Origin of the sequence: Cupriavidus mimosae (assembly GCF_023952485.1) — a bacterium.
In the GTDB taxonomy this organism is placed as follows: domain Bacteria; phylum Pseudomonadota; class Gammaproteobacteria; order Burkholderiales; family Burkholderiaceae; genus Cupriavidus; species Cupriavidus taiwanensis_C.
Genome location: NZ_JALHRY010000005.1, coordinates 223,916 through 278,880, shown reverse-complemented (window position 1 = coordinate 278,880; position 54,965 = coordinate 223,916). Strand labels below are relative to the sequence as shown.

Genomic DNA, 54,965 nt, shown 5'->3' with positions numbered 1-54,965 from the left:
CGACAAGCTGGTCAACCACCTGCACCTGCCGGTGCAGCATGCGTCCGACCGCATCCTGATGGCGATGAAGCGCGGCTACAGCGTGCTGGAGTACAAGAGCATCATCCGCCGGCTGCGCGCGCTGCGCCCGGACATGTCGATGTCCTCCGACTTTATCGTCGGCTTCCCCGGCGAGACCGATGCCGACTTCGACAAGCTGATGGCGATGATCGAGGAAATCGGCTACGACACCTCGTTCTCGTTCATCTTCAGCCCGCGCCCCGGCACGCCCGCGGCCAACCTGCACGACGATACCCCGCGCGAGCTCAAGCTGCAGCGCCTGCAGCGGCTGCAGGCCACCATCGAGGAAAACGTGCAGCGCATCAGCCAGGGCATGGTCGGCACGGTGCAGCGCATCCTGGTCGAAGGCCCGGCGCGCAAGGACCCGACCGAGCTGCATGGCCGCACCGAGAACAATCGCGTGGTCAACTTCGCCCTGCCGGGGGTACCGCAGGCGGGCCGCGACCGGCTGATCGGCCAGCTGGTCGAGGTCAGCATCACGCAGGCATTCCCGCACTCGCTGCGCGGCGAGATCGTGGTACGCCAGTAACCTGCCTGCAAAGCCCATCCATCCAGCAGCTTCCAGCGAGGCCATCGCCCACCGATGAAAATCCCTTCCGCAGAATTTGTCGCCCCGCGGGACGACAACACCCGGCTGCAGAACCTGTGCGGCCCGCTCGACGAGAACCTGCGCCAGATCGAGCAGGCGCTGGACGTGACCATCCAGCGCCGCGGCCACCGCATGACCATCCGTGGCAACCACGCGCAGGACACCGCGCTGGCGCTGGAGCGTTTCTACAACCAGGCGCGCACGCCGCTGTCGATCGACGACGTGCAACTGGGCCTGGTCGAGACGCGTCAGCTCAGCGCGCATGGCAGCTACCTGCCCGGCAACGGCAATGACGACGAAGCCGAGCGCGAGGAAGGCGACGAATCGCCGGTGCTGCATACCCGCCGCGCCGGCCTGCAGGGCCGCACCGTGGCGCAGCGCGACTACCTGCGCAATATCCTGTCGCACGACCTGACCATGGGCATCGGCCCGGCCGGCACCGGCAAGACCTACCTGGCGGTGGCATGCGCGGTCGACGCGCTCGAGCGCGACGCGGTCAAGCGCATCGTGCTGACGCGCCCGGCGGTAGAAGCCGGCGAACGGCTCGGCTTCCTGCCCGGCGACCTGGCGCAGAAGGTCGACCCCTACCTGCGCCCGCTGTACGACGCGCTGTACGACCTGCTCGGCTTCGATCGCACGCAGAAGATGTTCGAGCGGCAGATGATCGAGATCGCGCCGCTTGCGTATATGCGCGGGCGCACGCTGAACCATGCCTTCATCATCCTGGACGAGGCGCAAAACACCACGCCCGAGCAGATGAAGATGTTCCTCACGCGCATCGGCTTCGGCTCCAAGGCGGTGATCACCGGCGACACCACCCAGATCGACCTGCCCAAGGGCCAGAAGAGCGGCCTGGTGGAAGCGCAGCATGTGCTGCGCGACGTGCGCGGCATCGCCTGCACCCGCTTTACCAGTATCGACGTGGTGCGCCATCCGCTGGTGGCGCGCATCGTCGATGCCTATGACGAATATCACGCCCAGCACAAGGACGCTTAATTGAAATCGCAGAAATCCCAGACTTCCGGCGTCAGCCTGACCCTGTTCGACGGCGAAGGCCGCGCGCGCAAGAGCGCCGCGCACGCGCTGCGCGTGCAGCTGCCCGACGGCCGCAGCCTGACGCTGGACCTGACGCAGGCGGCCGATGGCGTGGTCGCGCTGCTGGCCGAGCACACCGATACCCACCAGCAGGCCGGCCTGCTGGTGCGCCCGGACAACCATGACGCGCTGTCGGTGGCGGTGACCGCCGCGCCGCTGACCACCACCACCGGCACCCCGGCCACGCCGCCGGCGCTGGAGCTGGAAGTCCAGCACGGCGACGGCATCGGCAAGGGCAACGGCCTGCCGGCGCGGCGCAAGCTCGAGACCTGGGTCAAGTCGGCGCTGTACGCCGACGCCGCGCTGACCATCCGCTTCGTCGGCGAGGAAGAAGGGCGCACGCTGAACCGCACCTATCGCGGCAAGGACTACGCCACCAATGTGCTGACCTTCGCCTATGCCGAGCGCGAGGAAGATCCGGTCAGCGGCGACATCGTGCTGTGCTGTCCGGTGGTGGAAGCCGAGGCGCGCGAGCAGCGCAAGCCGCTCGAGGCGCACTACGCCCACCTGGTCGTGCATGGCGTGCTGCACGCGCAAGGCTACGAGCACGAAGACGACGCCGAGGCCGAGGAAATGGAAGCGATCGAGACCGAGACGCTGCAGGCGCTCGGCTATGCCGATCCCTACCGGGCAGAAAAAGCAGAGCGGGCCGCGTGATGCGGCTGCCGCAGGCGGCGCCGGCAAGCGTCGCCCGCGGCACATATCAACCCCGGCCAAGCCCCGCCGTCACGGGACCGACAGGCTTTTAGTGTATCCTTCAGACGATCTCCACCACGCGCTCGCCGCGAAATGAACGACCCCTATCCCAGTTCGAAGCCCGCTTACCTGAAGCAGGCCGATCGGCCCAGATCGCTGCTCGAACGCCTGTCAGACCTGATCTCCCCCGAGCCGGACACCCGCGCGGAATTGCTTGAAGTGCTCCAGGAAGCGCATGAGCGCAGCCTGATCGATGCCGATTCCCTGTCGATGATCGAGGGCGTGTTCCAGGTTTCCGAACTGACCGCCGCCGACATCATGGTGCCGCGCGCGCAGATGGATATGGTCAATATCGCCGACGCGCCGGAGACCTTCATCCCGTTCATGCAGCAGACCGCGCACTCGCGCTTCCCGGTCTACGAAGGCAGCCGCGACAACATCATCGGCATCCTGCTGGCCAAGGACCTGCTGCGCTACTACACCGATCCCGCCTTCGACCTGCGCGAGACCCTGCGCCCGGCGGTGTTCATTCCCGAATCCAAGCGCCTGAACATCCTTCTGCGCGAGTTCCGCATCAACCGCAACCATATCGCCATGGTCGTCGACGAATACGGCGGCGTGGCCGGACTGGTGACGATCGAGGACGTGCTGGAACAGATCGTTGGCGATATCGAGGACGAATTCGACCTGGACGAAGACCAGGACAATATCCTGCCGATGCCCGACGGCAGCTGGCGCGTGCACGGCCTGACCGAGATCGCGCAGTTCAACGAGGCCTTCGGCACGGGCTTCTCCGACCATGATGTCGACACCGTCGGCGGGCTGCTGTCCAACCACGTGGGCCACGTGCCCCATCGCGGCGAGATCATCACGCTGCCGCCGATCCGCTTCGAGGTACTGCGCGCCGACGCGCGCCAGGTGCACCTGCTGCAGGTGCACCGCGAAGCCAACGCTGACAGCGCCAGCGCGGCCAGCGCATGAAGCTGCCCGCCCCGCTCCCCGACGGCGCCGCTGCCGACGCCGGCACGGCGCGCGTGCCCGGCACGCGCGCGCAATCGCGCGCCGCGACGCTGGCGCGGCTGCTGCTGGCCGGCGTGCTCGGCATCGCCCACACCCAGGCCTTCGCCCCGCATGACTGGTGGTGGCTGCAGATCCTGTCGCTGGCCGGACTGGCCGCGCTGATCGCCGACGCGCCGCGCGCACGCGCGGCCGGCGCCATCGGCTATGCCTTCGGCCTGGGCTGGTTCCTGTCCGGGATCTGGTGGCTCTATATCAGCATGCACGTGTACGGCGAGATGCCGTCGTGGATGGCCGCGCTGGCGGTGGTGCTGTTCTCGGGTTTCCTGTCGCTCTACCCCGCGCTGGCCGGCGCGCTCTGGCACCGGCTCATGGCGCGCCTGCCAGCGGGCACGCTGATCGCTCCGCTGGCGTTCGGCGCCGCGTGGGGCCTGACGGAATGGCTGCGCGGCGTGGTGTTCACCGGCTTCCCGTGGCTGTCGGGCGGTTATGCGCACGCCGACGGCCCGCTGGCGGGTTTCGCGCCGGTGCTGGGCGTGTACGGCATCGGCGCGCTGGCCGCCGCGGTGGCGGCGCTGCTGGCGGGCGCGGTGCGCGGGCTCGGCCGGGGCGAACGGCGCCGCGCGCTGGGCGCGCTGGCGCTGGCCCTGCTGGTGCCCGCCGCCGGCGCGGCGCTGGCGCCGCTGGCGTGGACCACGCCCGCCGGCAAGCCGCTGACGGTGCGGCTGCTGCAAGGCAACGTGGCCCAGGACATCAAATTCGAGCCCGCCGGCATCCAGCGCTCGATCGAGTTGTACCGCGACATGATCACCGCGGCGCCGGCCGACCTGGTGGTGACGCCCGAAACCGCGTTCCCGGTGATCCTGCAGGAGCTGCCGGTCGACGTCGCCGTCACCGTGCGCGACTTCGCGCTGGAAAGCGGCACCACGGTGCTGTTCGGCGCCGCCGGTGCCGATTCCCCGGTCGACTTCACCAACAGCGTGTTCGGCCTGGGCCCGGAGACGGAGCGGCTGTACCGCTACAACAAGCATCACCTGGTCCCGTTCGGCGAATTCATCCCGCTCGGCTTCCGCTGGTTCGTCGACATGATGAAGATGCCGCTGGGCGACTTCCGCAGGGGTGGCCTGGACCAGGTCTCGCTGCCGGTGCGGGGCGTGCGCGTGGCGCCGAACATCTGCTATGAGGATTTGTTTGGCGAGGAGATCGCGCAAACGCTGCGCCAGCAGCCGGCGCCGGCCAACCTGCTGGCCAACCTGACCAATCTGGCCTGGTTCGGCGACACCATCGCGCTGGACCAGCACCTGCAGATCTCGCGCATGCGGGCACTGGAAACGCGCCGCCCGATGCTGCGCTCGACCAATACCGGCATGACCGCGGTGGTGGGCCCGGACGGCTCGGTGCAGCAACGCCTGCCGACCTTCACCGTCGGCACGCTGACGGCCGAGGTGCAGGGCATGCAGGGGCTGACGCCCTATATCCGCTGGGGTAACGCGCCGGTGCTGGCGCTGATTGCGCTGGTGCTGGGCATGGCGGCCTGGCGCGCGCGCCAGGCGCGCACGACCGGCTGAAGGCGCAAGGCTGGGCACCGGGCGCGGCGGATCACCACTGCGGGCCCGGTACCGGTGGCGCGTCAGGTTCGCGCCGGCAGGTTCAGTTCAGCAGCCCGGTCACCACGGACACGGTGGCCGCGGCGATCATGACCGCGATTGCGACCAGATAAGGTTTGCGAGAAAGAAGTGCCATGATCCGAATGTCCCCATCAATAATCAGTTCCTGACATACGGCTGCCGCGACAAGACCGGGCAGCCGCCGTGCCGGCATACCGGCACGGACCGTCAATCGCAACGCTCTGAAACGGGTTGCTTACTCTTACTGTATACAAAAACGTTATCGGCAAGCAGCGGCGCGACTTGAAATCCGCCTCAGTATTTTCCCGATGCGTTGTGCGCGGCCGACATTGGCGCACCGCCGCGCACCGGCCCGGCCATCGGTGCGTGCCCTATGCAGCCCTGCCAAACGGGGCGCCGCGCCAAAAAGCCGATAGAATTCAGGGTTTGGCAAAATCCGTATGCGGCGGCTCCGGCACGCGCTGCGCGGCCTCGGCTTGCCTCCGCTTGCCTCTACCTAGTCTTCCTATGCTGACCTTCCAACAAATGATTCTGACCCTGCAGGCCTACTGGGACCGGCAGGGCTGCGCGCTGTTGCAACCCATCGATCTGGAGGTCGGCGCCGGCACTTCCCACGTACATACCTTCCTGCGCGCGATCGGCCCCGAGCCCTGGCGTGCCGCCTACGTGCAGCCGTCGCGGCGCCCCAAGGACGGCCGCTACGGCGAGAACCCGAACCGGCTGCAGCACTACTACCAATACCAGGTGGTGCTCAAGCCCGCGCCGGAGAACATCCTGGAGCTGTACCTGGGCTCGCTCGAGGCGCTTGGCCTGGACCTGAAGCAGAACGACATCCGCTTCGTCGAGGACGACTGGGAAAACCCCACGCTGGGCGCCTGGGGCCTGGGCTGGGAAGTCTGGCTCAACGGCATGGAGGTGACCCAGTTCACCTACTTCCAGCAGGTGGGCGGGATCGACTGCAAGCCCATCACCGGCGAAATCACCTACGGCATCGAACGCCTGGCGATGTACCTGCAGAAGGTCGAGAACGTCTACGACCTGGTCTGGACCGAGTGGGTCGAGAACGGCGAGACGCGCCGCCTGACCTATGGCGACGTGTACCACCAGAACGAGGTGGAGCAATCCACCTACAACTTCGAGCACAGCAACACCGAAATCCTGTTCCGCCATTTCGCCGAGCACGAAGGCGAGGCCAGGCGGCTGATGGGCAATGGCGACGGCGCCGACGCCGCTCAGGAAACCGGCACGCGCCTGGCGCTGCCCGCCTACGAACAGGTGCTCAAGGCCGCGCACACCTTCAACCTGCTCGACGCGCGCGGCGCGATCTCGGTCACCGAGCGCGCGGCGTATATCGGCCGCATCCGCAACCTGTCGCGCCAGGTGGCGCAGGCCTACTACGACTCGCGCGAAGCGCTCGGCTTCCCGATGTGCGGCCAGCGCGACGGAGCGCGGGCATGAGGCTGCTGGCGCGCAGCGCGCTGGGCTGCGCCCTGGCTCTCGCCACGCTGGCCGCGGCGGGCAATGCCGTGGGCGCGCGCGCGCAGGCCGTTCCCAGCGCGCAGGTGCTGATGCTGCCGGCCGAACTGAGCAATGTGTGCGAGGCCGACGCGCAGGCGCTGCAGCTGGCGATGGCGCGCCAGTGGCGGCCGTCGCTGAACGCGCTGGACCAGTGGACGCAGCTGGTGCGCTCGTTCTCGTGCGACCTCTCCGGCCAGCGCGACCTGGGCTGGCATCGGGTGCCGCTGCGCGCCTATGAAAGCGCGATCCGCTACCCGCTGACCTGGGTCGAAACCGAGACTCACAACGGCCGCACCCGGCGCAAGGTCAAGACCTACTACTCGGCCTCGCAGCTGCCGCCGAAGATCGATTTCTGGGTGGGCGGGCGCATCGACGAGATCCGCTACGACAAGCGCCTGCGCCGCATCGACGCGCGCTTCCCGGCGGCGGGCAGCCGCGGCGGCAGCAATGGCGCCGCCAGCGCCGCGGCGGCCGCGGCGGCTGCGCAATGCGCCTACACCACGCTGCAATTCCGGCAACAGAACGGCCTGTGGCTGCTGTCCGGAGTGGAACCTAATCTTTCGCCGCGCTGCTGAGCCAAGCCGCGCGCGCTACAACCTGTTGGATACGATTCATGTCGCAACCCATGACCGACTCGCTGCTGATCGAACTGTTCACCGAAGAGCTGCCCCCCAAGGCGCTGTCGCGCCTGGGCGACGCCTTCGCGCAGGGCCTGTTCGCCGGCCTGGGCGAGCGCGACCTGCTTGAGCCGGGCGCCACCGTGACGCCGTTCGCCACCCCGCGCCGCCTGGCGGCGCTGGTCAGCGGCGTGCGCCGCAACGCGCCGGACCGCGAGCAGCGCGAGAAGGTCCTGCCGCTGTCGGTGGCGCTGGACGCCAACGGCGAGCCGACCGCCCCGCTGGCCAAGAAGCTGGCCGCGCTGGCCAAGTCGGTCGGCGTTGCCGAGATCGACTGGCAGTCGCTGGAGCGCGCCTCCGACGGCAAGGCCGAGGCCTTCTTCTACCGCTATACCGCGCGCGGCGCCGAGCTGGCCGCCGGGCTGCAGGCCACGCTGGAAGACACCGTGGCCAGGCTGCCGATCCCCAAGGTCATGAGCTACCAGCGCCCGGACGGCAGCACGGTGCATTTCGTGCGCCCGGCGCACAGCCTGATCGCGCTGTTCGGCGCCGAGATCCTGCCGGTGACGCTGCTGGGGCTGCAGGCCAGCAACCTGACCCAGGGCCACCGCTTCCTGTCGCATGGCGCGATCGAGATCCGCCATGCCAACGACTATGCGCAGCAACTCGAGTCCGCCGGCCGCGTGGTGGCCAGCTATGCCGAGCGCCGCGAGCGCATGCGCAGCGCGTTGCTGCAAGAAGCCGGCGCCGACCAGGTCATCATGCCCGAGGCGCTGCTCGATGAAGTCAACTCGCTGGTGGAATGGCCGGTGGTGTACGCCTGCCATTTCGAGGAAGCCTTCCTGGCGGTACCGCAGGAATGCCTGATCCTGACCATGCAGACCAACCAGAAGTACTTTGCGCTGACCGATGCAGATGGCCACCTGCGCAACCGCTTCCTGATCGTGTCGAACCTGGCTACCGAGACGCCGCAATCGATCATCAGCGGCAATGAGCGCGTGGTGCGCCCGCGCCTGGCCGATGCCAAGTTCTTCTTCGACCAGGACCGCAAGAAGACCCTGGCCTCGCGCGTGCCGCAACTGGCCAGCGTGGTCTACCACAACAAGATCGGCACGCAGCTGGATCGCGTGCAGCGCCTGCAGCAGATCGCCGGCCATATCGCCGATGCGCTCAACGCCGCCGGCGTGGCCACCGACAAGGCCGCGGCGATGCGCGGCGCCGAACTGGCTAAGGCCGACCTGCTGACCGACATGGTGGGCGAGTTCCCGGAGCTGCAAGGCACCATGGGCACCTACTACGCCCGCCACGACGACGAAGCCGAGGACGTGGCGCTGGCCTGCTCCGAGCACTACCGCCCGCGCTTCGCCGGCGATGCGCTGCCGGCAAACGCGGTCAGTACCGCGGTGGCGCTGGCCGACAAGCTGGAGACCCTGGTCGGGATCTGGGGCATCGGCCTGCAGCCCACCGGCGAGAAGGACCCGTTCGCGTTGCGCCGCCACGCGCTGGGCGTGCTGCGCATGCTGATCGAAAAGCCGCTGGCGCTGTCGCTGTCGTCGCTGCTGGCGCTGACGCAGCAGGCCTTCGCCGGCATCGCCGCGGTCAAGCCGGCGCCCGAGGCCATCCTCGACTTCCTGTATGACCGCGTGCGCGGCTACCTGAAGGACAAGGGCTACACCACCAATGAAGTCGAGGCCGTGGTCAGCCTGCGCCCGGACCAGCTGCATGACATCCTGGGCCGCATGGAAGCGGTGCGCACCTTCGCCGCGCTGCCCGAAGCCGAGGCCCTGGCTGCAGCCAACAAGCGCATCACCAACATCCTGCGCAAGAACACCGAGCCGGTCGGCGCGGTGAACCCGGCGCTGTTCCAGGAAGGCGCCGAAGGCGCGCTGCACGCAGCCATCGAGCGCGTGCGCCCGGCCGTCGAGGCCGCCTTTGCCAGCGGCGACTTCACCGCCGCGCTGCGCGACCTGGCCCAGCTGCGCGACGCCGTCGACCAGTTCTTCAACGACGTGATGGTGATGGCCGAGGATGCGCAGCTGCGCGCCAACCGGCTGGCGCTGCTGGCCTCGCTGCATGCGCTGGCCAACCGCGTCGCCGACATCTCCAAGCTGGCAGCCTGAGCGGCGCCCGCAGCCACGCCCCAAGCAACCGCCGGAGCCGCACATGCCGCAGACGCCGCCCAAGTTTGTCATCCTGGACCGCGACGGGGTGGTCAACCTCGACAGCGACCAGTTCATCAAGACCCCGGATGAATGGGTGCCGATCGACGGCAGCCTGGAAGCCATCGCCGCGCTCAACCAGGCGGGCTACCGCGTGGTCATCGCCAGCAACCAGTCCGGCATCGGCCGCGGGCTGTTCGAGATGAGCGCGCTCAACGCCATGCACGAGAAGATGCACACGGCGCTGGCACGGCTGGGCGGACGCGTCGAGGCGGTATTCTTCTGTCCGCATACCGCCGCCGACGGCTGCGAATGCCGCAAGCCCCGCTCGGGCATGCTGGAACAGATCAGCGAGCGCTTCGGCATCGAGCTGCGCGGCGTGCCGATCGTCGGCGATTCGCTGCGCGACCTCGAAGCCGGCGTGGCGGTCGGCTGCGCGCCGCACCTGGTGCGCAGTGGCAAGGGCCTGAAGACGCTCGACAAGGGCGGGCTGCCGCCCGGCACGCAGGTGCACGACGACCTGCGCGCCTTTGCCCGCTGGCTGACCGGCAACGACGGCGGACAGCGCCAGCCGGCCCAGAGCGGCCAGAGCGGGCATGCCGCAGCCGGCTGACCGAGCCTGCGGCGACCGTCCGCACCCATTTTCTCTTTGCGCCCCCGCATGACGTTCCTTCGTTCCCTGTTGTTCGCGCTGTACCTGCTGGTACTGACGCCGCCCTACGCCTGTGCCTGCTTCCTGGTGTTCCCGTTCATGAATGCCGACCAGCGCTTCCGCTTCGTGCGCGGCTGGCCGCGGCTGGTGATCGGAGCCGCGCGCGTCATCTGCGGCATCCAATACCGTATCCAGGGCCATGAGCACATGGACGGCATGCTGGACAAGCCGGTGGTGCTGCTGTCCAAGCACCAGTCGGCCTGGGAAACCGTGGCCTACGTCGCGCTGATGCCCAAGCCGCTGTGCTTTGTGTTCAAGCGCGAGCTGCTGCTGGTGCCGTTCTTCGGCTGGGCGCTGGGGATGCTGAAGATGGTCCATATCAACCGCAAGGAAGGCACGCGCGCGTTTGCCTCGGCGGCGCGCCAGGGCCGCGAGCGGCTGGCCGAAGGCGCGTGGATCATCATGTTCCCGGAAGGCACGCGCACCCCTTCGGGCCTGGTAAAGACGCGCTACAAGAGCGGCGGCGCGCGCCTGGCGGTGGAAACCGGTGCCTGGGTGCTGCCGATGGCGGTCAACTCGGGCCGGGTCTGGCCGCGCAATTCCTTCATGAAGTATCCCGGCATGGTGACGATCTCGGTCGGCCCGCCGATCGCATCGGCCAACAAGACCGCCGACCAGCTCAACCAGGAAGTGGCCGACTGGATCGAACGCGACATGCGCCGCATCGACCCGGAAAGCTACCAGGCTGCGCAGCGCAGCGAGTCGGCTGCATGAAGCTGCTGCGACCCGCCTCCGACGCCGACGGCGCGCAGCTGGAGTTGCCGCTGGCGGAGGCCGTCCACGCGCCGCAGCCGGCGGCGCCGCTGGTCCCGGAGCCGCAGCAGCCGCAGCAAGCGCCGGCCTGGCCGGTGCCGCAGCCCAATGCGCGCCTGCTGCGGATCGGCGAGCGGCCGCTGCACTACACCCTCAAGCGTTCCGCGCGCCGCACCATCGGCTTCACCATCGACGACCGCGGCCTGTCGATCACCGCGCCGCGCTGGGTCACGCTGGCCGATATCGAGGCGGCCATCCTGGAAAAACAGCGCTGGATCTTCAACAAGCTGGGCGAGTGGCGCCACCGCGAAGCGCGCCGCATCCTGCCGACGGTCCAATGGCGCGACGGCGCCGCCCTGCCCTTCCTCGGCCAGCCGCTGACGCTGGCGCTGGAGTCGCCGATCGGCGCGCTGCTGTTCGATGCCGACCGCCGCGTGCTGCACCTGGCACTGCCGGCCCACGCCGACGAGCAGCAGATCAAGGACCGCGTGCAGGGCTGGCTGCAGCAGCAGGCGCGCCGCCTGCTGGCCGAGCGGCTGGACCTCTATGCTGCCAGGCTGGGCGTGCGCCACACCGGCTTCGCCCTGACCTCGGCCGCGACGCGCTGGGGCAGCTGCACCGCCGACGGCAAGATCCGGCTGAACTGGCGCCTGATGCATTTCCCGCTGTCGATGATCGACTATGTCGCCGCGCATGAACTGGCGCACCTGAAGGAAATGAACCACGGCCCGCGCTTCTGGGAGACCGTGGAGTCGATCTTTCCCGAGTTCCGCGACGCCCGCGCGCAATTGCGCGCGCACCCGCCCGAGCTGCTGCCGACGTTCTGAGGGGCGCTACCGGTACCGGGACTGGTGCCGGTGGGTTTCGGCCAAAGGCACTAAAATGGCGCCTTCCTATACCGATAACAGTTGAAGGCCCTCCCATGCGACTCCTCCACACCATGCTGCGCGTCGGCGACATGCAGCGCTCCATCGATTTCTACACCCGCGTGCTCGGCATGCAGCTGCTGCGCGAGAGCGACAATCCCGAGTACAAGTACCGTCTCGCCTTTGTCGGCTACGGCCCCGAGAGCGAGACCGCGGTGCTGGAGCTGACCTACAACTACGGCGTCGACAGCTACGACCTCGGCACCGCCTACGGCCACATCGCGCTGGAGACCGACGATGCCGCGGCGGCCTGCGAGCGCATCCGCGCCGCGGGCGGCAAGGTCACGCGCGAAGCCGGCCCGGTCAAGGGCGGCACCACCGTGATCGCCTTCGTCGAAGACCCGGACGGCTACAAGATCGAGCTGATCGAGCGCCATTCCACCCGCGACGCCAGCCGTCCCTGAAGGCCTGCGCCGTGAGCACGCAAGGCGTCGCGCGCCAGCCGCTCGACGGCACCGCCATCGGCCTGATGGTGGTGCTGTGCGCCGCCTGGGGACTGCAGCAGGTGGTGATCAAGGTGACCGCGCCGCTGATGGGCGCGGTGCTGCAGGCGGGCGTGCGCTCGGCGGTGGCGGCGCTGCTGGTATTCGGCTTCGCGGCGTGGCGCGGTACCCCGCTGTGGCGGCGCGACGGCACGCTCAACGCCGGCCTGCTGGCCGGGCTGCTGTTCGGCGCGGAGTTCTTCTGCATCTTCGTCGGCCTCGGGCACACCACTGCCTCGCGCATGGCGGTGTTCCTGTACACCGCGCCGATCTTCACCGCGCTGGGACTGCATGCGGTGGTGCCGGGCGAACGGCTGCGTCCCGGCCAATGGCTGGGCGTGGCCCTGGCGTTCGCGGGCATGGCGCTGGCCTTTGCCGATGGCATCGCCGCGCCGTCGGCGCAGGGCAGCACGCTGCTGGGCGATGCGCTCGGCATCCTCGCCGGCGCGCTGTGGGCGGCCACCACCGTGGTGGTGCGCGCCAGCCCGCTGGCCGGCGCACCGGCCAGCAAGACTCTGCTGTACCAGCTGGCGGTGTCCGCGGTGATGCTGCTGGGCATGGCGCTCGCCGGCGGCCAGACCGCCACCGTGCAGATCGACGGCGTGGTGCTGGCAAGCCTGTTCTATCAGTCGGTGCTGATTGCCTTTGCCAGCTACCTGGCCTGGTTCTGACTGCTGCAGCGCTACCTGGCGTCGCGGCTGTCGGTGTTTTCCTTCCTGACGCCGCTGTTCGGGGTCGGCTTCGGCGTGGTGCTGATGCACGATGCCGTGGGCCCGCGCTTTGCGGTGGCGGCCGTGCTGGTGCTGGCGGGGATCGTGCTGGTGAATCGGCGGGCGTGAGCGGTAAAACCGTTGGCCTTGCTTGGTGTGGCGCCTTGCTAGCCCACCCCTCACCCCGGTCCCTCTCCCCATGAGGGGAGAGGGGGAACACCTTGCTCAGGCGAGTTCGGGCGGCTTGGGAGCACCCAAAACAAGTACCCCCTGGTCCCAGGCTTAACGGCGTACCTCGAACGAGAACATGCCGAGCGCGTCGCGCACTTCTTCCAGCGTCTGCTGGGTCAGTTCGCGCGCCTTCGCGGTGCCCTGGCGCAGGATGTCGAAGACATAGTCCGGATCCTTGGCCAGCGCTTCGCGGCGTTCGCGGATCGGGGCCAGCATGTCCTGCAGCACGCCCTCGATGCGGCGCTTGAGCACCATGTCGCCGAGGCCGCCGCGCTGGTAGTGTTCCTTCAGCGCCTGGACCTCCTCGGTGTTCGGGTCGAACGCGTCAAGGTAGGTGAACACCACGTTGCCCTCGACCTGGCCAGGATCCGACACCTTCAGGTGGTTCGGGTCGGTGTACATGCTGTGCACCGCGGCCTTGATCTGCTCGGGCGCGGCCCCCAGCGCGATCGCGTTGCCCATCGACTTGCTCATCTTGGCCTTGCCGTCGACGCCGGGCAGGCGGCCGAACTGCGGAATCATCGCCTTGCACTCGGGCAGCACGTCGCGGCCGACCTGGTGGTTGATGCGGCGCACGATCTCGTTGGTCTGCTCGATCAGCGGCGCCTGGTCCTCGCCCACCGGCACCACCTCGGCCTTGAAGCCGGTGATGTCGGCGGCCTGCGAGGCCGGATAGCACAGGAAGCCCGCCGGGATGTCGCGGCCAAAGCCGCGTGCCTGGATCTCTTCCTTGATGGTCGGGTTGCGCTCCAGCCGCGCCACCGTGACGAAATTCAGGTACATCAGCGTCAGCTCGGCCAGCGCGGGCAGGTGCGACTGCACCGTGATGGTGGTCTTGGCCGGGTCGATGCCGACCGCCAGGTAGTCCAGCGCCACCTCCAGCACGTTGCGGCGCACCTTGTCGGGATCGTGCGCGTTGTCGGTCATGGCCTGGGTGTCGGCCAGCAGCAGGTATTGCTCGTGTGAATCCTGCAGCGCGACGCGGCTCTTGAGCGAGCCGACGAAGTGGCCGAGGTGCAGCGGGCCGGTGGGACGGTCGCCGGTCAGGATCACGGGACGCCGGTTGGTTGGGCTGGTTTGGGCTGTCATGGGACGGTCTTGCACGGAAATAGTCGCGGGAGAATCGGGATGCGTTGGGAATGCGGGAATTCGGCTGCCGCGCTCAGGCGGCCTGGCCCGAGGGCTTGTCGCCCAGGCGCCGGGCCAGCTCGACATACTCGCCGACCGGCACTTCCTCGGCGCGCCGGCCCAGGTCGAAGCCCATGGCATCGAAATCGACCTGGTCGCGCAGGAACGACAGCGTGTTGCGCAGCACCTTGCGCCGCTGCGAGAACGCCGCCGTGACCACGTCGCCGAGCACGGTGATGTCGCAATCGGCATGCGGTGAACGCAGCCGGCCGTCGCCGTGGCGCGGCCACGGGATCATGCGAACTACCGCGGAATCGACCTTGGGCGGCGGATTGAAGGCGCCCGGCGGCACGTCCAGCACGTGCTCCATGTAGTAGCGCACCTGCAGCATGATCGACAGCCGGCCGAAGGCCTTGCTGCCGGGCTCGGCGACCATGCGCTCGACCACCTCCTTCTGCAGCATGAAGTGCTGGTCGTGCACGTGGTCGGCAAACTCCATCAGGTGGAACAGCAGCGGGCTCGAAATGTTGTACGGCAGGTTGCCGACGATGCGCAGCGGTCGGCCGGGCACGGCCAGCTTGTCGAAGTCGAAGTCGAGCGCGTCGCCGGCGTGGACCTGCAGGCGCTCGCCATAGCGGCGGCGCAGCCGCTCGACCAGGTCGCGGTCCAGCTCGACCACCTGCATCTGCGCGATCCGCTCGAGCAGCGGGTCGGTCAGCGCGCCCAGGCCCGGCCCGATCTCGACCAGCACGTCGCCGGCCTGCGGGCTGATGGCATTGACGATGCCGTGGATGATGGTGTCGTCGACCAGGAAGTTCTGCCCGAATCGTTTGCGGGCCACATGGCCCTGGTGCACGTTAGAACGCATGATGTATTAGTCCGGCGTCAGCATGGCGGCTGCGTGCCGGAAGGGATATGGCCCGGGGCACCGCCGCCGGGCCGTCGGCCGTTGGCGTGGCCAGACATGATAACCGCCGTGCGAATGGCCTCGATCATGCTGCCGTGCTCGGCCTGGCCGGTGCCGGCCAGATCGAGCGCGGTGCCGTGGTCCACCGACGTGCGGATGAAGGGCAGCCCCAGCGTGATATTCACGCCGTGGCCGAAGGTGCCGTACTTGAGCGGCGCCAGCCCCTGGTCATGGTACATCGCCAGCACGCAGTCGGCATCGCGCAGGTGGCGCGGCTGGAACAGCGTGTCGGCCGGGAACGGCCCGCGCGCGTCGATGCCGGCATCCTTGGCCTGCGCCAGCGCGGGCGCGATGATGTCGATCTCTTCGCGGCCCATGTGGCCGCTTTCGCCGGCGTGCGGATTCAGGCCCGTGACCAGGATGCGCGGCCGGGCGATGCCGAAGCAGCGGCGCAGGTCGGCATCGATGATCGCCAGGGTCTCCACCAGCAGCGGCACCGACAGCGCATCGGGCACCGCGCGCAGCGGCAGGTGGGTGGTGGCCAGCGCCACGCGCAGCATGGCATCGTCGTGCGCCGGCTGCGGCCCGGCCAGCATCATCACCACGCGCGGCACGCCGGCGCTGTCGGCAAGGTATTCGGTATGGCCGGTGAAGGGCACGCCGGCGTCGTTGATGGTGCTTTTCTGCACCGGCGCGGTGACCATCGCGGCATAGCGGGGCGCGGCGCCGCCGTGGGCGCGGCAGCCGTCGATGGCGGCATCGAGCAGCTTCAGCACATAGCGGCCGTTGCGCGCGTCGAGCCGTCCGGCCTCGCACGCCACCGCCAGCGCGATGTCCTCGACCACCACGCCGCCGTCGGCAAGGCGCCGCTCCCAGGCATGGGTGACGCCCAGCGCCTCGGCCCGCTCGGCCAGCAGGCGGGCATCGCCCAGCACATGGAAGCGGTAGGCTGCGCCGTCAAAGCCATGGTTGGCGCCCGCCAGCTGCAGCAGCGCCCCGATGGTGATATCGGGGCCGATGCCGGCGGGTTCGCCGGTGGAAATGGCCAGGGCTAGCGGGTCGGGCATGTCGGCTTGGCGCTAAGGGGCTGACGGGCGGGCGGACGGGACCGGCGCGTCAGCGCTGCCGGTTGACCCGGTACTCCACGTACGCCTGCGAGCGCAGCTGGCGCACCCAGTCATCATAGGCGGCGCGCAGCTTCTGTTCGCGCACTTCGGCACGGGCGAAGTCGCGCTGCTTCTCCGGCGACAGCTCGGTTTCGCGGCGGTTCAGCACCTGGATCAGGTGCACGCCGAACTGCGTGACCACCGGCTCGGAAATCTCGTTCGGGCGCAGCCGGCTCATGGCCTGCTCGAACTCGGGCACCAGCTCGCCCGGCGACACCCAGCCGAGGTCGCCGCCGTTCTGCGCCGAACCGTCCTGCGAGAAGCGCTTGGCCGCATCGGCAAAGTCGCCGCCATGGGTGATGCGGTCGCGCAGCGTGCCGAGCTGGCGGCGCGCCTCGGCCTCGGGCATGTTGGGGCCGGTGCGGATCAGGATGTGGCGCACCTGGGTCTGCGTGATCTTGCCGGCCGCGGCCGGGCCCGAGGCCGGCGCCGCGCGCTTGGCCACCAGCTTGATCACGTGGAAGCCGGCGGCGCTCTCGACCACCTCCGGCGCCACCGCGCCCGGCTGCAGGTCGACCACGGCATTGGCGAACAGCGCCGGCAGGCGGCCGATCTCGCGGAAGCCCATGGCGCCGCCCTGGGCCGCTTCCGGGCCTTCGGAACTGGTTTGCGCCAGTTGCGCGAAGTCGGCACCGCCCTGGGCCTGCTTGAGCAGCCCCTCGGCCTTGGCGCGCAGCGCCTGCTTCTGCGCGTCCGAGGCATTCTCGGGCACGCGCACCAGGATCTGCGCCATGTTGTATTCGGTCGGGCCGGCGGCCGCACCCTGGCCGCCACGCGCCGCCAGGTAGTTGTCGATCTCGCCGTCGTAGACCTGCACCTTGGAGTCGACCTCGCGCTCGCGCAGGCGGATCACCTGCACCTGCTTGCGCAGCTCGTCGCGGTACTTGGTCCAGGTCATGCCGCTGCCCTCGACCCGGCGGCGCAGCTCGGCGGCGTTCATCTGGTTCTGCTGCGCCACCGATTCGATGGCGCGGTCGACTTCCTGGTCGGTCACGCGGATGCCGGCGTCCTGCGCGGCCTGGGTCTGCACGCGCTCCATCACCAGGCGCTCGAGCACCTCGCCCAGCAGGTCGGCGCGCGCAGGCACCGGACGGCCGCCGGCACGCAGCTGGCTCTCGATCTCGTCGGCGCGGTCAAGCAGTTCGCGCCGCGTGATCACGCTGTTGTTGACCACCGCCACCACTTCGTCGATCAGCTGCGAGCGCTTCTGGCCGCCAGCCTGCGGCACGCCAAGCTTGGGCTGGCTGGACGGCGCGGTGACGTCCGACGCCTGCGGCACGAAGATGCCGCTGGCGCGCGGCGTGCCGGGCGCCTTCAGTTGCGCGGCGGCGGGCACCGCCATCGCGGCCAGCACGGCCGGCAGCAGCAGCCGGTGCCAGGACGTCAGCAAAAAGGAAAACACGGCGAATTCTTGACGTTTCATCGTAATCCGTCATTCATAGTGATCGAACTGGGTCGTCGGCACCGGCTTGGCCGAGACCGGCTCGTAGCCAGGCACGTTCAGGCGCAGGATGTTCAACGGGTTGGACCCGATCTTGGAAAGGCCACGGAACTCCACCTGCAGGAAGACCCGCCCGGTGTAGCCCTGGGTGGTGTTGCGGAAACGCTGGTAGACCACGCGGCCGACCCAGCAGTCCGCGGCGTACTCGACGCCGGCGAGCGCATCGACCATCTGGCTGGCGGTCAGGTCGAAGGCAAAGCGCGCGATGCCGTAGGCCCGGCGCGTGATCGGCCACTGGCTCGACAGCTCGAACTGGTCGATCGCGGTATTGTCGGTCACCGAGGTCGGCCGGCGGTAGCGGTAGCCGGCGTTGAACACCTTGCGCGACTCGGGGCGGTAGGTAAACGCCACGTTGCCGTAGCTGATCCGGTCCGAATCGGGGTTGTACTGCACCCCCGCATCCAGATAGTAGCCGCGGAACAGCTGGATGGTGGTGGCGGCGAGCAGGTCCGACGAGCCCGACTTGGGATCGGCCAGCGTGCCGTTGAGCTGCACGCGCTGCCCGGTGAAGTCATAGCGCTGGGCAATGGTGCCGCGGAAGCGTTCGATGCCGGTATCGGACTCGATCAGGCGCGTGGTCACGCCGCCGGTCAGCTTGTTGTTGTCGGCGATGCGGTCGTAGCCGGTGAACGGGTTCTCGCTGAAGATCTGCCCGTAGCCAAAGTCGGACTGCACCGTGTCGAACAGCGGGAACTGGCTCTGGTCGCGGAACGGCGTGTAAACGTAGAACAGGCGCGGCTCCAGCGTCTGCACGTAGTTGACCCCGAACAGGCGGCTGATGGTCGGCGCGTCGCGCTCGAAGGTCATGCCCGAATCCAGGCTGACGGTCGGGATCGCGCGCGACAGGTTGTTCTGCGCGGTCGGCGTATTGGTGGCCGCTTCCATCTGGTACTGCGCGGCGTTGAACGACACCTTGGGCGTCACGTACCAGCCCGCGCGCACGATAGGGTAGCTGATGCTTGGCTGGAAATACATGCGCTCGCCCTGCGGCTGCTGGAAGCCGGTGGACGTCAGCGGAATACGGAAGCGGGTGTAGTCGGCTTCCATCTGCACGTCGAAGCCGCCCAGGTCATAGCGGAGGTACTTGCCGTTCAGCTGCGGCACACGCTCGTACGAGGGCTCGCTGGGACGCAGTGTCTGGAACTTCTGCACCCGCGCCAGCAGGGTGAAGTCCTGCCAGCTGTAGGTGACGCCACCTTCCTGCGTGTACTGCCGCAGCGTCGATTGCGACACGGTGCGGTTGAAGTCGTCCGGGTAGCGGTCATCGGAGACCCGGTTCAGGTTCAGGTAAGCGGCCAGCCCCGGCGCCAGCCGCTGGGTGTGCTGCAGCGAATAGGCCCAGCGGTTAGAGTTGGTCTTCTTGTCGTCCGGCAGGAACTCCGCGCGCACGCGCCCGGAGTAGGTCTCGCTCAGATAGCGGTATTCGCCGCCGAGCTGCAGCCCGCGCTCGGTCATCAGCCGCGGGTAGATGGTCAGGTCGCGGTTGGGCGCGATATTGACGTAGTACGGCGCGGTGACGTCGAAACCCGACTTCGAGCTATAGCCCATCAGCGGCGGCAGGAAGCCGCTGCGGCGATCGTCGTTCAGCGGGAAGCTGAACGCGGGCGCGGCCGCGATCGGCACGCCGAAGAAGTTCAGCACGCCGCCGTAGGCCACGCCCACCTGGCGGTCGCTGTCCAGGTCGATCCGGTTGGCGCTGAAATACCAGTCGGCATTGTCGGGCGAGCAGGTGGTGTACGACGCCTGCCGGGCCGTGCTGCGGTTCTGGTCGAGGAAATCGATGCGCTCGGCCTTGCCGGTGCCGCCGGTCTGCTGGAAATAGTAGTCCGGCGACAGCATGTAGCCTTCGTTGGCCTCGACCTTGAGCCGCGCTTCCGGCCCCACCGCCAGCGCGCCGCCGCGCGACATGCGCACATTGCCCTGCGCGAAGGCCTCGTCGGTGTCCTGGTCGTAGGTGAGCTTGTCGCCCTTGATTACGCCGCCGTCGCGGCGCAGTTCAGCATGGCCTTCGAGCTCGACGCCGCGCTCGCTGTAGCCGGTCATGCGGTCGGCTTCGATAAAGGTGGGGGCGTCGGGATCGGACTCGGCCCTGGCGGCGGGCTCGGCCAGGCGCGGCACCAGTTCGCCGGATTCCACCGGCAGCGGCGGCGCCGGCGGCGCGGCTTCGAACACCGGCTCGACCTGGTCGAGGTCGGGGATCGCCGAGCCGGTCATCTGCCCATGGGCCCCGGCCGACAGGCCGGCCATGGCCAGCACCAGCGGGCGCAGCGCGCCCGCGTGCAGGCCGCCGCCGCGCCGGGCTCGGGCCGGGGCGCGGGGGAAAGCAGGCGAAGGCAAGGCCCTGTTGTTCGGTGATCGTTGTGGTTCGGTCATTCGCACGGGTGGTCAGTCTCGGCACGGGCAGCGGCTCGCCTGCAGGCCGCCAGGCCCCCGCCGGGGCAGGCTGCGGGGCAACGCGGCCCCTCCCGGAGGCCAGCGGCGCCCCGGTCTGGTCGGGTATTATACGGGGCAACCCGGGGTGCTCTTGCCGCTTACTTCCGGTTTCATTTCCGGTGTCATCGAGGGCTTTCACTTTCGTTCCGCCCCCGCGCCCCATCCCCACACGTACCTCCGATAAGTACCTGTATGGCAGCTCTTCCCCACGACCCGCGCCTGGACCAGCTCAAGGCCTGGCTGGCCGGACTCGGGCCGGCATGGTCCGCCGATCCCGATTCCTGCGTCCCGGCCTCGGCCGATGCCAGCTTCCGGCGTTATTTCCGCGTCCGCACCGGCCATCGCGCGCATCCCACCGCGATCGTGATGGACGCCCCGCCGGCGCACGAGGACTGCCGCCCGTTCATCCATGTCTGCGGGCTGTTCGGCGCCGCCGGCGTGACCGTGCCGACGGTGCTGGCGCAGGACCTGGAGCAGGGCTTCCTGCTGCTGGCCGACCTTGGCAGCCAGACTTACCTGTCGAAGCTCGACGATTCCTCCGCGCACGGCCTCTACACCGACGCCGCCGCCGCGCTGGTGCGGATCCAGGCGGCCACGCGCCCCGGCGAGCTGCCCGCCTACGACCGCGCGCTGCTGCAGCGCGAACTCGACCTGTTCCCGCAGTGGTACGTGGCCAGGCACCTCGGCGCCACGCTGTCCGAGGCCCAGCAGGCCGACTGGCACGAAGTGACGGAGGCGCTGCTTGCCAACAACCTCGCCCAGCCCCAGGTCTACGTGCACCGCGATTTCCACTCGCGCAACCTGATGGTGCTCGAGGGCACCGCCAACCCGGGCGTGCTGGACTTCCAGGACGCGGTGACCGGCCCGATCACCTACGATGCGGTCTCGCTGTGGCGCGATGCCTATATCGAATGGGATGAAGAGCAGCAGCTGGACTGGCTGATCCGCTACTGGGAACGCGCGCGCAAGGCCGCGCTGCCGGTCAACCCAGACTTCGGCGAGTTCTACCGCGACTTCGAGTGGATGGGGCTGCAGCGCCATCTCAAGGTGCTTGGCATCTTCGCCCGCCTGTACCACCGCGACGGCAAGGACGGCTACCTCGCCAACCTGCCGCTGGTGATGAAGTACACGCGCCAGGTAGCCGGGCGCTATACCGAACTGCGCAAGCTGATCCGCCTGCTGGACGCGCTCGAAGGCGAGTCCAGCCCGGCCGGCTATACGTTCTGACGCCATGCGCGCCGACGCAACCGGTCCGGACGACAATGCCGCGCCCGCCATCACCGCCGCCGGCGAATGGCTGGCCGGTGCGCGCGCGCTCGCGCCGATGCTGCTGGGCGTGGTGCCGTTCGGGCTGATCTACGGCGTGCTGGCGGTCGGCGCCGGCATGCCCGCCTGGCTGGCCTGCGCCATGAGCGCGATCGTGTTCGGCGGCGCCTCGCAGATGATCCTGACCCAGCTGTGGAGCGCCGGCACCCCGGCGGTGGTGATCACGCTGACGGTGGCCATGGTCAACCTGCGCCACGCGCTGTACTCGGCCACCATCGCGCCGACCCTGGCCCACCTGCCGCGGCGCTGGAAGGCGCTGATCGCCTACCTGCTGACCGACGAGGCCTTTGCCGCGATGACCCACCGGCTGGGCGACACCGGCCCGCGCGCCCGCTACCGCCACTGGTATTACTTTGGCGGCGGCTTCGCGCTGTGGGCCAGCTGGCAACTGTCGACGCTGGCCGGCGTGCTGGTCGGCGCCCAGGTGCCGCGCCACTGGCCACTGGACTTCTTCCTGCCGCTGACCTTTATCGGCATCATCGTGCCGGGCCTCAGGCACCGCTCGCATGTCGCCGCGGCGCTGGCCGCCAGTGCGCTGGCGGTGGCCTGCTACAGCCTGCCGCACAAGCTCGGCCTGATGGTGGCGGCGCTGGGCGGCATCGCCGTCGGCATGCTGGTGCTGGGACGCGGCAACCGCCCCGGGCCCCGTGCCGCCAGCCACGCCGCCGACGGCGGCACTGCCGGCACCCCCGGCAAGGAGGCCGCATGAGCGCGCTGACGCTGCTGTGGGTGTTCCTGGCCGCGGGCCTGGCCACGTTCCTGATCCGCCTGTCGTTCATTGCCGTCGAAGGCCGGGTGCGGCTGCCGTCGTGGTTTCGCACCGCGCTGCAGTTCGTGCCGGCCGCGATGCTGTCGGCGCTGATCGCACCCGACCTGCTGATGCAGCACGGCGAGCTCGCCCTGACCCCGACCAACGCCAGGCTGGTGGCCGGCGTGGTCGCCATCCTGATTGCCGCACGTACCCGCAGCGTGGGCTGGACCATTGCCGGCGGCATGGCCACGCTGCTTGCCCTGGAGGCCCTGTTCCGATGAAGGTGATGATCTTTGCCGCCGGCCGCGGCGACCGCATGCGTCCGCTGACCGATGCCTGCCCCAAACCGCTGCTGGCGGTGGGCGGCAAGCCGCTGATCGTCTGGAAGATCGAAGCGCTGGCGCGCGCCGGGCTGCGCGACATCGTCATCAACCACGCCTGGCTGGGCGGGCAGATCGAAGCGGCGCTGGGCGACGGCAGCCGCTTCGGCGTGCGCATCGCCTATTCGGCCGAGGGCGAGGCGCTGGAAACCGCCGGCGGCATCGCCAAGGCCCTGCCGTTGCTGTCGCACGACCCGGTCCGCGGCGAGATCTTCCTGGCGGTGTCCGGCGACATCTTCTGCGACTACGATTTCCGCGCACTGCTGCCGCGCGCGCAGGCGCTGGCGGGCGCGGCCGCGCCGCACATGCACCTGGTGATGGTGCCGAACCCGCCGTTCCATCCGCGCGGGGATTTCGCGCTGGACGACCACGGCCGGCTCTCGCTGGAGGCCGAGCCGACCACCGGCGCGCGCCTCACCTTCGGCAATATCGGGCTGTATGACACCCGGCTGTTTACCGATATCGTGCCGGGCACGCGGCTGGCGATGACGCCGATCTACCATGCCGGCATCGCCGCCGGCACCGCCACCGGCGAGCGCTTCGACGGTCGCTGGGAGAACGTCGGCACGCCGGCGCAACTGGCCGACCTCGACGCGATGCTGTCGGCCGCACCAGGGCGCTAGCGCGCGCGACTTTGGCGCCACTGGCGCAGCGGCGCCGCCAGCGGCGGTAGAATCAGCCTGATCCTCCTTATCAGGCCAGACCAATGTCCGCACCCGATCACGCCCACCTCGCCGCCCTCCTCGCCGCCTGCCGCGAACGCCGCGCCCGAGTGCTGCAGCACCTGCGCGCCGGCGGCGGCGGCGTGGCGATCCTGCCCACGGCGCCGGAAGCCATGCGCAACCGCGACAGCGACTATCCGTACCGGCACGACAGCTATTTCTATTACCTGAGCGGCTTCACCGAGCCCGACGCGGTGCTGGTGCTGGTGGCCGGCGCGCCCGGCGAGCCGGCCGAGGCCGACCGCAGCATCCTGTTCTGCCGCCCCAAGCATGAAGAGCGCGAGATCTGGGACGGTTTCCGCTTCGGCCCGGAAGGCGCGCGCGCCGCGTTCGGCTTCGACGAAGCGCATTCGGTCGAAGAGATCGACGCCACGCTGCCGCCGCTGCTGGCCAACCGCGCGCAGCTGGCCTACCCGCTGGCCGATTCGATCCGCACCGACATGCAGATGCGGCGCTGGCTCGACGCGGTGCGCATGCAGGGCCGCGCCGGCGTGGCCGCGCCATCGGTGGCGCTCGACATCCGCACCCTGCTCGACGAAATGCGGCTATTCAAGGATGCCGGCGAGCTGGCCATCATGCGCCGCGCCGCGGCGATTTCCGCCGGCGCCCATGTGCGCGCGATGCAGGCCACTCGCGCCGGCCTGCGCGAATACCACCTCGAGGCCGAGCTGCTCTATGAATTCCGCCGCCATGGCGCGCAGAGCGTGGCCTACAACTCGATCGTCGCCACCGGCCCCAATGCCTGCGTGCTGCACTACCGCGCCGGCCCGGCCGAACTCAAGGACGGCGACCTGTGCCTGATCGACGCCGGCTGCGAGCTCGACGGCTACGCCTCGGACATCACCCGCACCTTCCCGGTCTCGGGCCGCTTCTCGCCGGCGCAGCGCGAGCTGTATGACCTGGTGGTGGCCGCGCAGCAGGCCGCCATCGCCGAGACCCGCGCCGGCGTGCCCTACAACGTGCCGCATGACGCCGCCGTGCGCGTGCTGGCCCAGGGCATGCTCGACACCGGCCTGCTCGACCGCAACAAGGAGGGCACGCTCGACGACGTGCTGGCCAGCGGCAGCTACCGCCGCTTCTACATGCACCGCACCGGCCACTGGCTCGGCATGGATGTCCATGACGTGGGCGAGTATCGCGTGGCCAGCCACAGCGGCGAGGGCGAGCGGCCGTGGCGCCCGCTGCAGCCCGGCATGGTGCTGACCATCGAGCCCGGCATCTACGTGCGCCCGGCCGAGGACGTGCCCGAGCGCTACTGGCATATCGGCATCCGCATCGAGGACGACGCCGTGGTCACCGAGGGCGACTGCGAGCTGATCACGCGTGGCGTGCCGGTGCTGGCCGACGAGATCGAAGCGCTGATGCGCGACCGCGCCAGCGCCGGGGGCCAGCGATGATCAGCTGGCTGCGCAGGATCCTGCCGGGCCAGGGCGGCGCCCGCGACCTCGCCGGCAGTGTCCGGCGGCACGACCCTTCCGAACCGTTCATCGTCAATCTGTACGACGACCGCGTGGTGGTGCACCGCCCCGACGGCCAGCGCGAGGAGCTCGCCTGGAACGCGCTCGAGCGCGTGGTGGTGCGGGTGTCCGAGCGCGCGCCCTGGGCCGGCCGGGCCTGGCTGATCCTGATCGGCGCGCCGGACTCGGGCCAGGGCTGCGTGGTGCCGTTCGATGCCGCCAACCATGCCGCGCTGCTGGAGCAGCTGCGCGCGCTGCCGGGCTTCAACCAGCAAAAGCTCGACAAAGCGCTGAGCGACGCCGCGGCCGGCAAGTCGCGCTCTGACGCGATCTGCTGGAAGCGCGGCGCGCAAGCCCAAACCGGAACCGATGCCGACCACGCAGGAGGCAGTGACGATGCCGGCCACGCAGCCTGATTTCGAAGGCCCCGCCGATATTGCCATCGTCGGCGGCGGCCCGGTCGGGCTGGCGCTGGCCTGCCAGCTGCTACGCACCACCGGCTGGCGCATCGTGCTGGTCGACGCCGCCACGCCGGCGCGCGCGGCGCGCGACCCGCGCGCGATCGCGCTGTCGCACGGCAGCCGCCAGCTGCTGGAGCAGATCGGCGCATGGCCGGTGCCGGGCAGCCCGATCGAGCATATCCATGTGTCGCAGCGCGGCCGCTTCGGCCATGTCCGCCTGCACCATGACGACTACGGCGTGCCCGCGCTCGGCTACGTGGTGCGCTACGGCGAGCTGTGCAACGTGCTGGAGCGGGCGCTGGCGCAGGCCGTGCAGGCGGCCGGCGCAGGCCAGCTGCGGCGGGTCTTCGAAACCCGCATCGAGCGGATCGAGCAGGACCCGGTGCCGCGCGCCGCCGATGTGGCGGACGCGGGCATCGTGCATCTGGAAGGAACGGGCCACGACGGCCAGGCGGCACGGTTTGCCGCGCGCGTGGCGGTGCAGGCCGAGGGCGGGCTGTTCCATGAACAGGCCGCGCACCGGGGCCGCGGCGCACGCACGCGCGATTACCGCCAGACCGCGGTGATCGCCCATGTGACCTGCTCGCGCCCGCAGGCCGGCTGGGCCTGGGAGCGCTTTACCGAGGAGGGCCCGCTGGCGCTGCTGCCGCACGAGGAACACGGCACGCCCGGCTACGCGCTGGTGTGGTGCTGCCCGCCGGAACAGGCCGCGCGCCGCATCGCGCTGCCCGAGGCGCAGTTCGCGGCGGAGCTGGGCCGCGCCTTCGGCGACCGCATGGGCCAGTTCGCGCTGGCCGGCAAGCGCCATGCCTTCCCGCTGGGACTGAACGCCGCGCCGGTCACGGTCAACGGGCGTGTGGTGGCGGTCGGCAATGCCGCGCAGACGCTCCATCCGGTGGCCGGACAGGGGCTGAACCTGGGCCTGCGCGATGCGTTTGCGCTGGCCGACTCGCTGCGCGGCGCCTGCACCCCACAAGCGCTGCAGGCGTTTGCGGCCCGCCACCGCCTTGACCGCGCCGTCACCATCGGCGTGACCGACCTGCTGCCGCGCGTGTTCGGCGTGGCCTACCCGCTCGCGGCTCATGCCCGCGGCGCGTCCCTGGCGGCACTGGCATGCCTGCCGCCGCTGCGGCACGCGCTTGCGCGCCACATGATGTTCGGCATGCGCCGTTGAACGATTGACCGGACGCTGCTAGTGGCGCTTACGCCACTGGCGGTGCGGCATGGCGCCACAGTCAACGCCGCGCTGCGCCGCGGATGCTCAAATCTTGGGCAATGGCGACCGATTGGCGGTAGAATCCTGCCCTCGCACATGTCCCGATCCACCGCCGGCAGCAGTTTCGGCAGGGGCATGTTTTTCCGTTTCGTCTCTGTTTCCTTCCCGCCCCGCACAGACTGTCCCGATCCATCGCGGCGCATGTCGTGCGGCGACGCCGGGGCCACCGGGACGGGCCACCAGAATCGCCGCTTCACCGCCACAACCGCCACCACCGCCGTGCAGATCGGACCTCACCAACTCCGCAACAACCTGTTTGTCGCCCCGATGGCAGGCGTGACGGACCGGCCCTTCCGCCAGCTGTGCAAGCAGCTGGGCGCGGGCTACGCGGTGTCGGAAATGGTCGCGTCCAACGCCCAGCTGTGGAAGAGCGAGAAGACCATGCGCCGCGCCAACCACGCCGGCGAGGTCGAACCCATCGCCGTGCAGATCGCGGGCGCCGAGCCGTCGATGATGGCCGAGGCGGCGCGCTACAACGTCGACCGCGGCGCGCAGATCATCGACATCAACATGGGCTGCCCGGCCAAGAAGGTGTGCAATGTCGCCGCCGGCTCGGCCCTGCTGCAGAACGAGCCGCTGGTGGTGCGCATCGTCGAGGCGGTGGTCGCCGCGGTCGGCGAGCGCGTGCCGGTGACGCTGAAGATCCGCACCGGCTGGAACCGCGAAAACCGCAATGCGCTGCGCATCGCGCGCATGGTCGAGGACGCCGGCATCAGCATGCTGACCATCCACGGCCGCACCCGCGCCGACCTGTACCACGGCGACGCCGAGTACGAGACCATTGCCGCGGTCAAGGCGGAGCTCTCGATCCCGGTGGTCGCCAACGGCGACATCACCACGCCGCAGAAAGCCAGGCAGGTGCTGGCGCTGACCGGCGCCGACGCGCTCATGATCGGCCGCGCGGCGCAGGGCCGGCCCTGGCTGTTCCGCGAGATCGAGCACTTCCTGAAAACCGGCGAGATGCTGCCGTCGCCGGAAGTGGCCGAGATCCGCGCCATCATGAACGCGCACCTGGAAGACCATTACGACTTCTACGGCGAGTTCACCGGTGTGCGCACCGCGCGCAAGCACATTGCCTGGTACACGCGCGGGCTGCGCGGCGCCAACCTGTTCCGCCACCGCATGAACACGCTGGAAAGTACCGCCGAGCAACTGGCGGCGGTCAATGCGTTCTTCGACGAGCAGGCGCAGATTTCCGACCGGCTGGTGTACGTCGACGACGCGGCGCAAGACAAAGACGAAGCGAACAACAACAATAACGGGGAGTTGCTTGCCGCATGAGCCGCAACGCTATCGACCAGTGCATCCGGGATAGCCTGGACACGTATTTTCGCGACCTGGACGGTGAAGAGCCGTCCAATATGTACAACATGGTGCTCGAGGCGGTCGAACGGCCGCTGCTGGAAGCCGTGATGGTGCGCGCCGAGCGCAACCAGTCGCTGGCGGCCGCCTACCTGGGCATCAATCGCAACACGCTGCGCAAGAAGCTGCAGCAGCACGGTTTACTTTGAATTTGAAGCGTTTCCCACAGCCATGATCAAGCAAGCCCTACTCTCCGTTTCCGACAAGACCGGCATCGTCGAATTCGCGCGCGAACTGAACGCGCTCGGCGTCACGCTGCTTTCCACCGGCGGCACCGCCAAGCTGCTGGCCGACAGCGGCCTGCCCGTGACGGAGGTGGCCGACTACACCGGCTTCCCGGAAATGCTCGACGGCCGCGTCAAGACGCTGCACCCCAAGGTCCACGGCGGCATCCTGGCGCGCCGCGACCTGCCCGAGCACATGGCCGCGCTGGCCGAGCACAACATCCCCACCATCGACCTGCTGGTGGTGAACCTGTACCCGTTCCAGCAGACCGTGGCCAAGGATGACTGCACGCTGCCGGACGCGATCGAGAACATCGACATCGGCGGCCCCACCATGCTGCGCTCGGCGGCCAAGAACCACCGCGACGTGACCGTGATCGTCGACCCGGCCGACTACGCCGTGGTGCTCGATGAAATGCGCGCCAACGGCAACAGCGTCGGCTACGACACCAACTTCCGCCTGGCCACCAAGGTGTTCGCGCACACCGCGCAGTACGACGGCGCCATCACCAACTACCTGACCAGCCTCGGCGCCGACAAGTCGCACCAGGCCCGCAGCGCCTACCCGCAGACGCTGAACCTGGCCTTCGACAAGGTCCAGGAAATGCGCTACGGCGAGAACCCGCACCAGTCGGCGGCGTTCTACCGTGACCTGAAGGCGGTCGACGGCGCGCTCGCCAACTATGTGCAGCTGCAGGGCAAGGAGCTGTCGTACAACAACATCGCCGACGCCGATGCCGCGTGGGAGTGCGTAAAGTCGTTCGACGCCGCCGCGGGCGCCGCCTGCGTCATCATCAAGCACGCCAACCCGTGCGGCGTGGCGCTGGGCGCGAGCGCGCTGGAAGCGTATGACAAGGCCTTCAAGACCGACTCGACCTCGGCCTTCGGCGGCATCATCGCCTTCAACGTGGAACTGGACGAAGCCGCCGCGCAGGCGGTGGCCAAGCAGTTCGTCGAGGTGCTGATCGCGCCGTCGTTCAGCGCCGCCGCGCGCGCGGTGTTCGCGGCCAAGCAGAACGTGCGCCTGCTGGAGATTCCGCTGGGCAAGGGCATCAACCAGTTCGACTTCAAGCGCGTCGGTGGCGGCCTGCTGGTGCAGAGCCCGGACGCCAAGAACGTGCAGCCGTCCGAACTGCGCGTGGTGACGCGCCGCCACCCCACCCCGAAGGAAATGGACGACCTGATGTTCGCCTGGCGCGTGGCCAAGTTCGTCAAGTCCAACGCCATCGTGTTCTGCGGCGGCGGCATGACGCTGGGGGTAGGCGCCGGCCAGATGAGCCGCGTCGATTCGGCCCGCATCGCCAGCATCAAGGCGCAGAACGCCGGCCTGACCCTGGCCGGCTCGGCAGTGGCATCGGACGCGTTTTTCCCCTTCCGCGACGGCCTCGACGTGGTGGTCGACGCGGGCGCAACCTGCGTGATCCAGCCGGGCGGCTCGGTGCGCGATGACGAAGTGATCGCCGCCGCCGACGAGCGCGGCATTGCCATGGTGCTGACGGGCACGCGGCATTTCCGGCATTAAGCTTTCCCGCTTGTTTGCTCCCCTCTCCCGCTTGCGGGAGAGGGGCCGGGGGTGAGGGCAGGCGCTGGCATACCACTGACTGTCCTTCGTGGACACTCCCGCCCTCACCCCAACCCTCTCCCGCAAGCGGGAGAGGGTGTACACCGGCAGCAGGCCGCACCTTAGCGGCGCTCGCAAACGGCTCATGGACGCCAGCGCCGCAACCGGCTGCGCAAAAAGCAATACACTAGTCGGCGTCCTCCCTACCCCATCCCCATGCGAATCCTAGGCATCGACCCCGGCCTGCGCACCACCGGCTTCGGCGTGATCGAGAAGCACGGCAACAAGCTTGCCTACGTGGCCTCGGGCACGATCAAGAGCGACGGCAATGCCAACCTGCCGGAGCGGCTGAAGACGCTGTACGACGGCATCAGCGAGGTGTCGCGCACCTACGCGCCCGATTGCGCGGCGATCGAGAAGGTCTTCGTCAACGTCAACCCGCAATCCACGCTGCTGCTCGGCCAGGCCCGCGGCGCGGCGATCTGCGGGCTGGTCGGCTACGGCCTGCCGGTGTTCGAATACACCGCGCTGCAGCTCAAGGTGGCGGTGGTCGGCTATGGCCGCGCCAACAAGGCGCAGGTGCAGGAAATGGTGACTCGGCTGCTGATGCTGCCCGGCCAGCCGGGCAGCGACGCCGCCGATGCGCTGGGCGTGGCGATCTGCCATGCCAACGGCGGCGATACCCTGGGCACGCTGGCCGGACTGGCCCCTGAGCTGGTACGCAAGGGCATGCGCGTGCGGCGCGGCCGCCTGGTCGGCTGAGCAGCGTTCGCGCTGCCGCCGCCGCATGCGCGCTTGCGCGTCTTTTACAATCGGGGCTTGGTCCCACCTCAGGAACGCTGCATGCCTAGCCAGTCCCGACTGCGCGCGCCGCGCCCGCGCGCCAGCCTTGCCCGTGTTGTTGCCGCCTGCCGCCGCTGGCTGTTGCCGACTGTTGCCGCCGCAGCGTGCGCGGTGCTGGCGGCAGGCTGCGCCACCGCGCCCCGCACCAAGCGTGCTGCAGCGCCGGCCCCGCCCGCGCCGGCGCCCGCCGCCAGCGCTCCGGCCACGGTGACAGCGCCGCCGCCCAGGCCGCTGGTAATCGCGCACCGCGGTGCCAGCGCGCTGCGTCCGGAACATACGCTGGCCGCCTACGCCAAGGCGATCGAGGATGGTGCCGACGCGATCGAGCCCGACCTCGTCATGACCCGCGACGGCGTGCTGGTGGCGCGCCACGAGAACGACATCACCGGCACCACCAACGTCGCCGAACTGCCGCAGTTCGCCGAGCGCAAGCGCACCAAGGTGATCGACGGCGAGCGCGTGACCGGCTGGTTCACCGAGGACTTCACGCTGGCCGAACTGAAGACGTTGCGCGCGCGCGAGCGCATCCCGCGCCTGCGCCCGGCCAATGCGCGCCTGAACGACCAGTTCGAGGTGCCGTCCTTCGACGAGATCGTGCGCCTGGCCGAGCAGGCCGCGCTGCGCACCGGCAAACCCGTCGGCATCTATGCAGAACTGAAGCACCCCAGCTATTTCCGCGGCATCGGCCTGCCGCTCGAGGACAAGCTCGCCGCGGCGGTGCGCGCGCAGCCCTACCTGCGCAATGCGCCGGTGTTTATCCAGTGTTTCGAAAGCGGCAGCCTGCGCGCGCTGCGGCGCACGCTGGGCCATGGCTTGCCCAACGTCAAGCTGGTCCAGCTGATCGGCAACCCGCGCAAGGGCCCGGCCGACTGGAAGCTGGCCGGCGACGGCCGCACCTATGGCGATATGCTAAGCGCGACCGGCCTGCGCGAAGTGGCGGCCTACGCCGACGGCATCGGCCCCGAGAAGAGCAGCGTCGTACCGCGCGATGCGCAGGGCGCCCTGGGGGCGCCGACGGCAGTGGTGCAGCAGGCCCATGCCGCCGGCTTGTTCGTGCATCCGTACACCTTCCGCCCGGAGAACAGCTTCCTGCCCAAGGCGCTGCAGAGCGGCGGCGACGAGGCCACGCGCAGCCCGGCGGGCATGGAGCACGAGGTGCAGGCCTTCGTCGCGGCCGGCATCGACGGCTTCTTCACCGACGACCCGGCGCTGGGCCGGCGCGCCGTCGACACGCCGGCGCGCTGAGCCGGCCGCGCGGCCGCCGCGCTACACTGGCGGCCGCCTCTTTCCTGACCTCCTGTTTCTTTCCCGCACCATGATCGGACGCATCGCCGGCACCCTTATCGAGAAGAATCCCCCGCACCTGCTGGTCGACTGCCACGGCGTCGGCTACGAGGTCGACGTGCCGATGAGCACCTTCTACAACCTGCCCGCGGTGGGCCAGCCGGTGACCCTGCTGACGCAGCTGATCGTGCGCGAGGATGCGCACCTGCTGTATGGCTTCGGCAGCGCGGCCGAGCGCAACACCTTTCGCGAGCTGATCAAGATCACCGGCATCGGCGCGCGCATGGCGCTGGCGGTGCTGTCGGGCATGTCCGTGCCCGAGCTGGCGCAGGCGATCACGCTGCAGGAAGCCGGGCGCCTGACGCGCATCCCCGGCATCGGCAAGAAGACCGCCGAGCGCCTGCTGCTGGAGCTCAAGGGCAAGCTGGGCGCGGAACTGGGCCACGCGCCCGGCGCACCGGCGGTGCCCGACAGTGCCGTCGACGTGCTCAATGCGCTGCTGGCGCTGGGCTACTCGGAAAAAGAAGCCGCTGCCGCGATCAAGCAGGTGCCGGCAGGCACCGGGGTGTCGGAGGGCATCAAGCTGGCGCTAAAGGCGCTGTCTAAGGGTTGAGCTTCGGATTGGCGCGTAGAATGGCGCATTGTTGCCGCTGTCCGGGCCCCTGACCACCATGATCGAAACAGACAAGCTTGCCGCCCCCGCCCGCGTGATCGCCGCCACCCCCGCCTCGTCGCACGAGGAGGCGTTCGAGCGCGCACTGCGGCCCAAGCTGCTGGACGAGTATGTCGGCCAGGAAAAGGTGCGCGGGCAGCTGGACATCTTCATGCATGCGGCGCGCAAGCGGCGCGAGGCGCTCGACCACGTGCTGCTGTTCGGCCCGCCCGGGCTGGGCAAGACCACGCTGGCCCACATCATCGCGCGCGAGATGGGGGTCAACCTGCGCCAGACCTCCGGCCCGGTGCTGGAGCGCCCCGGCGACCTCGCCGCGCTGCTCACCAACCTCGAAGCCAACGACGTCCTCTTCATCGACGAAATCCACCGGCTCTCGCCGGTAGTCGAGGAAATCATGTACCCGGCGCTCGAGGACTACCAGATCGACATCATGATCGGCGAGGGCCCGGCGGCGCGCTCGGTCAAGCTGGACCTGCAGCCGTTCACGCTGGTGGGTGCCACCACGCGCGCCGGCATGCTGACCAACCCGCTGCGCGACCGCTTCGGCATCGTCGCGCGGCTGGAGTTCTACACCGCCGATGAGCTGGCCCGCATCGTCAGCCGCTCGGCCCAGCTGCTGCAGGCCCGCATCGATCCGCAAGGCGCGCTCGAAATCGCCCGGCGCGCGCGCGGCACGCCCCGCATCGCCAACCGGCTGCTGCGCCGGGTGCGTGACTATGCCGAGGTCAAGGGCGACGGCACCATCACGCGCGAGATGGCGGATGCCGCACTGGCCATGCTCGACGTCGACCGCGTCGGCTTCGACCTGATGGACCGCAAGCTGCTCGAGGCGGTGCTGCACAAGTTCGGCGGCGGCCCGGTCGGCGTGGACAACCTCGCCGCCGCGATCGGCGAAGAGCGCGACACCATCGAGGACGTGCTCGAACCCTACCTGATCCAGCAGGGCTACCTGCAGCGTACTCCGCGCGGGCGCGTCGCCACTGCGGCGGCCTACCGGCATTTCGGTCTGGCCAGCCCGCAAGGCATGGCCGGGGGTGCTGACGAACTGTTCGGCGACGCCTGAACCCTGCGCCCGCGACGTGGGCTATGGCGCACACGTCGCGATCAATTAAATGTTTTAACTTCCCATCCCAAATTTTTTCGAAGTGGATTGCTGGCTGGTGGCCGATTGTCCACAATGGCTTCATCGGCACCTGCCCGGTGCCATGACGGCTGTGTCCGCCGGGGCACGGTTCCTTTGCAAACCTGTCAAGGAAAGCCATGATCCGCCAGTGTTCCAGCCTGCTCGCCGCATTTCTCGCCCTGGCCGCGTTCAGCGCCGGCAGCGCACACGCCCAGCGCCAGCCGGCGCCGGTCGGCGTGGCCGAAGAAGCGGTCATCAGCGGCAAGATCGTCGATATCGATCCTGAAACCAAGGCGGTGCTGGTGCAGGGCCCGCGCGGCAACGTGGTCGAACTGGTGGGCGGCGACGAGGTCCGCAACTTCGGCCAGATCCGCAAGGGCGACATCCTGACCGTGGCGCGCGGCGCCGCGCTGGTCGCGGCGCTCGAGCCGGTCGACAGCAAGGCGACGGCACTGGCCGAATCGGTCGACCGCACCACGCGTGCGGCCGAGGGCGGCAAGCCCGGCATCATGCGCGAGATCACCACCACGGTGACCGCACAGATCACCAAGGTCGACCCGGCCAAGCGCCTGCTGACCTTCCGCGGCCCGCGCGAGACGCTGCGCACGGTCAAGGTCCAGGACCCCGCCATCGATCTGAATGGCATCAAGCAAGGCCAGATGGCCAAGATCGTCTACCGTGAAGTCGTGGCCATTACGGTCAGGGCGCCAGCGGCAGCCGCAGCAAACTGAGCCACTGAATCAGGCGCGGTACTTTTCCCATCAGGAGGTTACCTATGAATCGTCGCCACTTTGTTACCCGGGTTGCCGGATCGGGCCTGCTCGTTGCGACCGCGATGGCCGCGGGCTGTACCACCACCGGCACCGGGGCGTCCAAAGACCCGGTCGCCAAGAAGCAAGAGATCGACGCGGGCGTCGATGGCGCGCTGAACCGGCTGTACTCCTCGGCCAACGGCTCCCGCGAGCTGGCGCAGCGCGCGCAGGGCATCCTGGTGTTCCCGCGCGTACTGGCAGGCGGCTTTATCGTAGGCGCCGAATACGGCGAAGGCGCGTTGCGCTCGAAGGGCGCGACGGTCGGCTACTACAGCACGACACAGGCCTCGGTCGGGCTGACGGCCGGCGGACAATCCAAGGCCGTCATCATCATGTTCATGACACCCGAGGCTTACAACAAGTTCGTATCCAGCAAGGGCTGGACCGCGGGTGCGGATGCCAACGTGGCGGTGGCGAAGATCGGCGCGGACGGCAGGCTCGACACGCTGACCAGCCAGCAGCCGGTGATCGCCTTCGTGCAGACCAACGCCGGCCTGATGTTCGACGTCTCGGTGAACGGGTCCAAGATCAGCAAGCTGGATATCTGACATCGCGGCGCTGCCACCCTGGGAGGGTCCGCCCCTCCTGGACACGATTCCCGGCTCAGGCCGGGAATTTCTTTTGTGGAGCCCCCTATCGCTGCGCCACACTGCGCCGCCCGGCGTGCGCGAACGCGCCGCGTGCTGGCATAATCGCGCCCAACCCATTGCGCCAGCGCGCACGCGACCGGGAGCCCCCATGTCAGCCATACCCGCCAGCCCGGCCCACGGCGGCCGCGTCTATCGCTACTACGACTTCGTCATGGTGGCCTTCGTCACCGTGCTGCTGTGCTCGAACCTGATCGGCGCGGCCAAGGCGGCGCAGGTGACGCTGCCGCTGATCGGCACGGTCACCTTCGGCGCGGGCGTGCTGTTCTTCCCGATCTCATACATCTTCGGCGACGTGCTGACCGAGGTCTACGGCTACGGGCGCGACCGGCGCGTGGTCTGGGCCGGCTTTGCCGCGCTGGCCTTCGCCACCTTCATGAGCCTGGTGGTGCTGAACATGCCGGTCGCGCCGTTCATGGCGGATTACCAGAAGAGCCTGCAGGACGTGTTCGGCAACACCTGGCGCATTGCGCTCGGCTCGCTGGTGGCGTTCTGCTGCGGCAGCTTTACCAATAGCTACGTGCTGGCCAAGATGAAGCTGTGGACTGCCGGCCGCTGGCTGTGGACGCGCACCATCGGCTCGACGCTGGCCGGCGAGCTGGTGGACTCGTCGCTGTTCTACGTGATCGCCTTCTACGGCATCTGGCCGCTCGAGCAGGTGGTCCAGGTGGCGGTGGCGCAATACGTGCTGAAGACCGGTTGGGAGGTGGTAATGACGCCGGTGACGTACAAGGTGGTGGGCTTCCTGAAACAGGCCGAGAACGAAGACTATTTCGACCGGCATACCAACTTCACGCCGTTCCGCGTCAGGGTCTAGCGCCGCGGCTACGGTACGCGCCGGTCCACCTCGTCCAGCGCCAGGTTTTCCAGGTGGCTGATGTCGCCCCACTGGGCCAGCGTCAGGTGGGTGCTGTCGCTGCGCAGGCGGTTGACGCTGGCATTGAGCAGCTCGTGCTGGCGTGGCGCTTCCAGCGTCATGCCGGTAGCCTCGCGGTAGAGGCAGTCGAGCACGCCGCCGTGCGCGACCAGCGCGATGCGCTCGCCCGGATGCCGGCGCGACAGCGCCAGCACGGCGTCGACCGCGCGTTCGTGGAAGCCCAGCAGCGACTCGCCCTCGGGCGGCGCGTAATCGGGCACACGCGCCTGCCAGCGGGCAAAGTCTTCCGGCAGGTGCTCGGCCACCTCGGCGTAGGTCTTGCCCTGCAGCGAGCCGTAGCTGCGCTCGCGCAGGCGCGCGTCGGCGCGCACCTGCAGCCCCAGCGCCTCGGCCAGCGGCGCGGCGGTTGCCATCGCGCGCGACAGGTCGCTGGAATACACCGCATCGATCGGCTCGCCCGCCAGCGCACTTGCCAGCGCGCGTGCCTGGGCATGGCCGGTCTCGTTCAGCGGAATATCGAGCTGGCCCTGCAGCCGGCGCTCCCGGTTCCAGGCCGTTTCGCCATGGCGGATCACGATCAGGTGGGTAAAGGCCAGCGAATGCGGCCCGGGGCTTTGCGACATGCCGTTTCCTTCGGGGTTGCTGCGGGTGCTTGCTTGGGGCCATGCCGGCCCGGCACCGCGCAGGACGCGGCACCGGCCCGGCTTCAGGCTGCCGACGACTTTGCCAGCTTCGGGTTGAGCGTATAGGTGCCGGTCAGGCTAGCCTGCGCCAGCACGTGGCCCTGGATCGCGTCGCGCACCTGGGTGCCGGTAAAGGTGCCTTCCAGCGGCAGCCGGTCGAGGTCCAGCGCATATAGCGTGAACACGTAGTGGTGCAGCAGCGCGTCGTTCCACGGCGGGCACGGGCCGTCATAGCCGTAGTAGTCGCCCTTCATGTCGGCATCGCCGGCAAACCAGCCGGTGTAGTCGTTGATGCCGTGGCGCAGACCGCCGGCGGTGGCGGTGCCGCCGGTGGCTTCCGGCCCCGGCTTGCCGCGCGCGATCACGCCGTCGCTGTGCGAGCCGGCGGCGATCGAGGTCAGGCCGGGCGGGATGTCTACCAGCACCCAGTGGAAGAAGTCCACGCGCGGCAGCGAGGCCGGCACTTCGCGGCCTTCCTGGTTGACGTCGTCGCCCTTGCTGGGCACGTCGCGGTCATGGCAGATCAGCACGAACGAGCGCGTCTCGGCCGGCGCGTCTTCCCAGTGCAGGTCGGGATTGCGGTTGTTCGACAGGGCCACGTGGGCGGCGGCGTCGGGCACGCAGAAGGCGAACTCGCCGGGGATCGGCGCGTTGTCTTGGAAGGACTTGCTCCAGAGTTTCATTGGTCTCTCCTGTCTTGATGCCGCGCCGGGGACGCGGCAGCTTGGAATCGGTTCAGGGCGGCGCCACGCGCAGCCAGAAGGTGACCGGACCGTCGTTGATCAGGCTGACCTGCATCATCGCGCCGAACTCGCCGGTCTGCACCTGCGGATGCGCCGCGCGCGCCTGCGCGACGAAATGCTCGTACAGGCGGCGGCCGTCCTCGGGCGAGGCCGCGGGGGTAAAGCTCGGCCGCGTGCCGCTGTTGGTATCGGCCGCCAGCGTGAACTGCGACACCACCAGCAGCCCGCCCGGATTGCCGTTGCCGTCCATGTTCTGCACCGGCAGGTTCATCTTGCCGTCCGCATCGGAAAACACCCGGTACGACAACATCTTGGCCAGCAGCCGCTCGGCCTGCGCCTCGGTGTCGCCACGCTCGGCGCAGACCAGTGCCAGCAGGCCGGCGCCGATCTCGCCGGTGGTGCGGCCTGCAACCGTGACGCGGGCCTGGGCCACCCGCTGGATCAGCGCGATCATCGCCGCCTCAGGCCAGCGTCACGCGCGCGAAGCGGCGCTTGCCGACCTGCACGACGTAGGTGCCCGCGGCCACCTTGGTAGCCTTGTCGCTTACGGTGGCGCCGTCGATCTTGACGCCGCCCTGCTCGATATTGCGGTTGGCTTCCGAGGTCGACGGCACCAGGTTGGCCTGCTTGAGCAGTTGCGCGATGCCCAGCGGCGCGCCTGCCAGGCTCACCGCCGGGATGTCGTCCGGCACGCCGCCGCGGGCGCGGTGGTTGAAGTCTTCCAGCGCCTTCTCGGCATCGGCCTGGCTGTGGAAGCGCGCCACGATCTCCTGCGCCAGCAGCACCTTGCAGTCGCGCGGATTGCGGCCGGCGGCGATCTCCTGCTTCATCAGGTCGATCTCGCTCATCGGGCGGAACGACAGCAGCGTGAAGTACTGCCACATCAGGTCGTCCGAGATGCTCATCAGCTTGCCGAACATCTCGTTCGGGGCCTCGGTCACGCCCACGTAGTTGCCCTTGGACTTGGACATCTTCTCGACCCCGTCCAGGCCCACCAGCAGCGGCATGGTCAGGATGCACTGCGGCTCCTGGCCGTATTCCTTCTGCAGCTCGCGCCCCACCAGCAGGTTGAACTTCTGGTCGGTGCCGCCCAGTTCCAGGTCGGACTTCAGCGCCACCGAGTCGTAGCCCTGCATCAGCGGGTAGAGGAACTCGTGCACGGAAATCGGAATGCCGGAGCGGAAGCGCTTGGTGAAGTCGTCGCGCTCCATCATGCGCGCCACGGTGTACTTGGCCGCCAGCTGGATCATGCCGCGCGCGCCGAGCGGATCGCACCACTCGCTGTTGTAGCGGATCTCGGTGCGGGCCGGGTCGAGCACCAGGCTGGCCTGGCGGTAGTAGGTCTGGGCGTTGGCCTCGATCTGCTCGCGCGTGAGCGGCGGGCGCGTGCTGTTGCGGCCCGACGGATCGCCGATGGTCGAGGTGAAGTCGCCGATCAGGAAGATCACCTGGTGGCCGAGGTCCTGCAGCTGGCGCAGCTTGTTCAGCACCACGGTGTGGCCGATATGGATGTCGGGCGCGGTCGGGTCCAGGCCCAGCTTGATGCGCAGCGGCACGCCGGTGGCCTCGCTGCGCGCCAGCTTCTGCGCCCACTCCGCTTCGATCAGCAGCTCGTCGCAGCCGCGCCTGGAGATTTCCAGGGCCTGCATCACCGAGGGCGTCAGGGGGTATTTGGCCGGTGCGGCCGAGGCAACTTCAGTCATCACGTAAGTCTTTGAAATACTTGAAATTTTAGGAAATCTGCCGACAGCCGCCAGGGCCGGATTTTGGTATAATCCGCGTTTCCAGGCGCCAGCGGAAGCCTTTCCGGTGCGCCACCCGTCACTTTGCAAGCACTTTGCACAGCAAGGCAGGCGGCCAAAATTACTGAATACTGACAGCACGCGCCGCACCTCGGGGGAGGAAGGCAGACGAGACACATCGTCCCCGGCAGCGGGCTCAGACCAAGGTTGAATTTTACGTGATGTGGTCCAGACTCCGCGAAGTTTTCGCGCGTGAGCTGGTGGTGCTGGTCGATCCGACCAACCCCCAGCATGCGCGGCGGCGCAAACAACTGACGGCCTCGGTCGGTGCGATCTTCACGCTCGGCATGGCCGCGGCCATGGGTGTCGCACCCCGCAGCGCCTACGACGATCCGCGTGCGCCCCGCACCCAGCAGGCCCTGCGCATGCCCGACGTGCGCGAACAACTCGAACAGCTTACCGACAGCCAGGCCGTGTACGTGCGCGAAGAGCGCATGCAGCGCGGCGACACCATTGCCAGCCTGCTCAAGCGCCTGGGCGTGGACGATGCCGACGCGCAGGCGTTCATCGTCAAGAACCCCACCGCGCGCGGCCTGTTCAACCTGAACCCGGGCCAGGCGGTGCAGGCGGAAATCGACGAGAGCAACACGCTGGTGTCGCTGCAGGCCAACCTCGGCGGCGACGCCGCGGCCTCGCGCGAGCTGGTGATCGAGCGCGTGCGCGCCGCCAGCGGCGACACCGCCGCCGCCTACAAGGCCAAGGTGCAGCGCGTCGACAACGACGTGCACTACGAGATGGCCTCGGGCGCGATTTCCGCGGGCGGCTTCTTCAAGGCCATGGACGCGGCCAACGTGCCCGACGAAGTGGTGCAGCAGATGCTGTCGATCTTCTCCGGCGTGATCGACTTCCACCACGACATCGCCGGCGGCGACCGCTTCCGCATCATCTATGAAGCGGGCTTCCGCGACGGCACCTTCGTGCGCAACGGCCGCGTGGTCGCGCTCGAGCTGATCAACCGCAACCAGCTGCACCAGGCGCTGTGGTTCGCGCCCGAGGGCAGCAAGGACGGCGGCGCCTACTACACCTTCGACGGGCGCAGCATGAAGCGGCCGTTCCTGCGTTCGCCGGTGGAGTTCTCTCGCGTGTCGTCGGGCTTCGGCGGCCGCGAGCATCCGCTGCATCATGACTGGGCCCAGCACAAGGGCGTGGACTTCGCCGCCCCCACCGGCACCAAGGTGCTGGCCACCGGCGACGGCATGGTCGAGTTCGTCGGCCAGCAGAACGGCTACGGCAACATCGTCATCCTGTCGCACCCCAACGGCTACTCCACCTATTACGCGCACCTGTCCGGCTTTGCCGGCATGCGCCAGGGGCAGACGGTGCGCCAGGGCCAGCTGATCGGCTATGTCGGCGCGACCGGCTGGGCCACCGGCCCGCACCTGCACTACGAGTTCCGCTTCAACGACGTGCCGCAGAACCCGCTGACCGTCACGCTGATGGAATCGCCTCCGCTGACCGGCAAGTCGCGCCAGGAATTCCTGACCTACACCAGCGGGCTGCTCAGCCGCATCAACGCGCTGCGCACCTATAACGTGCTGACCGCCGCCAACTGACACGTCCATCGTGATCCCCGCGCCCGGCAGCGAACGCTACATCGGCATCATGTCCGGCACCAGCATGGACGGTGCCGACGCGGTGCTGGTCGATTTCAGCGGCGCGCGCCCCGCGGTGCTTGCGGCCGCCAGCCAGCCCTTCCCCGACACGCTGCGCGCCGCGTTCGGCGCCCTGCAGCAGCCGGGCGAGGACGAGATCCACCGCGAGGCCCTGGCGGCCAACGCGCTGGCGCAGGTCTACGCCGACTGCGTCGCCGCGCTGTTGCGCGAGGCGCGCATCGATGCCGCCTCGGTGACCGCCATCGGCGCCCACGGACAGACCATCCGCCACCGGCCCGGCCTCTACGACGGCATCGGCTATACCCGCCAGAGCCAGCATCCGGCGCGGCTGGCAGAGCTGGCCGGCATCGACGTGGTGGCGGACTTCCGCAGCCGCGACCTCGCCGCCGGTGGACAGGGCGCGCCGCTGGTGCCGGCGCTGCACCACGCGCTGTTCGGCAGCGAGGCCGAGACCCGCGTGGCGTGCAATATCGGCGGCATCTCCAACATCAGCATCCTGCCGGCAGCGGGGCCCGTCAGCGGTTTCGACTGCGGGCCGGGCAATGCGCTGCTCGACTACTGGATCGGCCGCCACCGCGGCCTGGCCTTCGACAGCAACGGCGACTGGGCCGCCAGCGGGCGGGTCGACGCCGCGCTGCTGGCGCAGTGCCTGGCCGAGCCCTACTTCAGCGCCGCGCCGCCCAAGAGCACCGGGCGCGACCTGTTCCATTCCGGCTGGCTGGAAGCGCGGCTGGCGGCGTTCCCGCAACTGCCGCCGGCCGACGTGCAGGCCACCCTGGCGGCGCTGACCGCCGAGGCCATCGCGCGCGACGTGCGCAGCAGCGCGCCCGATGCGCTGCGGCTGATCGTCTGCGGCGGCGGCGCCCGCAATGCCTTCATGATGGCGCGGCTGGCGCAGGCCCTGCCCGGCGTGGCCATCGAGACCTCCGCCGACTATGGCGTGCCGGTGTCGCAGGTCGAAGCCATCGCCTTTGCCTGGCTCGCGCGCCAGTGCCTGATGCGTCTGCCCGGCAACGTCCCCACCGTGACCGGCGCCGCCGGGCCGCGCGTGCTGGGTGCGATCTACCCGCGCTGAACCGCGGCGCCGCCCTCCCCTGCATCGACCCAATCCATGAACGCCTGCGCCAGCGGCGATGCCCGCATGGCCGGCGAATGCGCCAGCACCACGCGCTGCGGCGTCACCGGCTCGCGCAGCGGCCGGCAGGCGATCGGCACGCCATCATAGCTGTGGTCGCCCGCGGGCCGCGTGCACGAGAGCGCCACCCCATAGCCGTGCGCCACCAGTCCGCGCTGCATCTCGAAGGTCTGCGTGTACTGGTGCAGCGCCGGGTGCAGCCCTTGGGCCCAGAACAATGACAGGAAGTATTCGCGGGTCTGTGGGATGTCCTCGAGGATCAACCGCTCGGCGGCCAGGTCGGCCAGGCTGACCTCGGCGCTGCTGGCCAGCGGATGGGTGGCCGGCAGCAGTGCATAGGGCGCCAGTTCCGCCAGCGTGCGGCGTTCGGTGCGGTCGTCGAGTCCCAGTTCATAGGTCACCGCCAGCTCCGCCTTGCCGGCCTGCAAGGTGCGATGGACGGTGGCGAGATCGGCCTCGAACAGCGTCACCGAGATGCCGGGATGGCGCTGTCGCAGTCCCGCCAGAAGGCGCGGCACGAAATACGGACCCAGGTCCTGGAAGCAGGTCAGCGACAGCTGGCCGCTCAGGCCTATACCTGCACCATCATCGACGGCAAGCCCCGCCGCCAGCGCCAGCACGTCGCGGGCCTTGCCCAGCAGGCGCTGCCCGGCCGGGGTCAGCGACAGCCCGCGGCTGACCTGCCGCCTGAACAACGGCTCGCCCAGCGAGTCCTCGAGTTGGGCGATCGCGGTCGATACCGACGGCTGCGACACATGGCGCGCCCGGGCCGCGGCGCTGATGCTGCCGTGCTCGGCGGCGGCGACGAAGTACTCGAGCTGGCGGAAGGAGAAAGGGATCATGATTTCCTATATCGCAACATAGGAAATATATGCTTTTCCTATCCCTCGCGCTTGGTGATACTGGGTCCATCGCCCCCACACCTATCGACATGGACATCACCCCGGAACAGATCGACACCTACCAGCGCGACGGCGTGCTGGTCTTGCGCGGCGCCTTTACCGACTGGATCGAGCGCTTGCGCGAAGGCTTCGCGCAGAACCTGGCCGAGCCGGGTCCCTTTGCCATCGAAAATGTCCGCGCCGGCGAGGCTGGGCGCTTCTTCGAAGACTATTGCAACTGGCAGCGCATCGCCCCGTTCGCGGCCTTTATCCGCGAGTCGGCCGCGGCCGGGATCGCCGGACGCCTCATGCAGTCGCAGGCGGTACAGGTGTTCCACGAGCACATCCTGGTCAAGGAACCCGGCACCGCCAAGCCGACGCCATGGCACCAGGACCTGCCCTACTACTGCGTCGACGGCACCCAGACCGCGAGCTACTGGATTCCGCTGGACCCGGTCACGCAGGCCAACACGCTGCGCGTGGTGGCCGGCTCGCATCGCTGGCCGCGGCTGGTGCGGCCCAAGCGCTGGGCCAGCAACGAGAACTTCTATGGCGGCGACGATGCCTTCATGGAGATGCCCGACGTGGAGGACGGCAGCCACACGCTGCTGGCGCCGGAACTGGAACCGGGCGATGCGGTGGTGTTCGACTTCCGCACCGTGCACGGTGCCGCCGGCAATACCGGCAGCGGACGGCGGCGAGCGTTCTCGGCCCGCTTCCTCGGCGACGACGTGCGCTTCATGCAGCGGCCCGGGCGCACGTCGCCGCCGTTCCCCGGCATCGGCCACCAGACCGGCGAGCGCCTGCGCGAAGACTGGTTTCCGGTGGTCTGGCGCGCCGCGCAGTAGCGCGGCGCGGCAAAGAAAAAACGCACCCGCAGGTGCGTTTTTTTGTGCAAGCGGGATCGCTCAGACCGAGAACGACGAGCCGCAACCGCAGGTGGTCGAAGCGTTCGGGTTCTTGATCACGAACTGAGCGCCGTTGATGTCTTCCTTGTAGTCGATCTCGGCGCCCACCAGGTACTGGTAGCTCATCGAGTCGATCAGCAGGGTGACGCCGTTCTTGACCATGGTGGTGTCGTCTTCGTTGACTTCCTCGTCGAAGGTGAAGCCGTACTGGAAGCCTGAGCAGCCGCCGCCCTGCACGAACACGCGCAGTTTCAGCTCGGCATTGCCCTCTTCCTCGATCAACTGCTTGACCTTGTCGGCGGCGCTGTCGGTAAAGACGAACGGTGCCGGCACGTCCTCGGTAACGGGTGCCTCTGCGACTGCGTTCATGGGGTGTTCTCCTGTTTAGATACGCCTGTATTCTAAGCGCTACTGGGAAATCGTGCCGAAACCTTGTGTTTTCAAGGGGTTCCCGGCATCGAAGTCGCCGCTACGCGGCCTTTTCAGTGGGACTGGCTTCGGCGGCGGGAGTTTCGCCGGCGATGGCAGCCTCGCTATCGGCCGCTTCGGTCACTTCCGCCAGCGGCGCCGCCTCGACCAGGTTCGGCAGCGCCTTGACTTCGGCCTGCACCAGCGGCATCAGACGGCCCTCGACCAGCGCGCCCTGGTGCATTTCGAGCGCGGCATAGCGCACGTCCCCCAGCACCCGCGCCTGCGGCTGCAACTCCAGCAGGTCGCCGGCGTGCACCGGGCCCTTGACGGTGCCGTTCAGCACCAGATGGCCGACGCTGATCTCGCCCTCGACCATGCCCTTCTCGCTGACCACCAGCATGCTGGGCTTGCCCGGCTCCGCGGTCACATTGCCGCGCACGCGCCCATCCAGGCGCAGGCCTCCGGCAAACACCACGTCGCCATCGATGGCGGTGTCTGCGCCAATCAGCGTGTCGATCGAAAGGCCCTTCTTCTTGGAAAACAGCATGACTCACACTCCTCTCTCGTTCGTGCCAGGCTGGCCTGCCCATGGCGCAACCGCATCGGCAAGCCGGACTCGCCGTCGGCGACAGGGCGTGATTGTAGCCGCGTGCGGCCGGATACCCCACAAAAGTATGGCGGCCTGCTCACTATGACGGCAGCACCCTGCCGCTTCCTTAGCCTATGGACGAAAAAAAAACCGCACGGCCAGCGTGCGGTTTTTCTGGTTTCGCAAGATCCGGCAGGGGCCGGACCCGCGAAAACGCATCAGCGCTTCGAGAACTGCTTGCGACGACGCGCCTTGTGGAAGCCGACCTTCTTACGCTCGACCTCACGTGCATCGCGCGTGACGTAGCCAGCCTTCGACAGGGCCGACTTCAGGGTCGCATCGTAGTCGATCAGGGCACGGGTGATGCCGTGGCGCACTGCGCCGGCCTGGCCGGTTTCGCCGCCGCCGGTGACGTTGACCTTGATGTCGAACGTTTCAGCGTGAGCGGTCAGTTCCAGCGGCTGGCGCACGATCATCAGCGAGGTTTCGCGAGCGAAATACTCTTTGATGGGCTTGCCGTTGACGACGATGTCGCCCTTGCCCGACTTGATGAAGACACGTGCCACAGCGCTCTTGCGGCGGCCAGTACCGTAATTCCAGTTACCGATCATGGATTGGCCTCCTTAGATTTCCAGCGCCTTGGGCTGCTGCGCTTCGTGCGGATGCTCGGCTTCGGCATAAACCTTCAGCTTCTTGATCATCGCGTAGCCCAGCGGACCCTTCGGCAGCATGCCCTTGACAGCCTTTTCCAGGGCACGGCCCGGGAAACGCTGCTGCATCTTGCCGAACGTCGTTTCGTAGATACCGCCCGGGTAGCCCGAATGGCGATAGTACTTCTTGTCCGTTTCCTTGGTACCCGTGACACGCAGCTTGGCTGCGTTGACGATGATGATGTAATCACCGGTGTCGACGTGCGGAGTGAATTCCGGCTTGTGCTTGCCGCGCAGACGGCGTGCCACTTCGCTGGCAACACGGCCGAGGACTTTGTCCGTCGCGTCAATCACGTACCAGTCGCGCTTTACCTCATGAGGCTTGGCGGAAAAGGTCTTCATGATTTTTCCTGACTATTGGTTCGTGCCCGTAATCCGACTCGCGAAGGCTTGTGCTCGCCCCTGCAAGTCTTGTGGCCCCCCGTGAGGGTGGCCGATTGCTGTCTTCTTCTTCCGCGGGCATGACGGAAAAGCCCTCGATTATACTGGCGGGCGTGGGGAGCGCACAAGCAAAGACTTAAGTTTTCGTCAAGATCAACGCCGATCGCTGCGGTTCTGGGCCGCCCAAGGCACTCGCAGGACCGGCGCAGTTTGTTCAGGCGAAAAAAAACCCAAGCGTTTGAGCTTGGGTTTGAATCCACCAAAGGAGGAGGGTGGAGGAGACACCTGGAGATCGACGGAGGGACCTGGCGGGCGGTGCGGAGGGCTTGGCCTGGGGCTTCGCTTTCGCACTCTGGCGCGCTGTCTGCGCCGTCGTTCAATGATTGGAATTATACCTAGGGTTTGTCCGGATGCAAGGGAAATTTGCAGTGCGAAATCTGATTTCGTATTACGAAACGCTACCATCCCCCTGCCCGCCTTGAATCTTTCCTTAAAAATCAATACCTTATGGAATCAATGAAGGTGTCACCGCCGCGACATACTAGAGGAAACCCTCAGGTTTTCTAAGGTTATCGGCGGCGATGTCCCAAACTTTACCTTGCCATATACTGGGAAAAGCAAGATTCGAGATCACGCGTTTGTGATCGCAAACCGACAAACCGAAGCACAGGAACGAACAAAATGGAATGCAAAGTAACATGGATGGGCGCCGATGGCATGAGCTTCGTTGCCCAGACCGGCAGCGGCCACATCGTTGCCATGGACGGCGCCCCGGAAGGTGGCGGCCACAACCTGGCCCCGCGGCCCATGGAAATGGTGCTGCTGGGCACCGGCGGCTGCACCGCCTATGACGTGGTGCTGATCCTCAAGCGCGGCCGCCAGGACGTTACCGGCTGCAGCGTGCAGCTGCAGGCCGAACGCGCCGGCGAAGATCCCAAGGTGTTCACCCGCATCAACTTCCATTTTGTGGTCACCGGCAAGAATCTCAACCCCGCCACGGTCGAGCGCGCGATCAAGCTGTCGCACGAAAAGTACTGCTCGGCGTCGATCATGCTGGCCAAGACGGCCGAGCTCACGCACACGCTGGAAATCGTCGAAGGCTGATGGAAGTTTGGCCGGCCCGGTGCGCCGCGCGGGCGCCGGGTCGTGCCGATGACTGAAGCAAAGCAGGCCGATAAGCCGGATTCTGTGCGCCCCGCCCGCCTTGCGGCGCGCAGCGCGTGACAACCATTCCTCTAGGCCGGCTGTTACCAGCCGGCTCCAGCTCCCTACCCGCAGACTCAGCGGGCCGCTTCATCGCCTGCCTATTTGGGATTGCTCCAGGTGGAGGTTACCGCGTTTCACCCTTCCCGCCGGGCGAACCCGGCGGCAAGACTCGTCTCTGTGGCCCTATTCCGCACGTTGCCGTGGATGGCTGTTAGCCAACACCCTGCCCTGTGGAGTCCGGACTTTCCTCCCCCTGCACCTTGCGGTACAGGCAGCGGTTGCCTGGCCTGCTTTGCGGGCCGCAGTCTAACACCGATTCAATCGGGTTGCCGGCGTATATCCCGCATGCGCCCGGGCCGGAACACCGTGGGGTCGGCATAGAAGTCAGGGGATGCGTTGTCGTCACACCATCCCGGGATCCCCATGACCGGCAGCGGCGCAAAGCAACGCCCGCCGCGCAGCCTGCCGGCGGCCGCCGATTCTTGCAGCGACAACGCCACCGCCTTGTCCAGCTCGCCCTGCGCCACCAGCGGCAGCGTCCAGGCATGTGCGGTCACGGCCTTGTACGGCCGCACCAGCTTTTCCAGCAGAGCATGGCCAAACGGCACCACTCTGCAGGCGGTGCCCCACGCGTGCCGGCGCCCGACAAAGAGCCGCTGCCAGGCAAACCCGCGCAGCGCTTCGGCATGTTCGTCGTCTTCGCTCAGGAACAGTACCGCGTTCTCATCGAACAGCGTGGCCGCGTCGCGTACACCGCCGCGCGCAGTCCGGACGCCTTCGCGCGCGATCACCGCGGCCTGGATCTGGTTGAGCACGCGCTTGGCCTGAGGGAAATGCAGCCAGACCAGGGCGTTGAAGAAATCATGGAGATTGTCGCGCGTCGGGACCTCGCCCGTGGCGTCGATATGCGCTTCATAGGCGCTGCCTTCGGGCAAGGCCAGTTGCGGGACAAAGCGCAGCGGGAGGCCGCGCGCGTTGTGCAGGCCCAGCGCTACGGACTCGGCGTCGAGCAGCCCGCGCAGGTCGGCCCCGCCCTGCACTGCCGCGGCAAGGGCTGCGCCGCGCGCGGCAAAGGGTTGGAACCATGGCCGGGACCAGTCCACCCCGGCCAGCACGGCGGCGAAGGATTCGCTCGCCGCGGTCGTCCCGTCTTGCAACGTCGAGTTGATCAGCGTGCCTTCCAGCGCAGCGTCTCGCCACCGCGCAGCGGCACCAGCGTGGTGTCGCCGTAGGCCAGCTCGGCCGGCAGTTGCCAGTCCTCGCGCTCCAGCGTCAGCGTGCCGGTATTGCGCGGCAGGCCGTAGAAGGCCGGGCCGTTGAAGCTGGCGAAGGCTTCCAGCTTGTCGAGCGCGCCGGCGGCGTCGAAGGCTTCGGCATACAGCTCCATCGCGTGCAGCGCGGTGTAGCAGCCGGCGCAGCCGCAGGCGTGCTCCTTCAGGCCGCGCGCGTGCGGCGCGCTGTCCGTGCCCAGGAAGAAGCGCTCGCTGCCCGAGGTGGCGGCCGCCACCAGCGCCTCGCGATGGGTTTCGCGCTTGAGCACCGGCAGGCAGTAATAGTGCGGGCGGATGCCGCCGGTAAAGATGGCGTTGCGGTTGTAGAGCAGGTGGTGCGCGGTGATGGTGGCGCCGACCGGGCCACTCGCGTCGCGCACGTACTGTGCCGCATCCTTGGTAGTGATGTGCTCGAACACCACCTTCAGTTCAGGCATGTCGCGGCGCAGCGGCGTCATCACCTGCTCGATGAACACGGCCTCGCGGTCGAAGATATCGATGGCCGGGTCGGTCACTTCGCCGTGCACAAGCAGCGGCAGGCCGGCGCGCTGCATCGCTTCCAGCGCCGGATAGCAGCGGCGGATATCGGTCACGCCGGCGTCGCTGTTGGTGGTGGCGCCCGCCGGGTATAGCTTGACGCCGTGCACGAAGCCGCTGGCCTTGGCCGCCGCGATTTCCTCGGGACTGGTGTTGTCGGTCAGGTACAGCGTCATCAGCGGCTCGAACTGCATGCCGGCCGGCAGCGCCGCCAGGATGCGGGCGCGATACGCCTGTGCCTGCGCCACCGTGGTCACCGGCGGCTTCAGGTTGGGCATGATGATGGCGCGGGCGAACTGGCGGGCGGTGTCAGGCAGCACGGCAGCCAGCGCCGCGCCGTCGCGCAGGTGCAGGTGCCAGTCGTCCGGGCGGGTAATGGTGAGCTTCTGGGTCATGGCTAGCTTGGGGCCGGCCGCGGGCGGCGGCGGGCGTTCGTCGAAATCAGAGAATCAGGATGGCGCGGTAGTCGTTGACATTGGTGCGCGTGGGGCCGGTGACCACCAGGTCGCCGATCGCATCGAACAGGCCCCAGGCGTCATGTGCGTCCAGCTGGCGTTGGCCCGGCAGGCCGGCGGCCTCGGCGCGCGCCAGCGTGGTCGGGTCGGCCAGCGCGCCGGCGTTGTCTTCCGAGCCGTCGATGCCGTCGGTGTCGGCGGCGATCGCGTGCACATCGGGCATGCCTGCCAGTTCGACCGCCAGCGACAGCAGGAACTCCGAGCAGCGCCCGCCGCGCGCCTTGGTCGCGCCGCCACCGGCCGGCAAAGTGACCGTGCACTCACCTCCGGAAATCAGCGCCACGGGCGTGGCGAACGGCGCATTGTACGCGCGAATCTCGCGCACCAGCGCGGCATAGACGCGGGCCACTTCGCGCGCCTCGCCCGTGACCGTGTCGCCCAGCACAACCGGCGTGATGCCGCGTTCGCGGAACAGCGCGGCGGCGGCCTCGAGACTGCCGTGGGCGGTGGCGATCATGATGTTGTCGACACGATCGAACAAGGGATCGCCGGGCTTGGGCGTCTCCGCCACCTCGCCGCGCGCGCCGCGTTCCAGGTGAGACTGCACGCTGGCCGGCACCAGCGCGCCGTAGCGGCGCAGGATCTGCAGCGCGTCATCGAACGTGCTCGGGTCCGCCACGGTCGGGCCCGAGGCAATTGCGCTGGGATCGTCGCCGGCCACGTCCGACACGATCAGCGTGGTCACCGGCGCCTGGCTGGCCTGCGCCAGCCGGCCGCCCTGGATGCGCGAGATGTGCTTGCGCACGATGTTCATGTCGGTGATCGGCGCGCCACAGCGCAGCAACTCCCGGGTAGTCGCCTTCAGGTCGGCCATCGGAATGCCCTCGGCCGGTAGCGACAGCAGGCTCGAGCCGCCGCCCGAGACCAGCACCAGCAGCCGGTCCTCCGGCGTCAGCGATTGCACCGCGGCCAGGATCTCGGCCGCGGCCTGCTCGCCCGATTCGTCGGGCACCGGATGGCCGGCCTCGATCACGCGGATATGGTCGGTCGGCATGCCGTGCGCGTAGCGCGTGACCACCAGCCCTTCCAGCGTGGCCCGGCCGGCGTAGGCGCGCTCGACCGCCGCGGCCATCGATGCCGCGGCCTTGCCCGCGCCCACCACCAGCGTGCGGCCGCCGGCGTGCGGCGGCGGCAGGTGCTGCGCGACGATCTGCAGCGGGTCGGCCGCCGCCACCGCGGCGTGGAAAGTCTCGAGCAGCAGTGCGCGGGCGTCCCCCGCGAACGCGGCGCTCACAGCGCCTCCGCGATGGTGCGGCCCAGGTCGGCAGTACCCGCCGTGCCGCCGATATCGCGCGTCAGCGGCGCGTGCTCCGGCCCGGCTGCCAGCACCTTCTCGATCGCGCCCAGCACCGCGGCGCCGGCCTCGTCATGGCCCAGGTGTTCCAGCATCATGGCGCCGCACCAGATCTGCCCGATCGGGTTGGCGACGCCGCGCCCGGCGATGTCCGGGGCCGAGCCATGCACCGGCTCGAACAGGCTGGGGAAGGTACGGTCCGGATTGATATTGCCCGACGGCGCAATGCCGATGGTGCCGGTGCAGGCCGGACCGAGATCGGACAGGATGTCGCCGAACAGGTTGCTCGCCACCACCACGTCGAACCAGTCCGGATGCTGGACGAAATGCGCGGTCAGGATGTCGATGTGGTACTTGTCGACCTTGATGCCGGGGAAATGCGCCGCCATCGCCTCGACCCGCTCGTCCCAGTACGGCATCGTGATCGAGATACCGTTGGACTTGGTCGCCGAGGTCAGGTGCTTTTTCGGTCGCTTCTGGGCCAATTCGAAGGCAAACTTCAGGATGCGGTCGACGCCGGTGCGGCTCATCACGGTTTCCTGCACCACGATCTCGCGCTCGGTGCCGGGGAACATGCGGCCGCCAATGCTGGAGTATTCGCCCTCGGTGTTCTCGCGCACCACGTAGAAATCGATGTCGCCGGGCTGGCGGCCGGCCAGCGGGCTGCGGATGCCCGGCATCAGCCGCACCGGGCGCAGGTTGACGTACTGGTCGAAGGAGCGGCGGAACTGCAGCAGCGAGCCCCACAGCGAGACATGGTCGGGCACCGTATCGGGCCAGCCAACTGCGCCGAAGTAGATGGCGTCGTACTTGACCAGCGTGTCGAACCAGTCGTCCGGCAGCATCTTGCCGTGGCGGGCGTAGTAGTCGCAGCTGGAAAAATCGAAGTGATCCCACTGGAAGTCGATGCCGAAACGGCGCGCCGCGGCGTCCATCACGCGGATGCCCTCGGGCATGACTTCCGTGCCGATTCCGTCTCCGGGAATCACGGCAATCTTGTATTGGCTCATCGTTCTCGGGATTGCTAGCAGGTAGGGTGGCGCCGGGGTTGGTCCCTTTCGACCGGACTGGAGCGCCCGCGGCTTGCTTGGCAGCGGCGCGGGCGCGCGGGATAATGCCTGCATTCTATTGCAAAGCGGCAGCCCCCTGCCGTCCGGTGCCCCGACATGTGCCAGCTGCTAGGCATGAACTGCGCCACGCCGACCGACGTGACGTTCTCCTTCACCGGCTTTGCCGCGCGCGGAGGCCTGACCGACCACCACGCCGACGGCTTCGGTGTCGCCTTCTTCGAAGACAAGGCCTGCCGCCTGTTCATCGACAACCAGTCCGCCGGCACCTCGCCGGTGGCGGACCTGATCAAGCGCTATCCGATCAAGTCCAAGAACGTCATCTCGCATATCCGCAAGGCCACGCAGGGCACCGTGCTGCTGGAAAACTGCCATCCGTTCATGCGCGAGCTGTGGGGCCGGCACTGGATCTTCGCCCACAACGGCGACCTGCACGGCTTCACCCCGTTCCTGTCCGGCGTCTACCAGCCGGTGGGCGACACCGACAGCGAACTGGCCTTCTGCACGCTGATGCAGGGGCTGCGCAAGCGCTTCCCGGGCTCGCAGCCGCCGCTGAACGAACTCGGCCACGCGCTGGCCGACATCACCCGCGAGATCACGCTGCACGGCGTGTTCAACTACCTGCTGTGCAACGGGCAGGCGCTGTTCGCGCACTGCTCGACCCGCCTCTACTACATCGTGCGGCAATGGCCGTTCTCGACCGCGCACCTGATCGATGCCGACCTGTCGATCGACTTCGCGCAGGTCACCACGCCCGACGACCGCGTCGCCGTGATCGCCACCGCCCCGCTGACGGACAACGAGACCTGGACCCAGTTCGCCCCGGGCGAGCTGATCATGTTCGAGCACGGGCGCCCGACCATGACGCTGACCGTGCCAATCCCGCCCGAAGTCCAGGCCAAGAACGCCGCCAATACGGCGTGTACCTGAGCCGTCGGCACAAAGGAAAAAGGGACGCCGACGCGTCCCTTTTTCCATGAGTCGGCAGTCCGCTCAGTGATGCAGGATCTTCGACAGGAACTGGCGCGCGCGCTCCGAACGGGCGTCGATATTGCCGAAGAACTCTTCCTTGTCGGCGTCCTCGACGATCTTGCCCTGGTCCATGAAAATCACGCGGTTGGCCACCTTGCGCGCGAAGCCCATCTCGTGGGTCACGCACATCATGGTCATGCCTTCCTGCGCCAGCTGCACCATCACGTCCAGCACTTCGTTGACCATCTCCGGGTCCAGCGCCGAGGTGGGCTCGTCGAACAGCATGCAAATCGGATCCATCGACAGCGCGCGCGCGATCGCCACGCGCTGCTGCTGGCCGCCCGACAGCTGGCCGGGGTACTTCTCGGCCTGGCTCTTCAGGCCCACGCGCTCCAGGTACTTCAGGCCCTTGGCCATGGCCTCGTCCTTGGAGCGGCCCAGGACCTTCATCTGTGCGATGGTCAGGTTCTCGGTGATCGACAGGTGCGGGAACAGCTCGAAGTTCTGGAACACCATGCCGACGCGCGAGCGCAGCTTGGGCAGGTTGGTCTTGGGATTGCCCACCGAGGTGCCGTCGACCAGGATGTCGCCCTTCTGGAACGGCTCCAGCGCGTTGACGGTCTTGATCAGCGTGGACTTGCCCGAGCCCGACGGGCCGCACACCACCACCACTTCACCCTTGGCAACCTTGGTGGTGCAGTCCGTCAGCACCTGGAACGAGCCGTACCACTTGGAAACGTTATTAATTTCGATCATACAGCCACCTTTTTCTGATAACGCTTGACCAGCAGCGAAGCGGAGAAACAAATGATGAAGTACACCAGGCCGGCGAACAGCAGCATCTCGACGATGCGGCCATCACGCTCGCCGATGCCGTAGGCCTGGCCGAAGAAGTCCGCCAGCGCGCTCACGTACACCAGCGACGTATCCTGGAACAGGATGATGCCCTGCGTCAGCAGCAGCGGCACCATGTTGCGGAACGCCTGCGGCAGGATCACCAGCCGCATCGACTGCCCGTAGGTCATGCCCAGCGCCTGCGCGGCAAACATCTGCCCGCGCGACACGCTCTGGATGCCCGCCCGGATGATCTCGGAATAGTACGCCGCCTCGAACAGCGCGAACGCCACCAGTGCCGAGGTCATGCGCAGGTCGGTCGCCGGCGACAGGTTGAAGATCCCCTGCAAGACCTGCGGGATGATCAGGAAGAACCACAACAGCACCATCACCAGCGGGATCGATCGGAAGATGGTCACGTACCCCTGCGCGAACCAGTTCAGCAGCCGGAACGACGACAGCCGCATCATCGCCAGGATGGTGCCCCAGATAATGCCGACCACCACCGCGGTGACGGTGATCTTGAGCGAGACCATCATGCCCTCGCCCAGCACGTGCAGCGTGGCCGGGTTGATCGAGGTGAAATCGAAGGAATAAGCCATGGCGCCCCCTTACTTGCCGCCGATGAAGCCGGGCACGCGCGTGCGGGCCTCGACCCAGCGCATCAGCAGCATCACCGTGATGTTGATCAGCGCGTACATCAGCGTGACCGCGATGAACGACTCATACGGGCGCGCGGTGTAGTCCACCAGCTGGCGCCCCTGCGCGGCCAGTTCCAGCAGGCCGATGGTCGACGCCACCGCCGAGTTCTTGAAGATGTTCAGGAACTCGGAGGTCAGCGGCGGCACGATCACGCGGAACGCCATCGGCAGCAGCACGTGGCGGTACGTCTGCGGCAGCGTGAAGCCCATCGCCAGGCCGGCATTCTTCTGCCCGCGCGCCAGCGAGTTGATGCCCGAGCGCACCTGCTCGCACACCCGCGCGGCGGTAAATGTCCCCAGGCACAGCATGGCGGCCAGGAACTGCTGCGCGAACGGGTTCATCTGCTTGATTGCCTCGCCGCCGGGCAGCAGTTCGGGCGCGACGAAATACCAGATGAACAGCTGCACCAGCAGCGGGATGTTGCGGAAAATCTCGACATAGGTGGCGGCAATGCCGGCCAGCCATTTGTTCGGCACCGTGCGCAGCACGCCGAGCACCGAGCCGATGGCCAGGGCAATGACCCAGGACGAAAGCCCCAGCGCGAGCGTGACCTTGAGGCCTGAGATCATCCAGTCCAGGTAGGTCTCGTTCTGGGCGGCCTGTT

56 protein-coding genes, 1 other RNA gene and 1 pseudogene (2 of these 58 running past the window's edge) are annotated in these 54,965 nt (G+C 68.3%); 35 read left to right on the top strand and 23 right to left on the bottom strand.

The window, feature by feature from the left end:
• The 5 genes from miaB to lnt all read left to right on the top strand — a co-directional run.
• Positions 1-589 carry the final stretch of a tRNA (N6-isopentenyl adenosine(37)-C2)-methylthiotransferase MiaB gene (gene miaB / locus MKD50_RS11960; RefSeq protein WP_252667200.1) on the top strand. Its footprint begins 764 nt before the window's first position, so the window shows 589 of its 1,353 coding nt (coding positions 765-1,353); its start codon lies off the left edge, out of view; the stop codon is at positions 587-589.
• Between the two features lie 54 nt (positions 590-643).
• Positions 644-1,645, top strand: a complete 1,002-nt coding sequence (locus tag MKD50_RS11955) for a PhoH family protein (protein WP_115705969.1) — start codon at positions 644-646, stop codon at positions 1,643-1,645.
• A complete protein-coding gene (ybeY, locus tag MKD50_RS11950) occupies positions 1,646-2,401 on the top strand; it encodes an rRNA maturation RNase YbeY (RefSeq protein ID WP_115705967.1) in 756 nt (251 codons plus the stop codon).
• Positions 2,402-2,533: 132 nt separating this feature from the next.
• Positions 2,534-3,421, top strand: a complete 888-nt coding sequence (locus tag MKD50_RS11945; protein WP_252667199.1) for a CorC family transporter — start codon at positions 2,534-2,536, stop codon at positions 3,419-3,421.
• Positions 3,418-5,025, top strand: a complete 1,608-nt coding sequence (gene lnt / locus MKD50_RS11940; protein ID WP_252667198.1) for an apolipoprotein N-acyltransferase — start codon at positions 3,418-3,420, stop codon at positions 5,023-5,025. The genes MKD50_RS11945 and lnt overlap by 4 nt, the downstream gene beginning before the upstream one ends.
• 82 nt (positions 5,026-5,107) lie before the next feature.
• Here lnt and MKD50_RS11935 read toward each other — a convergent pair whose 3' ends face one another.
• Positions 5,108-5,296 carry a hypothetical protein gene (locus tag MKD50_RS11935; RefSeq protein WP_147299814.1) on the bottom strand — a complete coding sequence of 63 codons (189 nt, stop codon included), beginning with the start codon at positions 5,294-5,296 and terminating at the stop codon, positions 5,108-5,110.
• 296 nt (positions 5,297-5,592) lie between these two features.
• Here MKD50_RS11935 and glyQ point away from each other — a divergent pair, with 296 nt between their 5' ends.
• The 8 genes and pseudogenes from glyQ to MKD50_RS11895 all read left to right on the top strand — a co-directional run bounded on the left by glyQ (position 5,593) and on the right by MKD50_RS11895 (position 13,091).
• A complete protein-coding gene (gene glyQ, locus MKD50_RS11930; RefSeq protein ID WP_115705961.1) occupies positions 5,593-6,543 on the top strand; it encodes a glycine--tRNA ligase subunit alpha in 951 nt (316 codons plus the stop codon).
• Positions 6,540-7,178: a hypothetical protein gene (locus MKD50_RS11925; protein ID WP_115705959.1), complete on the top strand. Its 639-nt coding sequence runs from the start codon at positions 6,540-6,542 to the stop codon at positions 7,176-7,178. The genes glyQ and MKD50_RS11925 overlap by 4 nt, the downstream gene beginning before the upstream one ends.
• Before the next feature lie 38 nt (positions 7,179-7,216).
• Positions 7,217-9,340: a glycine--tRNA ligase subunit beta gene (gene glyS, locus MKD50_RS11920; protein WP_115705957.1), complete on the top strand. Its 2,124-nt coding sequence runs from the start codon at positions 7,217-7,219 to the stop codon at positions 9,338-9,340.
• 43 nt (positions 9,341-9,383) lie between these two features.
• Positions 9,384-9,992 (top strand): D-glycero-beta-D-manno-heptose 1,7-bisphosphate 7-phosphatase, encoded by a 609-nt coding sequence (gene gmhB, locus MKD50_RS11915; RefSeq protein ID WP_115705955.1) that lies wholly within the window; start codon positions 9,384-9,386, stop codon positions 9,990-9,992.
• Between the two features lie 48 nt (positions 9,993-10,040).
• The gene (locus tag MKD50_RS11910; protein ID WP_115705953.1) at positions 10,041-10,805 is read left to right on the top strand and encodes a lysophospholipid acyltransferase family protein; all 765 of its coding nucleotides are present in this window, start codon (positions 10,041-10,043) and stop codon (positions 10,803-10,805) included.
• Positions 10,802-11,671 (top strand): M48 family metallopeptidase, encoded by an 870-nt coding sequence (locus tag MKD50_RS11905; RefSeq protein WP_115705952.1) that lies wholly within the window; start codon positions 10,802-10,804, stop codon positions 11,669-11,671. The genes MKD50_RS11910 and MKD50_RS11905 overlap by 4 nt, the downstream gene beginning before the upstream one ends.
• 95 nt (positions 11,672-11,766) lie before the next feature.
• Entirely contained in the window at positions 11,767-12,174 is a 408-nt protein-coding gene (gene gloA, locus MKD50_RS11900) for a lactoylglutathione lyase (RefSeq protein WP_227312790.1), read from the top strand.
• 65 nt (positions 12,175-12,239) lie between these two features.
• A pseudogene (locus MKD50_RS11895) lies at positions 12,240-13,091 on the top strand (DMT family transporter).
• 153 nt (positions 13,092-13,244) lie between these two features.
• Here MKD50_RS11895 and trpS read toward each other — a convergent pair.
• The 5 genes from trpS to MKD50_RS11870 form a co-directional block, all read right to left on the bottom strand.
• Entirely contained in the window at positions 13,245-14,282 is a 1,038-nt protein-coding gene (gene trpS, locus MKD50_RS11890; RefSeq protein WP_115705946.1) for a tryptophan--tRNA ligase, read from the bottom strand.
• 73 nt (positions 14,283-14,355) lie between these two features.
• On the bottom strand, positions 14,356-15,189 hold the full coding sequence (gene rsmA / locus MKD50_RS11885) for a 16S rRNA (adenine(1518)-N(6)/adenine(1519)-N(6))-dimethyltransferase RsmA (RefSeq protein WP_115705944.1): 834 nt from the start codon (positions 15,187-15,189) through the stop codon (positions 14,356-14,358).
• Positions 15,190-15,206: 17 nt separating this feature from the next.
• A complete protein-coding gene (gene pdxA, locus MKD50_RS11880) occupies positions 15,207-16,295 on the bottom strand; it encodes a 4-hydroxythreonine-4-phosphate dehydrogenase PdxA (RefSeq protein ID WP_252667197.1) in 1,089 nt (362 codons plus the stop codon).
• A 49-nt stretch (positions 16,296-16,344) separates the two neighbouring features.
• Positions 16,345-17,817 (bottom strand): peptidylprolyl isomerase, encoded by a 1,473-nt coding sequence (locus MKD50_RS11875; protein ID WP_115705940.1) that lies wholly within the window; start codon positions 17,815-17,817, stop codon positions 16,345-16,347.
• A 9-nt stretch (positions 17,818-17,826) separates the two neighbouring features.
• Complete coding sequence (locus tag MKD50_RS11870) at positions 17,827-20,268, bottom strand: LPS-assembly protein LptD (protein WP_115705938.1); 2,442 nt, start codon at positions 20,266-20,268, stop codon at positions 17,827-17,829.
• A 252-nt stretch (positions 20,269-20,520) separates the two neighbouring features.
• Between MKD50_RS11870 and MKD50_RS11865 the strand changes: the two genes are divergently transcribed.
• The 17 genes from MKD50_RS11865 to MKD50_RS11785 all read left to right on the top strand — a co-directional run bounded on the left by MKD50_RS11865 (position 20,521) and on the right by MKD50_RS11785 (position 36,047).
• Entirely contained in the window at positions 20,521-21,555 is a 1,035-nt protein-coding gene (locus MKD50_RS11865) for an aminoglycoside phosphotransferase family protein (protein WP_252667196.1), read from the top strand.
• A gap of 4 nt (positions 21,556-21,559) precedes the next feature.
• Positions 21,560-22,363 (top strand): AzlC family ABC transporter permease, encoded by an 804-nt coding sequence (locus MKD50_RS11860; protein ID WP_252667195.1) that lies wholly within the window; start codon positions 21,560-21,562, stop codon positions 22,361-22,363.
• The gene (locus MKD50_RS11855) at positions 22,360-22,686 is read left to right on the top strand and encodes an AzlD domain-containing protein (protein WP_227312797.1); all 327 of its coding nucleotides are present in this window, start codon (positions 22,360-22,362) and stop codon (positions 22,684-22,686) included. The genes MKD50_RS11860 and MKD50_RS11855 overlap by 4 nt, the downstream gene beginning before the upstream one ends.
• Positions 22,683-23,408, top strand: coding sequence for an N-acetylmuramate alpha-1-phosphate uridylyltransferase MurU (gene murU / locus MKD50_RS11850; RefSeq protein ID WP_252667194.1), 726 nt, complete (start codon positions 22,683-22,685; stop codon positions 23,406-23,408). The genes MKD50_RS11855 and murU overlap by 4 nt, the downstream gene beginning before the upstream one ends.
• An 83-nt stretch (positions 23,409-23,491) precedes the next feature.
• Positions 23,492-24,904, top strand: a complete 1,413-nt coding sequence (locus tag MKD50_RS11845; protein ID WP_252667193.1) for an aminopeptidase P N-terminal domain-containing protein — start codon at positions 23,492-23,494, stop codon at positions 24,902-24,904.
• Positions 24,901-25,380, top strand: coding sequence for a hypothetical protein (locus MKD50_RS11840; RefSeq protein WP_115705928.1), 480 nt, complete (start codon positions 24,901-24,903; stop codon positions 25,378-25,380). Before MKD50_RS11845 ends, MKD50_RS11840 begins: the two co-directional genes overlap by 4 nt.
• Positions 25,361-26,599, top strand: coding sequence for a UbiH/UbiF/VisC/COQ6 family ubiquinone biosynthesis hydroxylase (locus MKD50_RS11835; protein WP_240074613.1), 1,239 nt, complete (start codon positions 25,361-25,363; stop codon positions 26,597-26,599). The genes MKD50_RS11840 and MKD50_RS11835 overlap by 20 nt, the downstream gene beginning before the upstream one ends.
• 321 nt (positions 26,600-26,920) lie before the next feature.
• Entirely contained in the window at positions 26,921-27,982 is a 1,062-nt protein-coding gene (dusB, locus tag MKD50_RS11830; protein WP_240074612.1) for a tRNA dihydrouridine synthase DusB, read from the top strand.
• Positions 27,979-28,212 carry a Fis family transcriptional regulator gene (locus MKD50_RS11825; protein WP_019447044.1) on the top strand — a complete coding sequence of 78 codons (234 nt, stop codon included), beginning with the start codon at positions 27,979-27,981 and terminating at the stop codon, positions 28,210-28,212. The genes dusB and MKD50_RS11825 overlap by 4 nt, the downstream gene beginning before the upstream one ends.
• A 22-nt stretch (positions 28,213-28,234) precedes the next feature.
• Positions 28,235-29,809 (top strand): bifunctional phosphoribosylaminoimidazolecarboxamide formyltransferase/IMP cyclohydrolase, encoded by a 1,575-nt coding sequence (gene purH, locus MKD50_RS11820; protein WP_112773754.1) that lies wholly within the window; start codon positions 28,235-28,237, stop codon positions 29,807-29,809.
• A gap of 255 nt (positions 29,810-30,064) precedes the next feature.
• Complete coding sequence (ruvC, locus tag MKD50_RS11815; protein WP_115705922.1) at positions 30,065-30,610, top strand: crossover junction endodeoxyribonuclease RuvC; 546 nt, start codon at positions 30,065-30,067, stop codon at positions 30,608-30,610.
• An 81-nt stretch (positions 30,611-30,691) separates the two neighbouring features.
• On the top strand, positions 30,692-31,936 hold the full coding sequence (locus MKD50_RS11810; RefSeq protein WP_252667192.1) for a glycerophosphodiester phosphodiesterase: 1,245 nt from the start codon (positions 30,692-30,694) through the stop codon (positions 31,934-31,936).
• Between the two features lie 70 nt (positions 31,937-32,006).
• Entirely contained in the window at positions 32,007-32,588 is a 582-nt protein-coding gene (gene ruvA, locus MKD50_RS11805; RefSeq protein WP_018008807.1) for a Holliday junction branch migration protein RuvA, read from the top strand.
• Positions 32,589-32,646: 58 nt separating this feature from the next.
• A complete protein-coding gene (gene ruvB / locus MKD50_RS11800) occupies positions 32,647-33,711 on the top strand; it encodes a Holliday junction branch migration DNA helicase RuvB (RefSeq protein WP_252667191.1) in 1,065 nt (354 codons plus the stop codon).
• A gap of 197 nt (positions 33,712-33,908) precedes the next feature.
• Entirely contained in the window at positions 33,909-34,502 is a 594-nt protein-coding gene (locus MKD50_RS11795; RefSeq protein ID WP_115705916.1) for a hypothetical protein, read from the top strand.
• A 44-nt stretch (positions 34,503-34,546) separates the two neighbouring features.
• The gene (locus MKD50_RS11790) at positions 34,547-35,131 is read left to right on the top strand and encodes a BPSL1445 family SYLF domain-containing lipoprotein (protein ID WP_115705914.1); all 585 of its coding nucleotides are present in this window, start codon (positions 34,547-34,549) and stop codon (positions 35,129-35,131) included.
• 190 nt (positions 35,132-35,321) lie between these two features.
• On the top strand, positions 35,322-36,047 hold the full coding sequence (locus MKD50_RS11785; protein ID WP_115705912.1) for a queuosine precursor transporter: 726 nt from the start codon (positions 35,322-35,324) through the stop codon (positions 36,045-36,047).
• A gap of 8 nt (positions 36,048-36,055) precedes the next feature.
• Here the strand turns inward: MKD50_RS11785 and MKD50_RS11780 are convergent, their stop codons facing one another.
• The 4 genes from MKD50_RS11780 to tyrS all read right to left on the bottom strand — a co-directional run bounded on the left by MKD50_RS11780 (position 36,056) and on the right by tyrS (position 39,236).
• The gene (locus MKD50_RS11780) at positions 36,056-36,730 is read right to left on the bottom strand and encodes a histidine phosphatase family protein (RefSeq protein ID WP_115705910.1); all 675 of its coding nucleotides are present in this window, start codon (positions 36,728-36,730) and stop codon (positions 36,056-36,058) included.
• 83 nt (positions 36,731-36,813) lie between these two features.
• A complete protein-coding gene (locus tag MKD50_RS11775; RefSeq protein ID WP_115705908.1) occupies positions 36,814-37,473 on the bottom strand; it encodes a YbhB/YbcL family Raf kinase inhibitor-like protein in 660 nt (219 codons plus the stop codon).
• 52 nt (positions 37,474-37,525) lie between these two features.
• Positions 37,526-37,987, bottom strand: coding sequence for a D-aminoacyl-tRNA deacylase (gene dtd, locus MKD50_RS11770; protein WP_115705906.1), 462 nt, complete (start codon positions 37,985-37,987; stop codon positions 37,526-37,528).
• Positions 37,988-37,994: 7 nt separating this feature from the next.
• Positions 37,995-39,236, bottom strand: a complete 1,242-nt coding sequence (tyrS, locus tag MKD50_RS11765) for a tyrosine--tRNA ligase (protein ID WP_092307709.1) — start codon at positions 39,234-39,236, stop codon at positions 37,995-37,997.
• A 260-nt stretch (positions 39,237-39,496) separates the two neighbouring features.
• Between tyrS and MKD50_RS11760 the strand changes: the two genes are divergently transcribed.
• Positions 39,497-40,888 carry a M23 family metallopeptidase gene (locus tag MKD50_RS11760; protein ID WP_115705904.1) on the top strand — a complete coding sequence of 464 codons (1,392 nt, stop codon included), beginning with the start codon at positions 39,497-39,499 and terminating at the stop codon, positions 40,886-40,888.
• 49 nt (positions 40,889-40,937) lie between these two features.
• Positions 40,938-42,023, top strand: a complete 1,086-nt coding sequence (locus tag MKD50_RS11755; RefSeq protein WP_252667258.1) for an anhydro-N-acetylmuramic acid kinase — start codon at positions 40,938-40,940, stop codon at positions 42,021-42,023.
• Here the strand turns inward: MKD50_RS11755 and MKD50_RS11750 are convergent.
• Positions 42,011-42,925, bottom strand: a complete 915-nt coding sequence (locus MKD50_RS11750; RefSeq protein ID WP_252667190.1) for a LysR substrate-binding domain-containing protein — start codon at positions 42,923-42,925, stop codon at positions 42,011-42,013. The two genes, MKD50_RS11755 and MKD50_RS11750, sit on opposite strands and share 13 nt — an antisense overlap.
• Positions 42,926-43,014: 89 nt before the next feature.
• Here MKD50_RS11750 and MKD50_RS11745 point away from each other — a divergent pair, with 89 nt between their 5' ends.
• A complete protein-coding gene (locus MKD50_RS11745) occupies positions 43,015-43,812 on the top strand; it encodes a phytanoyl-CoA dioxygenase family protein (RefSeq protein WP_252667189.1) in 798 nt (265 codons plus the stop codon).
• A gap of 60 nt (positions 43,813-43,872) precedes the next feature.
• Here MKD50_RS11745 and erpA read toward each other — a convergent pair whose 3' ends face one another.
• The 4 genes from erpA to rplM form a co-directional block, all read right to left on the bottom strand.
• The gene (erpA, locus tag MKD50_RS11740; RefSeq protein WP_010813904.1) at positions 43,873-44,241 is read right to left on the bottom strand and encodes an iron-sulfur cluster insertion protein ErpA; all 369 of its coding nucleotides are present in this window, start codon (positions 44,239-44,241) and stop codon (positions 43,873-43,875) included.
• 100 nt (positions 44,242-44,341) lie between these two features.
• A complete protein-coding gene (locus tag MKD50_RS11735) occupies positions 44,342-44,830 on the bottom strand; it encodes a bactofilin family protein (protein WP_252667188.1) in 489 nt (162 codons plus the stop codon).
• A gap of 260 nt (positions 44,831-45,090) precedes the next feature.
• Complete coding sequence (gene rpsI, locus MKD50_RS11730; protein ID WP_012351769.1) at positions 45,091-45,483, bottom strand: 30S ribosomal protein S9; 393 nt, start codon at positions 45,481-45,483, stop codon at positions 45,091-45,093.
• 12 nt (positions 45,484-45,495) lie between these two features.
• Positions 45,496-45,924 carry a 50S ribosomal protein L13 gene (gene rplM, locus MKD50_RS11725; protein WP_010813907.1) on the bottom strand — a complete coding sequence of 143 codons (429 nt, stop codon included), beginning with the start codon at positions 45,922-45,924 and terminating at the stop codon, positions 45,496-45,498.
• Positions 45,925-46,644: 720 nt separating this feature from the next.
• Here rplM and MKD50_RS11720 point away from each other — a divergent pair.
• Positions 46,645-47,067 carry an OsmC family protein gene (locus MKD50_RS11720; protein WP_115705894.1) on the top strand — a complete coding sequence of 141 codons (423 nt, stop codon included), beginning with the start codon at positions 46,645-46,647 and terminating at the stop codon, positions 47,065-47,067.
• Positions 47,068-47,122: 55 nt separating this feature from the next.
• Here the strand turns inward: MKD50_RS11720 and rnpB are convergent.
• The 5 genes from rnpB to MKD50_RS11695 form a co-directional block, all read right to left on the bottom strand.
• Positions 47,123-47,463: RNase P RNA component class A (gene rnpB, locus MKD50_RS11715), an RNA gene on the bottom strand.
• 23 nt (positions 47,464-47,486) lie between these two features.
• Positions 47,487-48,326, bottom strand: a complete 840-nt coding sequence (locus MKD50_RS11710) for a DUF3025 domain-containing protein (RefSeq protein ID WP_252667187.1) — start codon at positions 48,324-48,326, stop codon at positions 47,487-47,489.
• A gap of 11 nt (positions 48,327-48,337) precedes the next feature.
• Positions 48,338-49,372, bottom strand: coding sequence for a dihydroorotase (gene pyrC, locus MKD50_RS11705; RefSeq protein ID WP_252667186.1), 1,035 nt, complete (start codon positions 49,370-49,372; stop codon positions 48,338-48,340).
• Between the two features lie 46 nt (positions 49,373-49,418).
• Positions 49,419-50,726 carry a glycerate kinase type-2 family protein gene (locus MKD50_RS11700; RefSeq protein ID WP_252667185.1) on the bottom strand — a complete coding sequence of 436 codons (1,308 nt, stop codon included), beginning with the start codon at positions 50,724-50,726 and terminating at the stop codon, positions 49,419-49,421.
• Positions 50,723-51,796: a tartrate dehydrogenase gene (locus MKD50_RS11695; protein WP_252667184.1), complete on the bottom strand. Its 1,074-nt coding sequence runs from the start codon at positions 51,794-51,796 to the stop codon at positions 50,723-50,725. Before MKD50_RS11695 ends, MKD50_RS11700 begins: the two co-directional genes overlap by 4 nt.
• A 156-nt stretch (positions 51,797-51,952) precedes the next feature.
• Here MKD50_RS11695 and MKD50_RS11690 point away from each other — a divergent pair, with 156 nt between their 5' ends.
• Positions 51,953-52,783 (top strand): class II glutamine amidotransferase, encoded by an 831-nt coding sequence (locus MKD50_RS11690; RefSeq protein WP_062796820.1) that lies wholly within the window; start codon positions 51,953-51,955, stop codon positions 52,781-52,783.
• 63 nt (positions 52,784-52,846) lie between these two features.
• Here MKD50_RS11690 and MKD50_RS11685 read toward each other — a convergent pair whose 3' ends face one another.
• The 3 genes in view from MKD50_RS11685 to MKD50_RS11675 are tightly spaced (at most 9 nt apart) and all read right to left on the bottom strand, a layout consistent with a single transcriptional unit that may run on beyond the window.
• The gene (locus tag MKD50_RS11685) at positions 52,847-53,581 is read right to left on the bottom strand and encodes an amino acid ABC transporter ATP-binding protein (RefSeq protein ID WP_115663026.1); all 735 of its coding nucleotides are present in this window, start codon (positions 53,579-53,581) and stop codon (positions 52,847-52,849) included.
• The gene (gene gltK, locus MKD50_RS11680; protein ID WP_018008787.1) at positions 53,578-54,261 is read right to left on the bottom strand and encodes a glutamate/aspartate ABC transporter permease GltK; all 684 of its coding nucleotides are present in this window, start codon (positions 54,259-54,261) and stop codon (positions 53,578-53,580) included. The genes MKD50_RS11685 and gltK overlap by 4 nt, the downstream gene beginning before the upstream one ends.
• A gap of 9 nt (positions 54,262-54,270) precedes the next feature.
• Positions 54,271-54,965, bottom strand: partial view of an amino acid ABC transporter permease gene (locus MKD50_RS11675; protein ID WP_115705886.1) — the 3' portion only. 34 nt of this gene lie beyond the right edge of the window; 695 of the gene's 729 nt are visible here — the last part of the coding sequence; its start codon lies beyond the right edge, outside the window — the gene reads right to left on this strand; the stop codon is at positions 54,271-54,273.

What these genes read in the sequence shown, in the direction of transcription:
- MKD50_RS11955 (WP_115705969.1), top strand. Translation starts at nt 644, where the DNA reads ATGAAAATCCCTTCCGCAGAATTTGTCGCCCCGCGGGACGACAACACC.
- MKD50_RS11945 (WP_252667199.1), top strand. Translation starts at nt 2,534, where the DNA reads ATGAACGACCCCTATCCCAGTTCGAAGCCCGCTTACCTGAAGCAGGCC.
- lnt (WP_252667198.1), top strand. Translation starts at nt 3,418, where the DNA reads ATGAAGCTGCCCGCCCCGCTCCCCGACGGCGCCGCTGCCGACGCCGGC.
- glyQ (WP_115705961.1), top strand. Translation starts at nt 5,593, where the DNA reads ATGCTGACCTTCCAACAAATGATTCTGACCCTGCAGGCCTACTGGGAC.
- MKD50_RS11925 (WP_115705959.1), top strand. Translation starts at nt 6,540, where the DNA reads ATGAGGCTGCTGGCGCGCAGCGCGCTGGGCTGCGCCCTGGCTCTCGCC.
- glyS (WP_115705957.1), top strand. Translation starts at nt 7,217, where the DNA reads ATGTCGCAACCCATGACCGACTCGCTGCTGATCGAACTGTTCACCGAA.
- gmhB (WP_115705955.1), top strand. Translation starts at nt 9,384, where the DNA reads ATGCCGCAGACGCCGCCCAAGTTTGTCATCCTGGACCGCGACGGGGTG.
- MKD50_RS11910 (WP_115705953.1), top strand. Translation starts at nt 10,041, where the DNA reads ATGACGTTCCTTCGTTCCCTGTTGTTCGCGCTGTACCTGCTGGTACTG.
- MKD50_RS11905 (WP_115705952.1), top strand. Translation starts at nt 10,802, where the DNA reads ATGAAGCTGCTGCGACCCGCCTCCGACGCCGACGGCGCGCAGCTGGAG.
- gloA (WP_227312790.1), top strand. Translation starts at nt 11,767, where the DNA reads ATGCGACTCCTCCACACCATGCTGCGCGTCGGCGACATGCAGCGCTCC.
- trpS (WP_115705946.1), bottom strand. Translation starts at nt 14,282, where the DNA reads ATGACAGCCCAAACCAGCCCAACCAACCGGCGTCCCGTGATCCTGACC.
- rsmA (WP_115705944.1), bottom strand. Translation starts at nt 15,189, where the DNA reads ATGCGTTCTAACGTGCACCAGGGCCATGTGGCCCGCAAACGATTCGGG.
- pdxA (WP_252667197.1), bottom strand. Translation starts at nt 16,295, where the DNA reads ATGCCCGACCCGCTAGCCCTGGCCATTTCCACCGGCGAACCCGCCGGC.
- MKD50_RS11875 (WP_115705940.1), bottom strand. Translation starts at nt 17,817, where the DNA reads ATGAAACGTCAAGAATTCGCCGTGTTTTCCTTTTTGCTGACGTCCTGG.
- MKD50_RS11870 (WP_115705938.1), bottom strand. Translation starts at nt 20,268, where the DNA reads ATGACCGAACCACAACGATCACCGAACAACAGGGCCTTGCCTTCGCCT.
- MKD50_RS11865 (WP_252667196.1), top strand. Translation starts at nt 20,521, where the DNA reads ATGGCAGCTCTTCCCCACGACCCGCGCCTGGACCAGCTCAAGGCCTGG.
- MKD50_RS11860 (WP_252667195.1), top strand. Translation starts at nt 21,560, where the DNA reads ATGCGCGCCGACGCAACCGGTCCGGACGACAATGCCGCGCCCGCCATC.
- MKD50_RS11855 (WP_227312797.1), top strand. Translation starts at nt 22,360, where the DNA reads ATGAGCGCGCTGACGCTGCTGTGGGTGTTCCTGGCCGCGGGCCTGGCC.
- murU (WP_252667194.1), top strand. Translation starts at nt 22,683, where the DNA reads ATGAAGGTGATGATCTTTGCCGCCGGCCGCGGCGACCGCATGCGTCCG.
- MKD50_RS11845 (WP_252667193.1), top strand. Translation starts at nt 23,492, where the DNA reads ATGTCCGCACCCGATCACGCCCACCTCGCCGCCCTCCTCGCCGCCTGC.
- MKD50_RS11840 (WP_115705928.1), top strand. Translation starts at nt 24,901, where the DNA reads ATGATCAGCTGGCTGCGCAGGATCCTGCCGGGCCAGGGCGGCGCCCGC.
- MKD50_RS11835 (WP_240074613.1), top strand. Translation starts at nt 25,361, where the DNA reads ATGCCGGCCACGCAGCCTGATTTCGAAGGCCCCGCCGATATTGCCATC.
- MKD50_RS11825 (WP_019447044.1), top strand. Translation starts at nt 27,979, where the DNA reads ATGAGCCGCAACGCTATCGACCAGTGCATCCGGGATAGCCTGGACACG.
- purH (WP_112773754.1), top strand. Translation starts at nt 28,235, where the DNA reads ATGATCAAGCAAGCCCTACTCTCCGTTTCCGACAAGACCGGCATCGTC.
- ruvC (WP_115705922.1), top strand. Translation starts at nt 30,065, where the DNA reads ATGCGAATCCTAGGCATCGACCCCGGCCTGCGCACCACCGGCTTCGGC.
- MKD50_RS11810 (WP_252667192.1), top strand. Translation starts at nt 30,692, where the DNA reads ATGCCTAGCCAGTCCCGACTGCGCGCGCCGCGCCCGCGCGCCAGCCTT.
- ruvA (WP_018008807.1), top strand. Translation starts at nt 32,007, where the DNA reads ATGATCGGACGCATCGCCGGCACCCTTATCGAGAAGAATCCCCCGCAC.
- ruvB (WP_252667191.1), top strand. Translation starts at nt 32,647, where the DNA reads ATGATCGAAACAGACAAGCTTGCCGCCCCCGCCCGCGTGATCGCCGCC.
- MKD50_RS11795 (WP_115705916.1), top strand. Translation starts at nt 33,909, where the DNA reads ATGATCCGCCAGTGTTCCAGCCTGCTCGCCGCATTTCTCGCCCTGGCC.
- MKD50_RS11790 (WP_115705914.1), top strand. Translation starts at nt 34,547, where the DNA reads ATGAATCGTCGCCACTTTGTTACCCGGGTTGCCGGATCGGGCCTGCTC.
- MKD50_RS11785 (WP_115705912.1), top strand. Translation starts at nt 35,322, where the DNA reads ATGTCAGCCATACCCGCCAGCCCGGCCCACGGCGGCCGCGTCTATCGC.
- MKD50_RS11780 (WP_115705910.1), bottom strand. Translation starts at nt 36,730, where the DNA reads ATGTCGCAAAGCCCCGGGCCGCATTCGCTGGCCTTTACCCACCTGATC.
- MKD50_RS11775 (WP_115705908.1), bottom strand. Translation starts at nt 37,473, where the DNA reads ATGAAACTCTGGAGCAAGTCCTTCCAAGACAACGCGCCGATCCCCGGC.
- dtd (WP_115705906.1), bottom strand. Translation starts at nt 37,987, where the DNA reads ATGATCGCGCTGATCCAGCGGGTGGCCCAGGCCCGCGTCACGGTTGCA.
- tyrS (WP_092307709.1), bottom strand. Translation starts at nt 39,236, where the DNA reads ATGACTGAAGTTGCCTCGGCCGCACCGGCCAAATACCCCCTGACGCCC.
- MKD50_RS11760 (WP_115705904.1), top strand. Translation starts at nt 39,497, where the DNA reads ATGTGGTCCAGACTCCGCGAAGTTTTCGCGCGTGAGCTGGTGGTGCTG.
- MKD50_RS11755 (WP_252667258.1), top strand. Translation starts at nt 40,938, where the DNA reads ATGTCCGGCACCAGCATGGACGGTGCCGACGCGGTGCTGGTCGATTTC.
- MKD50_RS11750 (WP_252667190.1), bottom strand. Translation starts at nt 42,925, where the DNA reads ATGATCCCTTTCTCCTTCCGCCAGCTCGAGTACTTCGTCGCCGCCGCC.
- MKD50_RS11745 (WP_252667189.1), top strand. Translation starts at nt 43,015, where the DNA reads ATGGACATCACCCCGGAACAGATCGACACCTACCAGCGCGACGGCGTG.
- erpA (WP_010813904.1), bottom strand. Translation starts at nt 44,241, where the DNA reads ATGAACGCAGTCGCAGAGGCACCCGTTACCGAGGACGTGCCGGCACCG.
- MKD50_RS11735 (WP_252667188.1), bottom strand. Translation starts at nt 44,830, where the DNA reads ATGCTGTTTTCCAAGAAGAAGGGCCTTTCGATCGACACGCTGATTGGC.
- rpsI (WP_012351769.1), bottom strand. Translation starts at nt 45,483, where the DNA reads ATGATCGGTAACTGGAATTACGGTACTGGCCGCCGCAAGAGCGCTGTG.
- rplM (WP_010813907.1), bottom strand. Translation starts at nt 45,924, where the DNA reads ATGAAGACCTTTTCCGCCAAGCCTCATGAGGTAAAGCGCGACTGGTAC.
- MKD50_RS11720 (WP_115705894.1), top strand. Translation starts at nt 46,645, where the DNA reads ATGGAATGCAAAGTAACATGGATGGGCGCCGATGGCATGAGCTTCGTT.
- pyrC (WP_252667186.1), bottom strand. Translation starts at nt 49,372, where the DNA reads ATGACCCAGAAGCTCACCATTACCCGCCCGGACGACTGGCACCTGCAC.
- MKD50_RS11695 (WP_252667184.1), bottom strand. Translation starts at nt 51,796, where the DNA reads ATGAGCCAATACAAGATTGCCGTGATTCCCGGAGACGGAATCGGCACG.
- MKD50_RS11690 (WP_062796820.1), top strand. Translation starts at nt 51,953, where the DNA reads ATGTGCCAGCTGCTAGGCATGAACTGCGCCACGCCGACCGACGTGACG.
- MKD50_RS11685 (WP_115663026.1), bottom strand. Translation starts at nt 53,581, where the DNA reads ATGATCGAAATTAATAACGTTTCCAAGTGGTACGGCTCGTTCCAGGTG.
- gltK (WP_018008787.1), bottom strand. Translation starts at nt 54,261, where the DNA reads ATGGCTTATTCCTTCGATTTCACCTCGATCAACCCGGCCACGCTGCAC.